Source organism: Nonomuraea helvata (assembly GCF_039535785.1).
Taxonomy (GTDB): domain Bacteria; phylum Actinomycetota; class Actinomycetes; order Streptosporangiales; family Streptosporangiaceae; genus Nonomuraea; species Nonomuraea helvata.
On the sequence record NZ_BAAAXV010000001.1, the window covers coordinates 3,001,696 to 3,056,190 of the forward strand.

General features: G+C 71.0%; 55 protein-coding genes (2 of these 55 cut by a window edge). 29 read left to right on the forward strand and 26 right to left on the reverse strand.

Annotation, left to right across the window (positions count from 1 at the left end; translation table 11 throughout):
* A protein-coding gene (locus tag ABD830_RS13900) for a glucose 1-dehydrogenase (RefSeq protein WP_344987159.1) crosses the window boundary here: on the forward strand, positions 1-899 show its 3' portion. Its footprint begins 151 nt before the window's first position; the window shows 899 of its 1,050 coding nt (coding positions 152-1,050); its start codon lies beyond the left edge, outside the window; it ends in the stop codon at positions 897-899.
* A gap of 6 nt (positions 900-905) precedes the next feature.
* On the opposite strand, the gene ABD830_RS13905 is transcribed toward ABD830_RS13900, so the two are convergent.
* The gene (locus ABD830_RS13905; protein ID WP_344987160.1) at positions 906-1,775 is read right to left on the reverse strand and encodes a CHAP domain-containing protein; all 870 of its coding nucleotides are present in this window, start codon (positions 1,773-1,775) and stop codon (positions 906-908) included.
* A 181-nt stretch (positions 1,776-1,956) separates the two neighbouring features.
* Complete coding sequence (locus tag ABD830_RS13910; RefSeq protein ID WP_344987162.1) at positions 1,957-2,727, reverse strand: PP2C family protein-serine/threonine phosphatase; 771 nt, start codon at positions 2,725-2,727, stop codon at positions 1,957-1,959.
* 76 nt (positions 2,728-2,803) lie between these two features.
* Here ABD830_RS13910 and ABD830_RS13915 point away from each other — a divergent pair, with 76 nt between their 5' ends.
* The 4 genes from ABD830_RS13915 (at position 2,804) to ABD830_RS13930 (ending at position 7,732) form a co-directional block, all read left to right on the forward strand.
* Positions 2,804-4,729, forward strand: a complete 1,926-nt coding sequence (locus tag ABD830_RS13915; RefSeq protein ID WP_344987163.1) for an N-6 DNA methylase — start codon at positions 2,804-2,806, stop codon at positions 4,727-4,729.
* A gap of 192 nt (positions 4,730-4,921) precedes the next feature.
* Positions 4,922-5,812 carry a serine/threonine-protein kinase gene (locus ABD830_RS13920; protein ID WP_344987164.1) on the forward strand — a complete coding sequence of 297 codons (891 nt, stop codon included), beginning with the start codon at positions 4,922-4,924 and terminating at the stop codon, positions 5,810-5,812.
* Positions 5,813-5,869: 57 nt separating this feature from the next.
* A complete protein-coding gene (locus tag ABD830_RS13925) occupies positions 5,870-6,865 on the forward strand; it encodes a LacI family DNA-binding transcriptional regulator (RefSeq protein ID WP_344987165.1) in 996 nt (331 codons plus the stop codon).
* Complete coding sequence (locus tag ABD830_RS13930) at positions 6,866-7,732, forward strand: phosphotransferase (protein WP_344987166.1); 867 nt, start codon at positions 6,866-6,868, stop codon at positions 7,730-7,732.
* Between the two features lie 9 nt (positions 7,733-7,741).
* Here the strand turns inward: ABD830_RS13930 and ABD830_RS13935 are convergent, their stop codons facing one another.
* On the reverse strand, positions 7,742-8,500 hold the full coding sequence (locus tag ABD830_RS13935; protein ID WP_344987167.1) for an SDR family NAD(P)-dependent oxidoreductase: 759 nt from the start codon (positions 8,498-8,500) through the stop codon (positions 7,742-7,744).
* Positions 8,501-8,562: 62 nt separating this feature from the next.
* Between ABD830_RS13935 and ABD830_RS13940 the strand changes: the two genes are divergently transcribed.
* Together ABD830_RS13940 and ABD830_RS13945 are read left to right on the forward strand one after the other, a co-directional pair.
* Positions 8,563-9,534, forward strand: a complete 972-nt coding sequence (locus ABD830_RS13940) for an alpha/beta fold hydrolase (RefSeq protein ID WP_344987168.1) — start codon at positions 8,563-8,565, stop codon at positions 9,532-9,534.
* Between the two features lie 128 nt (positions 9,535-9,662).
* A complete protein-coding gene (locus tag ABD830_RS13945) occupies positions 9,663-10,535 on the forward strand; it encodes a LysR family transcriptional regulator (RefSeq protein ID WP_344987169.1) in 873 nt (290 codons plus the stop codon).
* An 81-nt stretch (positions 10,536-10,616) separates the two neighbouring features.
* Here the strand turns inward: ABD830_RS13945 and ABD830_RS13950 are convergent, their stop codons facing one another.
* From ABD830_RS13950 to ABD830_RS13970, 5 genes are all read right to left on the reverse strand, one after another.
* Positions 10,617-12,131, reverse strand: a complete 1,515-nt coding sequence (locus ABD830_RS13950) for a glycoside hydrolase family 13 protein (protein ID WP_344987170.1) — start codon at positions 12,129-12,131, stop codon at positions 10,617-10,619.
* 4 nt (positions 12,132-12,135) lie between these two features.
* Positions 12,136-13,068, reverse strand: coding sequence for a carbohydrate ABC transporter permease (locus ABD830_RS13955; RefSeq protein ID WP_344987171.1), 933 nt, complete (start codon positions 13,066-13,068; stop codon positions 12,136-12,138).
* Positions 13,065-13,931 (reverse strand): carbohydrate ABC transporter permease, encoded by an 867-nt coding sequence (locus tag ABD830_RS13960; RefSeq protein WP_344987172.1) that lies wholly within the window; start codon positions 13,929-13,931, stop codon positions 13,065-13,067. Before ABD830_RS13960 ends, ABD830_RS13955 begins: the two co-directional genes overlap by 4 nt.
* 4 nt (positions 13,932-13,935) lie before the next feature.
* Complete coding sequence (locus ABD830_RS13965) at positions 13,936-15,285, reverse strand: ABC transporter substrate-binding protein (protein WP_344987174.1); 1,350 nt, start codon at positions 15,283-15,285, stop codon at positions 13,936-13,938.
* A gap of 93 nt (positions 15,286-15,378) precedes the next feature.
* Complete coding sequence (locus tag ABD830_RS13970) at positions 15,379-16,368, reverse strand: LacI family DNA-binding transcriptional regulator (RefSeq protein WP_344987175.1); 990 nt, start codon at positions 16,366-16,368, stop codon at positions 15,379-15,381.
* A 239-nt stretch (positions 16,369-16,607) separates the two neighbouring features.
* On the opposite strand from ABD830_RS13970, the gene ABD830_RS13975 reads away from it, so the two are divergent.
* Complete coding sequence (locus tag ABD830_RS13975; RefSeq protein ID WP_344987176.1) at positions 16,608-19,865, forward strand: discoidin domain-containing protein; 3,258 nt, start codon at positions 16,608-16,610, stop codon at positions 19,863-19,865.
* A 75-nt stretch (positions 19,866-19,940) separates the two neighbouring features.
* Here the strand turns inward: ABD830_RS13975 and ABD830_RS13980 are convergent, their stop codons facing one another.
* On the reverse strand, positions 19,941-20,819 hold the full coding sequence (locus ABD830_RS13980) for a sugar kinase (protein WP_344987177.1): 879 nt from the start codon (positions 20,817-20,819) through the stop codon (positions 19,941-19,943).
* A gap of 188 nt (positions 20,820-21,007) precedes the next feature.
* On the opposite strand from ABD830_RS13980, the gene ABD830_RS13985 reads away from it, so the two are divergent.
* From ABD830_RS13985 to ABD830_RS13995, 3 genes are all read left to right on the forward strand, one after another.
* Complete coding sequence (locus tag ABD830_RS13985; protein WP_344987178.1) at positions 21,008-21,742, forward strand: hypothetical protein; 735 nt, start codon at positions 21,008-21,010, stop codon at positions 21,740-21,742.
* 135 nt (positions 21,743-21,877) lie between these two features.
* Complete coding sequence (locus ABD830_RS13990) at positions 21,878-22,591, forward strand: DUF4344 domain-containing metallopeptidase (protein WP_344987180.1); 714 nt, start codon at positions 21,878-21,880, stop codon at positions 22,589-22,591.
* Positions 22,592-22,607: 16 nt separating this feature from the next.
* On the forward strand, positions 22,608-23,312 hold the full coding sequence (locus ABD830_RS13995; RefSeq protein ID WP_344987181.1) for a maleylpyruvate isomerase family mycothiol-dependent enzyme: 705 nt from the start codon (positions 22,608-22,610) through the stop codon (positions 23,310-23,312).
* Positions 23,313-23,375: 63 nt separating this feature from the next.
* On the opposite strand, the gene ABD830_RS14000 is transcribed toward ABD830_RS13995, so the two are convergent.
* The 3 genes from ABD830_RS14000 to ABD830_RS14010 form a co-directional block, all read right to left on the reverse strand.
* Complete coding sequence (locus ABD830_RS14000) at positions 23,376-23,615, reverse strand: DUF3040 domain-containing protein (protein ID WP_344987182.1); 240 nt, start codon at positions 23,613-23,615, stop codon at positions 23,376-23,378.
* A gap of 81 nt (positions 23,616-23,696) precedes the next feature.
* Complete coding sequence (locus ABD830_RS14005; protein ID WP_344987183.1) at positions 23,697-23,942, reverse strand: type B 50S ribosomal protein L31; 246 nt, start codon at positions 23,940-23,942, stop codon at positions 23,697-23,699.
* A 28-nt stretch (positions 23,943-23,970) separates the two neighbouring features.
* A complete protein-coding gene (locus ABD830_RS14010; protein ID WP_344987184.1) occupies positions 23,971-24,732 on the reverse strand; it encodes an SDR family NAD(P)-dependent oxidoreductase in 762 nt (253 codons plus the stop codon).
* Positions 24,733-24,867: 135 nt separating this feature from the next.
* Between ABD830_RS14010 and ABD830_RS14015 the strand changes: the two genes are divergently transcribed.
* Both ABD830_RS14015 and recQ read left to right on the forward strand, forming a co-directional pair.
* Entirely contained in the window at positions 24,868-26,028 is a 1,161-nt protein-coding gene (locus ABD830_RS14015) for an MFS transporter (protein ID WP_344987185.1), read from the forward strand.
* 195 nt (positions 26,029-26,223) lie between these two features.
* A complete protein-coding gene (gene recQ, locus ABD830_RS14020) occupies positions 26,224-28,035 on the forward strand; it encodes a DNA helicase RecQ (RefSeq protein WP_344987186.1) in 1,812 nt (603 codons plus the stop codon).
* Positions 28,036-28,111: 76 nt separating this feature from the next.
* Here recQ and ABD830_RS14025 read toward each other — a convergent pair whose 3' ends face one another.
* The 3 genes from ABD830_RS14025 to ABD830_RS14035 are packed head-to-tail and all read right to left on the reverse strand — an operon-like array spanning position 28,112 to position 30,761.
* Positions 28,112-28,771: a response regulator gene (locus tag ABD830_RS14025; protein ID WP_344987187.1), complete on the reverse strand. Its 660-nt coding sequence runs from the start codon at positions 28,769-28,771 to the stop codon at positions 28,112-28,114.
* A complete protein-coding gene (locus ABD830_RS14030; RefSeq protein WP_344987188.1) occupies positions 28,768-29,943 on the reverse strand; it encodes a sensor histidine kinase in 1,176 nt (391 codons plus the stop codon). The genes ABD830_RS14025 and ABD830_RS14030 overlap by 4 nt, the downstream gene beginning before the upstream one ends.
* Complete coding sequence (locus ABD830_RS14035) at positions 29,940-30,761, reverse strand: CPBP family intramembrane glutamic endopeptidase (protein WP_344987189.1); 822 nt, start codon at positions 30,759-30,761, stop codon at positions 29,940-29,942. Before ABD830_RS14035 ends, ABD830_RS14030 begins: the two co-directional genes overlap by 4 nt.
* A 225-nt stretch (positions 30,762-30,986) precedes the next feature.
* Here ABD830_RS14035 and ABD830_RS14040 point away from each other — a divergent pair, with 225 nt between their 5' ends.
* A complete protein-coding gene (locus tag ABD830_RS14040; RefSeq protein WP_344987190.1) occupies positions 30,987-31,943 on the forward strand; it encodes an alpha/beta fold hydrolase in 957 nt (318 codons plus the stop codon).
* Here ABD830_RS14040 and ABD830_RS14045 read toward each other — a convergent pair.
* Positions 31,906-32,946 carry an amidohydrolase family protein gene (locus ABD830_RS14045; RefSeq protein ID WP_344987191.1) on the reverse strand — a complete coding sequence of 347 codons (1,041 nt, stop codon included), beginning with the start codon at positions 32,944-32,946 and terminating at the stop codon, positions 31,906-31,908. The two genes, ABD830_RS14040 and ABD830_RS14045, sit on opposite strands and share 38 nt — an antisense overlap.
* 92 nt (positions 32,947-33,038) lie before the next feature.
* On the opposite strand from ABD830_RS14045, the gene ABD830_RS14050 reads away from it, so the two are divergent.
* A complete protein-coding gene (locus tag ABD830_RS14050; RefSeq protein WP_344987192.1) occupies positions 33,039-33,761 on the forward strand; it encodes a TetR/AcrR family transcriptional regulator in 723 nt (240 codons plus the stop codon).
* A gap of 271 nt (positions 33,762-34,032) precedes the next feature.
* Here the strand turns inward: ABD830_RS14050 and ABD830_RS14055 are convergent, their stop codons facing one another.
* Entirely contained in the window at positions 34,033-34,641 is a 609-nt protein-coding gene (locus ABD830_RS14055; RefSeq protein WP_344987193.1) for a maleylpyruvate isomerase family mycothiol-dependent enzyme, read from the reverse strand.
* Between the two features lie 96 nt (positions 34,642-34,737).
* Here ABD830_RS14055 and ABD830_RS14060 point away from each other — a divergent pair, with 96 nt between their 5' ends.
* Complete coding sequence (locus ABD830_RS14060; protein ID WP_344987194.1) at positions 34,738-35,238, forward strand: hypothetical protein; 501 nt, start codon at positions 34,738-34,740, stop codon at positions 35,236-35,238.
* 20 nt (positions 35,239-35,258) lie between these two features.
* Here the strand turns inward: ABD830_RS14060 and ABD830_RS14065 are convergent, their stop codons facing one another.
* Positions 35,259-36,062 carry an alpha/beta hydrolase gene (locus ABD830_RS14065; RefSeq protein ID WP_378520954.1) on the reverse strand — a complete coding sequence of 268 codons (804 nt, stop codon included), beginning with the start codon at positions 36,060-36,062 and terminating at the stop codon, positions 35,259-35,261.
* Between the two features lie 100 nt (positions 36,063-36,162).
* Here ABD830_RS14065 and ABD830_RS14070 point away from each other — a divergent pair, with 100 nt between their 5' ends.
* Genes ABD830_RS14070 through ABD830_RS14080 form a run of 3 tightly spaced genes read left to right on the forward strand, consistent with a single transcriptional unit; the run spans position 36,163 to position 37,972 of the window.
* Positions 36,163-36,651, forward strand: coding sequence for a methylated-DNA--[protein]-cysteine S-methyltransferase (locus tag ABD830_RS14070; protein ID WP_344987196.1), 489 nt, complete (start codon positions 36,163-36,165; stop codon positions 36,649-36,651).
* Complete coding sequence (locus ABD830_RS14075) at positions 36,648-37,328, forward strand: 2OG-Fe(II) oxygenase (protein WP_344987197.1); 681 nt, start codon at positions 36,648-36,650, stop codon at positions 37,326-37,328. The genes ABD830_RS14070 and ABD830_RS14075 overlap by 4 nt, the downstream gene beginning before the upstream one ends.
* Before the next feature lie 17 nt (positions 37,329-37,345).
* A complete protein-coding gene (locus tag ABD830_RS14080) occupies positions 37,346-37,972 on the forward strand; it encodes an alpha-ketoglutarate-dependent dioxygenase AlkB family protein (protein ID WP_344987199.1) in 627 nt (208 codons plus the stop codon).
* On the opposite strand, the gene ABD830_RS14085 is transcribed toward ABD830_RS14080, so the two are convergent.
* The 3 genes from ABD830_RS14085 to ABD830_RS14095 form a co-directional block, all read right to left on the reverse strand.
* Positions 37,956-38,636 carry a helix-turn-helix domain-containing protein gene (locus tag ABD830_RS14085; protein ID WP_344987201.1) on the reverse strand — a complete coding sequence of 227 codons (681 nt, stop codon included), beginning with the start codon at positions 38,634-38,636 and terminating at the stop codon, positions 37,956-37,958. The two genes, ABD830_RS14080 and ABD830_RS14085, sit on opposite strands and share 17 nt — an antisense overlap.
* A gap of 102 nt (positions 38,637-38,738) precedes the next feature.
* A complete protein-coding gene (locus ABD830_RS14090) occupies positions 38,739-39,548 on the reverse strand; it encodes an alpha/beta fold hydrolase (RefSeq protein WP_344987203.1) in 810 nt (269 codons plus the stop codon).
* 32 nt (positions 39,549-39,580) lie between these two features.
* A complete protein-coding gene (locus ABD830_RS14095) occupies positions 39,581-40,027 on the reverse strand; it encodes a MarR family transcriptional regulator (RefSeq protein WP_344987205.1) in 447 nt (148 codons plus the stop codon).
* A 41-nt stretch (positions 40,028-40,068) separates the two neighbouring features.
* Between ABD830_RS14095 and ABD830_RS14100 the strand changes: the two genes are divergently transcribed.
* Entirely contained in the window at positions 40,069-40,503 is a 435-nt protein-coding gene (locus tag ABD830_RS14100) for a nucleotide pyrophosphohydrolase (RefSeq protein ID WP_344987207.1), read from the forward strand.
* Between the two features lie 24 nt (positions 40,504-40,527).
* Here the strand turns inward: ABD830_RS14100 and ABD830_RS14105 are convergent, their stop codons facing one another.
* Positions 40,528-41,130, reverse strand: a complete 603-nt coding sequence (locus tag ABD830_RS14105) for a TetR/AcrR family transcriptional regulator (protein WP_344987208.1) — start codon at positions 41,128-41,130, stop codon at positions 40,528-40,530.
* 89 nt (positions 41,131-41,219) lie between these two features.
* Between ABD830_RS14105 and ABD830_RS14110 the strand changes: the two genes are divergently transcribed.
* On the forward strand, positions 41,220-41,636 hold the full coding sequence (locus ABD830_RS14110) for a hypothetical protein (protein WP_344987209.1): 417 nt from the start codon (positions 41,220-41,222) through the stop codon (positions 41,634-41,636).
* 93 nt (positions 41,637-41,729) lie between these two features.
* Here ABD830_RS14110 and ABD830_RS14115 read toward each other — a convergent pair whose 3' ends face one another.
* Positions 41,730-43,232, reverse strand: a complete 1,503-nt coding sequence (locus ABD830_RS14115) for an MFS transporter (protein WP_344987210.1) — start codon at positions 43,230-43,232, stop codon at positions 41,730-41,732.
* Between the two features lie 90 nt (positions 43,233-43,322).
* Between ABD830_RS14115 and ABD830_RS14120 the strand changes: the two genes are divergently transcribed.
* Positions 43,323-46,484 carry an AfsR/SARP family transcriptional regulator gene (locus tag ABD830_RS14120; RefSeq protein ID WP_344987211.1) on the forward strand — a complete coding sequence of 1,054 codons (3,162 nt, stop codon included), beginning with the start codon at positions 43,323-43,325 and terminating at the stop codon, positions 46,482-46,484.
* Positions 46,485-46,487: 3 nt separating this feature from the next.
* On the opposite strand, the gene ABD830_RS14125 is transcribed toward ABD830_RS14120, so the two are convergent.
* The gene (locus ABD830_RS14125) at positions 46,488-46,937 is read right to left on the reverse strand and encodes an SRPBCC family protein (RefSeq protein WP_344987212.1); all 450 of its coding nucleotides are present in this window, start codon (positions 46,935-46,937) and stop codon (positions 46,488-46,490) included.
* 59 nt (positions 46,938-46,996) lie between these two features.
* On the opposite strand from ABD830_RS14125, the gene ABD830_RS14130 reads away from it, so the two are divergent.
* Together ABD830_RS14130 and ABD830_RS14135 are read left to right on the forward strand one after the other, a co-directional pair.
* Positions 46,997-48,211: an amidohydrolase family protein gene (locus tag ABD830_RS14130; protein ID WP_344987213.1), complete on the forward strand. Its 1,215-nt coding sequence runs from the start codon at positions 46,997-46,999 to the stop codon at positions 48,209-48,211.
* A 20-nt stretch (positions 48,212-48,231) separates the two neighbouring features.
* Positions 48,232-49,266 carry an alpha/beta hydrolase gene (locus ABD830_RS14135; protein WP_344987214.1) on the forward strand — a complete coding sequence of 345 codons (1,035 nt, stop codon included), beginning with the start codon at positions 48,232-48,234 and terminating at the stop codon, positions 49,264-49,266.
* On the opposite strand, the gene ABD830_RS14140 is transcribed toward ABD830_RS14135, so the two are convergent.
* On the reverse strand, positions 49,243-49,800 hold the full coding sequence (locus ABD830_RS14140) for a TetR/AcrR family transcriptional regulator C-terminal domain-containing protein (RefSeq protein ID WP_344987215.1): 558 nt from the start codon (positions 49,798-49,800) through the stop codon (positions 49,243-49,245). The genes ABD830_RS14135 and ABD830_RS14140 overlap by 24 nt on opposite strands.
* Positions 49,801-49,882: 82 nt before the next feature.
* Between ABD830_RS14140 and ABD830_RS14145 the strand changes: the two genes are divergently transcribed.
* From ABD830_RS14145 to ABD830_RS14155, 3 genes are read left to right on the forward strand one after another with little or no spacing between them, the layout of a single operon-like run.
* A complete protein-coding gene (locus ABD830_RS14145; protein ID WP_344987216.1) occupies positions 49,883-51,022 on the forward strand; it encodes an FAD-dependent oxidoreductase in 1,140 nt (379 codons plus the stop codon).
* Between the two features lie 44 nt (positions 51,023-51,066).
* Positions 51,067-51,687 (forward strand): TetR/AcrR family transcriptional regulator, encoded by a 621-nt coding sequence (locus ABD830_RS14150; protein WP_344987217.1) that lies wholly within the window; start codon positions 51,067-51,069, stop codon positions 51,685-51,687.
* A gap of 17 nt (positions 51,688-51,704) precedes the next feature.
* Entirely contained in the window at positions 51,705-52,544 is an 840-nt protein-coding gene (locus ABD830_RS14155) for an NAD(P)H-binding protein (protein WP_344987218.1), read from the forward strand.
* A 19-nt stretch (positions 52,545-52,563) separates the two neighbouring features.
* Here ABD830_RS14155 and ABD830_RS14160 read toward each other — a convergent pair whose 3' ends face one another.
* Complete coding sequence (locus ABD830_RS14160; RefSeq protein WP_344987219.1) at positions 52,564-53,688, reverse strand: FAD-dependent oxidoreductase; 1,125 nt, start codon at positions 53,686-53,688, stop codon at positions 52,564-52,566.
* Positions 53,689-53,751: 63 nt separating this feature from the next.
* Here ABD830_RS14160 and ABD830_RS14165 point away from each other — a divergent pair, with 63 nt between their 5' ends.
* Together ABD830_RS14165 and ABD830_RS14170 are read left to right on the forward strand one after the other, a co-directional pair.
* Positions 53,752-54,204 carry a MarR family winged helix-turn-helix transcriptional regulator gene (locus ABD830_RS14165; protein WP_344987220.1) on the forward strand — a complete coding sequence of 151 codons (453 nt, stop codon included), beginning with the start codon at positions 53,752-53,754 and terminating at the stop codon, positions 54,202-54,204.
* Positions 54,205-54,423: 219 nt separating this feature from the next.
* On the forward strand, positions 54,424-54,495 hold the start of the coding sequence (locus tag ABD830_RS14170) for a sensor histidine kinase (RefSeq protein ID WP_344987221.1). 1,713 nt of this gene lie beyond the right edge of the window; the window shows 72 of its 1,785 coding nt (coding positions 1-72); the start codon lies at positions 54,424-54,426; its stop codon lies off the right edge, out of view.

The window sequence follows — 54,495 nt, forward strand, 5'->3', positions numbered from 1 at the left end:
GCTGGCCGCCGCCCGGCAGGGAGCGGATGGTCATCGGGCACGAATCGCTCGGCCGGGTGCTGGAGGTGCCCGAAGGGTCCGCGTACTCGCCGGGCGACCTGGTGGTGGGCGTGGTGCGCCGGCCGGACCCGGTGCCGTGCGGGGCGTGCCTGCGGGGCGAGTTCGACATGTGCCGCAACGGCCGCTACACCGAGCGCGGCATCAAGCAGCTCGACGGGTACGGCTCCGAGCGCTGGACGGTGGAGGCCGGCTACGCCGTGCGGCTGGACCGTTCGCTGGAGAGCGTCGGCATGCTGGTCGAGCCCGCCTCGGTGGTCGCCAAGGCGTGGGAGCAGATCGACCGGATCGGGTCACGGACCTGGTTCGAGCCTGGCAAGCTGCTCGTCACCGGGGCCGGGCCGATCGGGCTGCTGGCGGCGCTGATGGGGCGGCAGCGGGGGCTCGAGGTGCACGTGCTCGACCGCTCCCCCGAAGGGCTCAAGTCCCGGCTGGTGGAGGAGCTCGGGGCGACCTACCACTCGGCGACGTCGCTCAAGGCGTTCGCCACCGACAGGCCCGACATCATCATCGAGTGCACGGGGGCCGGGGCGCTCGTCATGGACGCCATGATCAGCACGGCCGCCGCGGGCATCGTCTGCCTGGCCGGCCTCGCTCCCGGCGGGCGTACGCACCGGGTGGACGCGGGGGTGATCAACCGGGACATCGTGCTGGAGAACGACGTGGTCTTCGGCACCGTGAACGCGAACCTGCGGCACTACCGGGACGCCGCCGTCGCCCTGGCCAAGGCCGACCTCGGGTGGCTGGAGCGGCTCATCACGCGCCGGGTCCCGCTGTCGCACGCCCTGGACGCCTTCGCGCCCGGCGACGACGTCAAGGTGGTCATCGACCTCACGACCTGACCGGACTCAGCTGGGATCGTAAGGCTTGCGTCTTGTGGGCGTCGGGCGCCTGGTCGCCGTGGTGGTCGAGCCCACCGGCACGCGTGTCCTGGCGGGGCGGGGCGCGGGGGTCGGGGCAGGACGCGGCTTGGCCCGCGCGCTCTCGGCGGGCGGCGTCTTTGCCCGCGCGTTCTCGGCGGGCGGCGCCTTGGCCACGGGAAAGGCCTTCACGGAGGGCGGCGCGGCGGAGGCGTGCGGGTGGGTTGGTGCGTTCCAGGGCCAGGAGAAGCGACGGTGGGTGCCGCGGCGGCGGCCGGAGAAGCGGAGGGAGAGGACGACCGTCATCAGCACCATCGCGGTCAACAGCGCGGGCGGCGTGCCTAAGAAGTCCAGAGGCGACCCCGGCTCCGAGCGCGGTGCCGGCACGAAGGGGCGTTCGCTCAGGCGGATCTCCGCCGGCTTGTCGGCAGTGGCCTTGACCAGGCGCGGTACGCCGTACCCCACGACCTTGTCGGTCTCCCTGGTCTTGCGCTTGAGCCAGACCCCGTCCACGTTCGCCTCGATGGTGTGGATCTTCGAGCCCTTGACGCTCTCCACGATCCCCACGTGGTCGATGCCCTTGTAGCTCTTGCCGCCCCGCCAGTCGAAGAAGACCAGCGCTCCGGGCTCGGGCTTCTGGGTCCACGCCCCCTGCCTCATGAACCAGGCGGCGTGGGAGGGCGTCCAGGCGAACTGGCCCACGTACTGGCTGATGCCGGCCTTGTCCGCGGCCCAGGCGATGAACATGTCGCACCACGGCGCGTCGCGGTACTGGGTGTCTTGGACGCGATCCGCGTACCACTGGCCGAACTTGGTGAACTGGCCGCTCTTCTCCTTGTAGCCGACTTCCTGCCGCACCGCCTTCAGCAGTTCGTCCGCGATCGGGTCCAGGGTGACTCCTCCCAGAAAACCGCCAAATCACGATGGACTGTAGTAGCGCCATCGCGGATTTGCGCGATTCACTCGGAAAGTATCGCGGTATGAGCCGAAATTTCGGGTTTGTGACTGGTGAGGCTCCTGAGGTTGCCTACTATCCCTGTTAGGAGCCGGCGCCGACCCGGTAGACCGACGCCTCGCCCGCACCCGGTGCGACGACGTCGGCCACGATCACGGTCACGTTGTCGGGCGAGCCGCCCTCGTTCGCCAGATCGATCAACCTCTGGACGGCCGCGCCCGGGTCTGCCACGGTGGTCAGGACCTCGTGCAGGACCTCGGGACCGAGCACGGTCGTGAGACCGTCGGAGCAGAGGAGGTAGCGGTCATCAGGCTCGGCTTCGCGCAGCGCCATGTCCGGCTCGGCCCTGCCCTCGCTGCCCAGCACGCGCAGCACCATCGAGCGGCGGGGGTGCACGGCGGCTTGATCCTCCGTAATGCGCCCTTCGTCCACCATCGACTGCACAAGTGTGTGATCCTTGGTCATCTGGTAAAGAGCACCGTCGCGAAGCAGATATCCGCGGGAGTCACCGAGATGAGCCAGGGCGAACCGGTAGCCGTCCCACAGCATGGCGGTCACCGTGGTCCCCATCCCCCTGCGCGCGGGGTCGATGTCGGCCAGCTCGACCAGCCGGCGCGCCGCCTCGTGCACCGCGCCCTCCAGCGCCGCCTCGAGGTCCGCGCCCGTCTCGGGAAGCGTGGCATCCAGCTCTCGCATGACGGCGATCGCCGCAGAGCTCGCCAGCTCGCCCGCGGCGTGTCCGCCCATCCCGTCAGCCACCACGAGCAACCGGCCACTCGCGTAGCCCGAATCCTCGTTCTGCTCCCGGCGGCGGCCCACGTCTGATCCGGCGGCATAGCGGATGTTGTGCTTCATACCTTGCAGTAAATCATTGGTTGAAAGACTTCACAAGCAGATGCGCTGAAGACTCTTGTGAACTACTGTGGGCTCCATGAGCCACGACCCGACCGTCAACGCCGGGGACATCGCCCGGCTCGCAGGCGTCGGGCGTGCCGCGGTGAGCAACTGGCGCCGTCGCCACGACGACTTTCCCGATCCCATCGGCGGCACGGCCAACCAGCCGCTCTTCTCGCTGCGACAGGTCGAGTCCTGGCTGCGTCGCTATGGGAAGTCCTACCAGGTCTCCCTGGGAGATCGGGTGTGGCAGCGCATGAAAGCCGCAGGCGATCTGCGCCTCGGCGAGCTGGTGGCCCGGGCAGGAGCCCTGCTGACCAGCCAGGCGACCGCCCTGAGCAGCGCTCCGACCGGCGCCGACGCGCGACCGGACAGTGCGGGCGCCCCGGGCGTGGCGCGGGCCGGTGGCGAGGGCGAGCCGGGCGAAGGCGTGCGGGCGGCCGGGCCGGGTCCGGAAGGTCTGGAGCCGGAGCTGGCGGAGCTCGTGCTGGAGCTGGCCGCGCAGCATGGCGCGCTGACGGCGTACGAGTTCCTGTGCGAGCGCTATCTCGAGGCGCACTCGCGGCAGCTCTCCGTGACCCGCGAGGACGTGGCCGCGCTCATGGTCAGGCTCGTACGCACGGACGGCGCCACGATCCTCGACCCCGCCTGCGGCGTCGGCACGCTGCTCCTCTCCCCCACCGGAGCGCCCGTCAGGAGGGAGCCCGGCGAGCCGGGCACGGTCAGGGTGCTCGGACAGGAGCTCAGCGAGACCTCGGCGGGCATCACCGCCTCCAGGCTCCGGCTGCGCGGCGTCGAGGCCCGCGTCGTGTCCGGCGACTCGATGCGCCACGACGCGTTCCCCGGCGAGAAGGCCGACGCCGTGGTGTGCGATCCGCCGTTCAACGAGCGGGCCTGGGGCTACGAGGAGCTGACCGGCGACCCGCGCTGGGAGTACGGCCTGCCGCCGCGCGGCGAGCCGGAGCTGGCCTGGGTGCAGCACTGCCTCACCCACGTCAGGCCGCGCGGCCTGGTCGCCATCCTCATGCCGCCGGCCGCGGCCAGCCGCAAGGCGGGCCGCCGCATCCGCGCCAACCTCCTGCGCGCGGGCGCCCTGCGTGCCGTCATCGCGCTGCCGGGCTCGGACCTCTGGCTGCTGCGCCGCCCGGCGGCCGGCGAGCGCCCGCCGTCCGACGTGCTCATCCTCGACGCCACGGACGATCTCGGGAGCGTCGAGCCGGCCTGGCAGGCGTATCTGGAGGACCGTTCCGACCAGACCGTACGCATCATCGACCTGCTGGCCGACGAGGTCGACATGACCCCCGCCCGCCACCAGCGGCGCGACGACGTCGGCAAGGCGTACGCCGAGGCCCGCGACCGCTTCCTGGCCGCCGCCGCGGCGCCGCCCGACCTGAAGGTGCTGGAGCAGCCGCTCGGCCAGCCCGCCACCACGCTGGGCGACCTCATCAAGGAGGGCCTGGTGACCACGTCGCAGGCGCCGCCCAAGATGGCCGCCGACGGCGGTGACGTGCCGGTGCTCACCACCGACGACGTGCTCAACGGCACCCAGCCGTCCGGCTTCACCACGATGCAGCAGGGCCTGGTCCCGATCCGCCCGGGTGACGTGGTGGCCTCCTACTCCAGCGTGCGGGTGATGGCCGACGGAGGCGCGATGCTCGGCCCCCACCTGACCCTCTACCGGGTGGACGAGCGCAGGCTCGACCCCGATTTCCTGGCCGGCTTCCTGCGGGCCGCGGGCGGCCGGGTGACCACCGGCTCCAGCAGGTTCGACGTGCGCCGCACCCGGCTGCCGCGCCTGTCGCTGAAGGAGCAGAAGGCGTACGGCGAGGCCTTCCGGCAGCTCGCCGTGCTGGAGGACGCCATCCGCGAGACCTCGACGCTGGGACAGACACTGATCAGACTGGGCCTTGACGGCCTCGCCGACGGCCATCTGCACCCGCCTGCTCATGGCCTCACTCCGTGAGGCGGGCTCGGTCGTTGGGGAGCCGTCGCTGTGTTGAGGGCCTCTGCTCCGCAGAGGCGCGCTCGGTCGCTGAGAGCCGCCGCCTTCCCTCGTCACTCCGGTCGCTACGCTCCCTGCGTTCCTCAGTCCAGGCGACGGCGCGCCCTCGCGTGACGGTGTAGTTTTTTCCCGAAGGCTGCTGGGAGGGGCGGAATGGTCATCGGTGACCGCTATGAGCTCGACGACCTCCCTCTCGGGCAAGGCGGCATGGGCGCCGTCTACGCGGGCCACGACCGCCACCTCGACCGGCGGGTGGCGGTGAAGCTGCTCAGGGTGCCCAGCGGGCCGGATCACGAGCTCGAGCGCAGGTTCATCCGCGAGGCGCGCATCCTGGCCAGGCTGGAGCATCCGGGCGCCCCGGTCCTCTACGACTTCGGCACGCACGAGCAGCGGCTCTACCAGGTGATGCAGTTCATCGAGGGCGTCACGGTGGCCGACGTGGTGAGCGAGCACGGCCCACTGCCCGTGTCGTGGGCCGCCGCGATCGCCGCCCAGGCGTGCGCGGTGCTGTCGGCCGCCCACGCTCTGGCGATCTGCCACCGCGACCTCAAGCCGACGAACCTCATGCTCTGCCCCGACGGCAGCGTGAAGGTGCTCGACTTCGGGCTGGCCATGCTGCGCGACACCGACGTCACCACGTTCACGAGGATCGGGCAGATCCTGGGCACGCCGGCGTACATGGCTCCGGAGCAGATCCAGCACGGCGTCGCCGAGCCGCGCAGCGATCTGTACTCGCTGGGCTGCGTCCTGCACGAGATGCTGACCGGACGCCAGCTCTTCACCGGCCCCACCGACTACATGGTCTTCGAGAAGCAGGTCAAGGAGCGTCCGCCGGCCATCCCGGGGCTGCCGCCCGAGCTGGGCGCGCTGCTGTCGCAGCTGCTGGAGAAGCGGCCGGTCGACCGGCCCGCCAGCGCGAACGAGCTGTACGATCGGCTCGACCCGTTCGCGCTGGAGCTGCCCGTGCTGCCCGGCTTCCTCACCAAGGCCCCGAGCCCCGGACGCATGTACGCCCGCATGGCGGGCCGCGCGCTCAACGCCTGAGGGCGCTCTCCGGTACAGGGACTGTAGATTTCTGCCGTGCTCCCTCCTGGTGCTCCGATGAGACGCCCGACCCTCGAGGCGGTCGCCGCCCGGGCCGGCGTCTCGCGCGCGACCGCGTCCCGGGTCGTCAACGGACAGACGACGGTGGCGCCCCACATCCGCGACGCCGTGCAGCGCGCGATCGACGAGCTGGGCTACGTGCCCAACCCGGCCGCGCGCAGCCTGGTCACCCAGCGCACCGACTCGATCGCCCTGGTCGTCAGCGAGCCGGGCACCCGGGTCTTCTCCGAGGACCCGATGTTCTCCACGGCGATCAGGTCGGCGTCGATGGAGCTCGAAACGGTGAACAAGCAGGTCGTGCTGATGCTGGCCGCCTCCGCCAAGAGCCACGCGCGCGTGGAGCGTTACATCGCGGGCGGGCACGTCGACGGTGTCATGCTGATCTCCATGCACGGCGCCGACCCGCTGCCGTCCGCACTGTCCCGCCTTCCTGTCCCCGTGGTCTCGTACGGGCGGCCCGCCGTCCCGGTGGACATCCCGTACGTCGACAACGACAACGTGGGCGGGGCGGAGGCCGGGGTCCGGCACCTGGTGGGGTCGGGGCGCCGGAGGATCGCCACGATCGCGGGCCCGCAGGACATGATCGGCGGCCAGGACCGGCTGACCGGCTACCGCAACGTGCTGCGCGACTCCGACCTCCGCTCGATCGTCGCGGTCGGCGACTTCACGCGGGAGTCCGGCGCGGTCGCGATGCGCCGGCTCCTGCACGACGATCCCGACCTGGACGCCGTGTTCGTGGCCAACGACCTGATGGCGGTCGGCGCCCTGCAGTCGCTCCGCCAGGCCGGGCGCCGGGTGCCGGACGACGTGGCCGTGGTGGGCTTCGACGACATCGAGGCGGCGAAATACACCGAGCCGCCGCTGACGACGCTCAGGCACCCGGTGGCCGAGCAGGCGGCGGCCATGGTCCGGCTCCTGCTCAACCTGTTCGAGGGCGGACCGGCGGAGCCGGTGATCATGCCCACGGAGCTCGTGATCAGGGAGTCCGCCTAGATGACCTCAGACAGCACCGCCCTGGCCGCCGCCGTCTCGCTGGCCGAGGAGCACGGCGTCGAGGCGCGGGACCCGGTCGTGCTCAACGACTCGTTCAGCCTCCGGATCCACCTGCGTCCGGCGCCGATCGTGGCACGGGTGCCGACCGTGACCGGGTGGGGGCGGGCGCGGCCCGCCGACGCGTTGCGGCGCGAGCTGGACGTCGTGTCCTACCTGCACGGACAGGGCGTGCCGGTGGTGCCGCCGAGCGACCTGCTGCCTGCCGGACCGCATCTGCGTGACGGGTTCACGGTCTCCTTCTGGACGCACGTCGAACACGATCCCGGCTTCCGGATGAGCCCGGAGGTGGCCGGGCGGGCGCTCGCCGAGCTGCACGAGGCGCTGCGGGGTCTCCCCGGCGAGCTGCCCTATCTCGGGCCGGTGCTCGAGGAGCCGCTGCGGCTGCTGGAGCTGCTCGACGGGAAGGTCGCGCCCGACGCGCTGGCGCGGCTGCGGGAGGCACACGCGGGCCTGGCCGAACGGCTGGCGGGTCGGCCGCCGCAGGCCGTCCACGGGGACGCGCATCCCGGCAACCTCCTCGCCACTCCCGCCGGGCTGCTCTGGAACGACTTCGAGGAGAGCATGGCCGCCCCCGTCGAGTGGGATCTGGCCTGCCTGCTGCGCACGAGGCGGCTCGACGGGCGGGCGGCCGTACGCGCCTACGGGCGTGATCCCGATGATCCCGCGCTGCGTGACTTTCTGGCGGCGCGCGGGCTGCAGGGCACCCTGTGGGTGCTCATCAGGGCGCTGCGGCTGCCCTCTTTCGCCGCCGACGCCGACGCGGCGCTGCAGGCGTGGCTCCGCGACCCCAGCGGCGCGAGCCGCTGAGGAGGGCCGTCAGACCGGGATCACGCCGCCGCGCGGGCCGAGGAAGTAGCCACCGGTGACGTCCAGGACGTGACCGGTGATCCACCGGGACTCCTCGCTCGCGATCAGCGCCACGGCGTCCGCGATGTCCTCGGGACGGCCGATGCGGCCCAGCGCCGTGACCTCGGTGACCGAACGCTCGCCGGTGCCGTCGTCCGCGCGCAGCCAGGCGTTCATGTCCGTCCGCGTGACCCCTGGGGAGACGGTGTTCACGGTGATGTTCCGCTCGCCGAGGAGAGGGGCCAGGCTGAAGCCCAGCGTGTCGAGAGCTCCCTTGGTCATCGAGTAGACGAGGTCGGGGAGGGCGATGCGGACGACGGCGGAGGAGATGTTGATGATCCGGCCGCCGTCGTTGAGCAGTGGGAGGGCGCGCTCGATGATGAAGTACGGCGCCCGCACGTTCACGGCGAAGACCCGGTCGAACTGCTCCTCGCTCACCGTGCCCAGCACGCCGCCCAGGATGGCGGCGTTGTTGACCAGGATGTCCAGCCGCTCCCCCGCGATGCCCTCGAACAGCGCGTCCACGCCGTCCTCGAACGCGGCCTTCACCGCGTACGCCTGCCCGCCCGCGCCCTCGATGGCGGCCACCGTCTCCTTGGCCAGGTCGTCGTTCCTGGCGTAGTGAACGATCACCCGGGCCCCGCCGGCGGCCAGGCGCTCGGCGATGGCCCGTCCGATGCCGCGCGAGGCTCCGGTTACCAATGCGGTCTTTCCTGACAGATCTCTCATGCGCTCCATCGTGGGGCGCGACTCTCCCACCCGTCCAAGACCCGCTGTTATAGCTTTTTGCTATGGATACACAGACACACCGGATGGTGTCTTCCCCGGCGGGCCGGATCCATCTGGTCGAGCAGGGGGCCGGCCCGCTCGTGCTGCTGGTGCACGGATTCCCCGAGTCCTGGTACTCCTGGCGTCACCAGCTACCGGTGCTGGCCGCCGCCGGATACCGGGCAGTGGCGCTGGACGTGCGCGGGTACGGCCGCTCGTCCAAGCCGGAGGCGATCGCGGCCTACCGGATGCTGGAACTGGTCGAGGACAACGTCGCGGTGGTGCACGCCCTGGGCGAGGAGAGCGCGACCATCATCGGTCACGACTGGGGCGCGCCCATCGCCGCCAACAGCGCCCTGGTACGGCCCGAGGTCTTCACCGCCGTCGGCCTGCTGAGCGTGCCCTACACTCCCCGGGGCGGGCGCCGGCCCAGCGAGTCCTTCGCCCAGATGGGCGGCGAGGAGGAGTTCTACGTCAGCTACTTCCAGGAGCCCGGTCGCGCCGAGGCCGAGATCGAACCGGATGTCCGCGGCTGGCTGGCCGGCATCTACGCCGCGCTCTCGGCCGACACCATGCCCGCTCCCGGCCTGCCCCACCCCCTTTTCGTGGCCGACGGCGGCACGCTCCGCGACCGGTTCCCCAGCGGCCCGCTGCCGTCCTGGCTCAGCCCGGACGACCTGGACGTCTACGCCGCCGAGTTCGAGCGGACCGGCATGAGCGCGGCGCTCAACCGCTACCGGAACATGGACCGGGACTGGGAGGACCTCGCCCCCTGGGAGGCGGCCCCCATCACTCAGCCGTCCCTGTTCATCGGCGGCGCCCGCGATGCTTCCGCCACCTGGCTGGCCGGCGCCATCGACGTCTACCCCACTACCCTGCCGGGCCTGGTCTCCTCCCACATCCTCGAGGGAGCGGGCCACTGGATCCAGCAGGAACGTCCCCATGAGGTCAACCGGCTCCTGACCGACTGGCTCGCCTCTCTGCCGGCCGCCTGAACCCGTCCGAGGCGCTCACTCTGTCGATGTCCTTGGGATGGAAGTCCGGCTGTCACGGGTTGTCCACAGTGCGGCCAGGTCTTCCCGTCGCTCCGTTCTCTTTAGCGATCATGCAAAGGAACAGCTCGATGACTTCCATAGAGGCGCTCAGAAGATTCGTGGTCGTCGCCGAGGAGCTGAGCTTCACCCGGGCGGCGGCCGACCGGCTGTTCATCTCGCAGCCCTCGTTGAGCAGGCAGATCAGGCAGCTGGAGCTCAGCCTGCGAGCCAGACTGTTCGAGCGCGACCACCGTACCGTGACGTTGACGGCGGCGGGGGCGGCGCTGCTGCCCGAGGCCCGGCGGATCGTCGAGCAGTGGGAGAGCGCGCAGCGGGCGGTCGCGGCGGCGCGCGAGGACCGGACGCTGGTCGTCGGGTTCCAGACGCGGATCGGGCGCGGGCTCGTGCCGTCCATCTCGTCCGCACTGCCCTGCTGGGAGCTGCGCTTCCGGCAGGTGCCGTGGCACGACCCCACCGTGGGGCTGGGTGACGGGCAGGTCGACGTGGCCGTCGCGTGGCTGCCCGTACCCGACACCGGCGAGTACGAGTGGACGGTGGTGAGCACGGAGGAGCGCTGGGTGGCGCTGTCCGCGAGCCATCCGCTGGCCACCCGCCCCGAGGTCACGCTCTCCGATCTGACGGAGGAGCCGTTCGTGGCGATGCCGGCCTCGGCCGGGCCCATGCGGGACTTCTGGCTCGCCGGCGACCAGCGGTCGAAGCCGGCGGTCGTGGGGGCGGAGGCGGAGACGGCCGAGGAGGCGTTCGAGCTGGTCGCGTCGGGGCGGGCCGTGGTGCTGGTCTCGGCCGGGAACGCCGAGCTCTACCGGCGCGACGACGTCGTGAGCAGGCCGGTGGCGGGTCTGCCGCCGAGCAGGCTCGCCATCGTCTGGCGGCGGAGCGACCGGCGGCCGGCCGTGCGGACGCTGGTGGAGGTGTTCGTGACCTGCATGTGCGCTGTCTGAGCGATCCATGTCGACCATCCCGGCGACTGGTTCGCGTGGCTCTGCCTCGCGGATGCCGTCGCCGGGCTGGTCGCGCTGCGGTCAGTCCCGCGTGAGCCAGGCCGTGGTGTCGGTGGGAAGGGCCCCCTCCTCCAGCGCGCCGCTGGCCAGGAGGAGCCGTCCCGCGGGTAGCGCCACCGGGTCGGTGCTCAGGTTGGTGACGCAGGTCAGGCCCGAGTCGCGGGTGAAGGCCAGGACCTCGCCACCCAGCGGCAGCCAGGTCAGGGTGCCGTCCCCCAGCAGGTCACGGCGCAGGCGCAGGGCGTCGCGGTAGAGGTTGAGCATCGAGCCCAGGTCCGTACGCTGCGCCTCGGCCGTCAGCTTGCGCCAGCTCTCCGGCTGCGGCAGCCACGGCGTGCCCGTGCCGAAGCCGAACGGGGGCTCGTCGCCGGACCACGGCAGCGGGATGCGGCAGCCGTCCCTGCCCGGGTTCGTCCCGCCCGACCGGGCGTACATCGGGTCCTGGCGGAGCTCGTCCGGAAGGTCCTCCACCTCCGGCAGGCCCAGCTCCTCGCCCTGGTAGACGTAGACCGAGCCGGGGAGCGCCATGGCGAGCAGGGCCGCGGCCCGCGCGCGGCGGTAGCCCAGCTCCAGGTCGGACGGGGTGCCGTGGAGCCGGCCTCCGTGCTCGAACGCGGTGTCCTCGCGACCGTACCGGGTGACCGGGCGCGTCACGTCGTGGTTCGACAGGACCCACGTCGGAGGGGCGCCGATGGGCGTGTGGGTGGCGAGGGTCAGGTCGATGACCCTGCGCAGTTCCGCCGGATCCCACGGGCAGGACAGGAAGTCGAAGTTGAAGGCCGTGTGGAGCTCGTCGGGGCGGAGGTAACGCGCGAAACGCTCCTGGTCGGGGAGCCAGACCTCCCCGATCAGGATGCGCTCGCCGTACTCGTCGGCCACCTCGCGCCACCGACGGTAGACGTCGTGGACCTCGTCGAGGTCTTCGTAACCCGTGTCCGACTTGATCAGCAGGGCCGCGGAGTCGATGCGCACGCCGTCCACGCCCCGGTCGAGCCAGAAGCGCAGCACGTCCTCGAACTCCTGGTGGACCTCCGGATTGCCCCAGTTGAAATCCGGTTGTTCCGGAGCGAACAGGTGCAGGTACCACTGGCCGTCCGGCACCTGCGTCCAGGCCGGGCCGCCGAAGATCGACTGCCAGTCGTTGAGCGGCTCGTCGCTGAACCAGAAGCGGTCCCTGGCGGCCGGGTCCGCCAGTGCCTCCTTGAACCAGGCACTCTCCGTGGAGCTGTGGTTCGGCACCACGTCGATGATGACCCTGATGCCGAGGTCGTGCGCCTCCTCGATGAACCGCTCCGCCTCGGCGAGCGTGCCGAAGACCGGCTCGATGCCGCGGTAGTCGGCCACGTCGTAGCCGCCGTCGGCCATCGGCGACGGATACCACGGGTTCAGCCACATGGCGTCGATCCCGAGATCCTTCAGGTACGGCAGGCGGGAGCGCAGGCCGGCGAGGTCGCCGACGCCGTCACCGTTCCCGTCGGCGAAGCTACGCAGGTAGACCTGGTAGATCGCGGCCCCCCGCCACCACGTTTGCGACATGCGCTTATCCCTTGATGCTTCCGGCGGTGAGCCCCGCCATGATGTGCCGTTGGAAGATGAAGAAGACGATGATCATGGGGATGCCGGCGATGACCAGGCCGCCCATGACCTGGTTCTGGGTCACCGCTCCGGCCGTCTGCGACAGGCCCACGCTGATCGTCATCTTGTCGCTGTCGGTCATGACCAGCAGCGGCAGGACGAAGTCCTTGAACGCGGTGACGATCGTGAAGATGGAGACCACGCCCAGGATCGGCCTGGAGACCGGCAGCACGACCGACCACAGCACCCTCAGCGGGCCCGCGCCGTCGATCTGCGCCGCCTCGATCAGCTCCCGCGGGATGGAGTCGAAGAACCGCTTGAGCAGGAAGATGTTGAAGCCGTTCGCCGCCGCGGGGAACCACAGGCCCCAGGCATTGTTGAGCAGCCCCAGGTCCACGATCGTGACGTAGAGCGGGATGAGGATGACCATCGGCGGGATCATCAGCGTGGCCAGCATCGCGCCGAGGATCACGTTGCCGAACATCGGGCGGAGCTTCGACAGCGCGTACGCCGCCGTGACGTCCACCGCCATGGAGAACAGCCAGGCGCCCAGCGCGTAGTACGCGGTGTTCGCCAGCAGCGTGCCGATGTCGAACAGGTCCCACGCCTCGAAGAACGCACCCAGCGTCGGGTCGGCGGGGACGAGCGTCGGCGGCATCTGGGCGATCTCCTCCGGCGTCTTCATGGCGCCGGTGATCATCCAGTAGAGCGGGAAGACGAAGGCCAGGGTGAAGGTCACGATGACCGCGACGAGCACGAGCCAGTAGATCCGCCTGCCCCACTTGCTGTTGAGCTGGTGCGGCGAGACGATCGTGCGGAACTGCACCTGGATCGGTTTCGGCGACCTCTTCGTCTCCCGCCGCCGTCCAGTAGCGGAACGCGCGCCAACGGCGATCATGCTCTGTCCTCACGGGTCGTCCTGAGCTGGATGGCCGCGAAGACGAGGAGCGCGAGCATGAGCAGCATGCCGAGCGCGCCCGCCTGGCCGTAGTTCATCTGCGAGAAGGCGAACTGGTACATCAGGTACGCGACGGAGACCGTGGCGTTCTCCGGGCCGCCGCCGGTCAGCATGTACGGCTCGATGAACACCTGCATGGTCGCCACGATCTGCAGCATCAGCATGAGCAGCAGGATCAACCGGGTCTGCGGGATCGTGACGTGCCTGATCCGCTTGAAGATCCCGGCCCCGTCCAGTTCGGCGGCCTCGTACAGCTCGGGCGCGATGTTCTGCAGCGCCGCCAGGTAGATGAGCGTCGCGCTGCCCATGTTCATCCAGGTCGAGACGAGAACGAGGGAGATCAGGGCGGTCGACGACGAGTCCAGCCACGCCAGCGGCGGCAGGTGGAGGAAGTCCAGGACCTGGTTGAACAGCCCGGGCCCGGGATCGTAGAACCACCTGAACAGCAGCACCGCCACGATCGGCGGCAGCATGACCGGCAGGTAGACCACGAACCGCAGGTAGGCCCGGGCGTGACGCAGCTCGTTGAGCACGAGCGCGACGACGAACGGCACGGCATAGCCGCACAGCAGCGCGAGCAGCGTGAACTCCACGGTGTTCAGCCAGGCCTCGCCGAAGGCCGGGTCCTGGACGGCCGCCTTGAAGTTGTCCAGCCCCACCCAGGTGGGCGGGTTGATCAGGTCGGTCTTCTGGAAGCTCAGGATGAACTCCCTGACCATCGGATACCAGGCGAACACCGTGAAGCAGAACAGCGCCGCGCAGAGGAACCCGTAGGCCGTCAGATTGCGCCTCAAGATCCCCATAAGGTCAGCCCTTGGCCGCCAGCATGGCGTCGGCCTTGGTCTCGGCGTCGGCCAGGAGCTGGTCGATGCCGGCGTCCTTGCGGCTCAGCACGCCCGACATGACCACGTCGAGGATGGCGTACAGCTCCTGCGCGTGGACCGGCTCGGCCTTCGGCGGGACGGTCGCGGCGGCCTGCACGTACGGGTCGTAGTTCTGGACCGGCAGCGAGGCGTTCTTCACCCGGTCGGCCTGGATGGCCTTGCCGGTGGCCGAGTCGCCGTAGACGTCGTTGTCGGGCACGCCGACCGGGTTGCCGTTGGCCTTGCCGCGGGCGAAGTCGAAGCGACCCTTGCCGACCGTGTTGAAGCGGAAGTCGACCCACTCCAGGGCCGCCTTGGCCTCCTCAGGGGTGGCCTTCGGGTTGACCATGAACGCCTCGCCGCCGCTCAGCGACGCCTTGGCCTCGGGGAAGCCGGTGATGCCGTAGTCGGCGACGTTGCCCTTGAACTTGTTGACCACGTCGGTGACCACGTCGGGCGCGCCCAGCATCATGCCGACCTTGCCGCTGCCCATCGCCATCATCAGCGACTCCCAGCCGACCAGGAGCTTGTTGCCCATGCTGTTGTCCACCCAGCGCATGTCGTGCAGGTTCTGCAGCACGGCCTTGCCCTCGGGCGAGTTGAACGCGGCCTTCTTGTTGTCGGGGGTCAGGATGGCGCCGCCGCGGCCGTAGATGGCCTGGGTGAAGTGCCAGCCGCCGGTGTTGCCGCCGGAGTACTCGCCGTAGCCGACGTAGCCGGGGCCGAGCGCGGCGATCTTCTTGGCCGCCTCGCGGACCTCGGCCCACGTCTTGGGCGGGGTGTTCGGGTCGAGTCCGGCCTTGGTGAACAGGGCGCGGTTGTAGACCAGGCCGACGCTGTAGTGGACGTTCGGCACGCCGTACACCTTGCCGTCCTTGGTGACCAGCTCGCGGACGTCGGCGCGCAGGTCGTTCCAGTTCTTGACGGCGCCGGTGTACTGCGTGATGTCGAGCGCCTGGCCCTGGGCGATGACGTCGGCGTAGTTGGTCACCGGGACCACGAAGACGGTCTCCATCTGGCCGCCGGCCAGCTTGGGGCCGAACGTCTTGGGGTCGAAGCACGGCTGCTGGTCGGTGCTCTTGACCGTCACGCCGGGGTGCGCCTTCATGAACGCGGCCACGTCGTCGTCCCAGGCCTGCCGTTCCTTCGGCGCGGACCTGGCGGGCTGGCACGCCACCGTGATCGTCACGGCCTTGGCACCGCCCGCCGACGGGGTGGCGGGCTCGCCTGAGCCACAGGCTGTGGCCGAGATGCCGAGCACGGATACGAGCAAGAGTCCGGTGGATCTCCGCATGGTCTGACCCTTCTGATGCGAGGTGCCCACACCATAGGATCGCGGACCGAAGCGCGCAATATTTCGACTGACTATTGCAAGATAACGACTAGATCACGTCCGGGCGCGGGCAGTGGAGGAGCGGACCACGAGCTCCGGCTCGAAGAGGAGCTCGTCCGCCGGCACCACCGCCTTGTCGATCTGCGCGACCAGCAGGTCCACGGCGGCCCGGCCCATGGCGTCGATGGGCTGGCGGACGGTGGTCAGCGGCGGCTCGGTGCAGTTCATCAGCGCGGAGTCGTCGAAGCCGATGACCGAGATGTCCCCGGGCACGGCGAGGCCGGCGCGGCGGGTCGCCCTGATGGTGCCGAGCGCGAGCAGGTCGCTGGCACAGATGACGCCGGTCACCCCCCGCTTGACCAGCCGGGCGGCGGCCGCGTGCCCGCCCTCCAGCGAGAACATGGTGTGCTCGACCAGCTCGGGGTCCCCGCCCTCCGCCTGGAACGTCTCCAGCTTGCGCCGCGACGGCATGTGGTCCTTGGGCCCGAGCACCATGCCGACCCGCTCGTGGCCGAGCGCGCGCAGGTGGGCCAGGGCCATCTCGGCGGCCACCGCGTCGTCGCAGGAGACCTGCGGGAAGTCGAGGTGCCGGACGGCCGCGTTCACCAGCACGGTGGGCAGCTTGCGCTCGTGCAGCAGCTCGTAGTGCCCGTGCGAGGCGTCGGCCTGGGCGTACAGGCCGCCGGCGAAGACGACGCCGCTGACCTGCTGCTGGAGCAGCAGATCCACGTAGTCGGCCTCGGAGACGCCACCGACCGTGCGGGTGCAGAGCACCGAGGTGAACCCCTGCTGGGCCAGCGCCCCGCCGACCACCTCCGCGAAGGCGGGGAAGATCGGGTTCTGCAGCTCGGGGAGGACGAGGCCGACCAGCCGGGCCCGGTCGCCGCGCAGCTGCGTCGGGCGCTCGTAGCCGAGCACGTCGAGAGCGGTCAGCACCGCCTCGCGGGTCGCGTCGGACACCCCGGGCTTGCCGTTGAGCACACGGCTCACGGTCGCCTCGCTCACCCCGACCTTCTTGGCCACCTCTGCGAGTCGTCGCGTCATGCGCAAACTATACGGCCTTCGACGCAAACGCTTGCAACGGCTTACGTGGACAGGACGTCGGGCCTTGCGCGGCCTTCACGGCGAACTTCCTGCACCCGGGCACTTCCTGACCAGCAGAGAGACGCCTCGTCCCACAATCCTGGTCAGTCAATTGCTTGCGCAATGTCGTCGAAATATTGCGGTCATCTGCTCGACATCCTATGGTTCGGCCAACCCGCCTTACCCGAAGGGCCACCCCCATGAGAGCACTGTTAGCCGCCCTTTCGTTACTCGTCGGACTCCTGGCCACGCCCGCGTACGCGGCCGACACCAACCTCGCCGCCGGCAAGGCCGCCACTGCCAGCAGCTTCACCGACGTCTACACCGCTGCCAACGTCACCGACGGCAACCAGGCCACGTACTGGGAGTCGGCCAACAACGCCCTTCCGCAGTGGGTCCAGGTCGATCTCGGTGCCGGCGCGAGCATCAACAAGCTCGTGCTCAAGCTGCCGTCCGGCTGGCCGAGCCGTACGCAGACGCTGACCGTCCAGGGCAGCACGAACGGCTCCGGCTTCAGCACGATCGTCGCCTCGGCGACCTACACGTTCAACCCGACCGCGACGATCACCTTCGCCGCCACGACCGCCCGCTACGTCCGGCTGCAGATCACCGCGAACACCGGCTGGCCGGCGGGCCAGCTCTCGGAGTTCGAGGTGTGGGGCGGCGCGACGGAGAACCCGGGCGCCAACCTGGCCGTCGGCAAGCCGATCACCGAGTCCTCGCACACCCACACGTACGTGGCCGCCAACGCCAACGACGACAACCCCCAGACCTACTGGGAAGGCGCCGCCTACCCCAACACCCTCACCGTGCAGCTCGGCGGCAACGCCGACCTGACGTCGATCACGCTCAAGCTCAACCTCGACCCGGCCTGGGCGAGGCGCACCCAGAGCATCCAGGTCCTCGGCCGTGAGCAGAGCGCCACCGGCTTCACCAACCTCGTCTCCTCGGCCACGTACACCTTCGACCCGGTCACGGGGAACTCGGTGACCATCCCGGTCACCGCCAAGGTCGCCGACGTCCGGCTGCAGATCACCGCCAACTCCGGCGCCCCGGGCGGGCAGGTGGCCGAGTTCCAGATCTTCGGCACGCCGTCGGCCAACCCCGACCTGACGGCGGGCAACCTCACGTCGAGCCCGGCCGCGCCGGTCGAGACCGACGCGGTCACGCTCTCCGCCACGGTCAGGAACGCCGGGACCGCCGGCTCGGCCGCCACCTCCGTGACCTTCTACGCGGGCACGACCAAGGTCGGCAGCGCGGGCGTGGGTGCGCTGGCCGCAGGGGCGTCGACCACTGTGTCCACAAATATCGGGACCAGGGACGCCGGGACCTACCAGCTCTCCGCCAAGGTGGACGAGGACAACAAGGTCATCGAACTGAACGAGGCGAACAACACCGCCACCGGCACGCTGACCGTGAAGCCGGTCGACACGGCCGACCTGATCGCCTCCTCCGTCGCGTGGACGCCCGGCAACCCCGCCGCGGGCAACACGGTGACGTTCTCCGTGGCGATCAAGAACCAGGGCACGGTCGCCGCCGGCGGCGGCTCCCACGGCATCACGCTCACCGTGACCAACGACTCGGGCACCGTCGTCAAGACGCTGACCGGCTCGGCCGCCGGCGCCATCGCTCCGGGCGCCACCACGAGCCCGGTCAGCCTGGGCCCCTGGACGGCGGCCAACGGCAAATACACGGTCAAGACCGTGCTCGCCGACGACCCCAACGAGCTGCCGGTCAAGCGCGCCAACAACACCAGCGAGTCGCCCCTCTTCGTCGGCCGCGGCGCGAACATGCCGTACGACACCTACGAGGCCGAGGACGCCGTGATCGGCGGCGGCGCGGCCCGCGTCGGCCCGAGCAGGGAGATCGGCACGATCGCCGGCGAGGCCTCCGGGCGGCGCGCGGTGACGCTCAACCAGACCGGCGCGTACGTCGAGTTCACCACCAGGGCGGACACGAACACCCTGGTCACCCGCTTCTCCATGCCCGACGCCGCGGGCGGCGGCGGTCTCGACTCGACCCTCGACATCTACGTGAACGGCACGTTCCTCAAGGCCGTCAACCTGACCTCCCGCTACGCCTGGCTCTACGGCCCCGAGGCCGGGCCGGGCAACTCCCCCGGCTCGGGCCCGCCCAGGCACATCTACGACGAGGCGAACGTGCTGCTCGGCACCACCGTGCCGAAGGGCAGCAAGATCAGGCTGCAGAAGGACGCGGCCAACGGCCAGACGTACGCGATCGACTTCGTGGACTTCGAGCAGGCGACCCCGATCGCCAACCCGGACCCGGCGAAGTACGCCGTACCGGCCGGATTCACCCAGCAGGACGTCCAGAACGCGCTCGACAAGGCCCGCCAGGACACCGGCCTGGCCGGCGTCTACCTGCCCCAGGGCGACTACCAGACCTCCGGCAAGTTCCAGGTGTACGGCAAGCCCGTCAAGATCGTCGGCGCCGGCCCCTGGTTCACCCGGTTCCGCTCCCCCAGCGGGCAGGAGAACACCGACGTGGGCTTCCGCACGGAGGCCTCGGCCAACGGCTCGACGTTCGCGAACTTCGCCTACTTCGGCAACTACACCTCGCGCATCGACGGCCCCGGCAAGGTGTTCGACTTCTCGAACGTGGCCGACATGACGATCGACAACGTCTGGGCCGAGCACCAGGTGTGCCTGTACTGGGGCTCGAACACGGACAACATCACGATCAGGAACTCGCGGATCCGCAACCTGTTCGCCGACGGCCTGAACATGACCAACGGCAGCACCGGCAACCACGTCACGAACGTCGAGGCCAGGGCCACCGGCGACGACAGCTTCGCGCTGTTCTCGGCCACCGACAACAACCCCGGCGAGCAGACCGGCAACGTCTTCGAGAACCTGACCTCGCTGCTCACCTGGCGGGCCTCGGGCGTGGCCGTGTACGGCGGCTACGACAACACGTTCAGGAACATCTACGTCGCGGACACGCTGACCTACCCGGGCGTCACGATCAGCTCGCTGGACTTCGGGATCCCGATGAACGGGTTCGGCGCGAGCCCGCCGACGACGTTCGACAACATCTCGCTGGTCCGGGCCGGCGGGCACTTCTGGGGGCAGCAGACGTTCCCGGCGCTGTGGCTGTTCTCCTCCTCCAAGGTGTTCCAGGGGATCCGCGTCAACAACCTGGACATCGTGGACCCGACGTACAGCGGGATCATGTTCCAGACCGGCTACTCCGGCGGCGCGCCGCTGAACCCGGTCAAGGACACGGTCCTGACGAACGTGTCGATCAGCGGTGCGCAGAAGATCGGCGACGCCTTCGACGCCAAGTCCGGGTTCGGCATCTGGGTCAACGAGCTGCCCGAGCCGGGGCAGGGCCCGGCCGTCGGGTCGGCCACGATCGACAACCTGAGGTTCGGCAACAACTACCAGAACATCAAGAACACGACCTCGACCTTCACCCTGACCACGAACTCCTCATAGGAAACCTGCTCGGACTGCCGCTACGGCCTCGACGGCGGCACGAGAGAGGTGCGGCGGACCGGGCGAGCAGGCTTCCTATGAGGAGAGCTCATTCCTGGTGGGCAGCCCCTGCCAGTCACTCACGCTGGTCACCGCGGCGGCGCTCAGCAGCGCCCCGCGGTGCAGGCGTTCCTGGGGGATGAGGCCGTCGAGGGCGGCGCTGATGTAGCCGGCCGCGAACGCCTCCCCCGCGCCCGCCGTGTCCACGATGGGGACCTGCCAGCCCGGGACGTCGTACCGCATCCGGTCGGCGCGCACGCTCGCGCCCTTCGCGCCGCGGTCCACCACGACCTCGCGCTCCGGCGTGAGCGCGGGCTTGACCAGGTCGAGCTCGTCCTGGCGGAGGAAGAGCAGGTGCGAGGCGCAGGCCAGCTCGCTGAGCACGTCCTCGGCCTCGCGTACGGACGGCCACAGCTCGGGGACGTAGTCGACGGAGAAGGAGATCATCACGTCGGCGTTCCTCGCGGCACTCACGGCGGTGCGCACCGCCTCGAGTGTGTCCCGGCCGAGGCCGGCCGTGAGACCGGTGACGTGGAGCATCTTCGACGCGGCGATCCGGTCGATGGGCACATTGCCCGGCGCGAGCCGCGAGCCGGCCGAGCCGGCGCGGTACTGCGTCACTCTCAGTTCGCGGCCGACGCGGATCTCCCTGAGGATCAGTCCCGTACGCAGCCCTTCGGACACACGCATGTCCGCGACGTCCACGCCCTCGCCCTTGAGCGCGGTGAGCACCCTGGCGCCCAGCTCGTCGTCGCCCACTTTGCCCAGGTACGCGGATCGGTGTCCGAGTCGGGCCAGCGCGACGGCCAGCGTGAACTCGGGGCCGCACACGTCCAGCCGGGCCTCGCTCTCATGGCGGACCCGGCCACTGGATACGACGCCGAGGGACTCGCCGAGCGTGTAGACGTCGGTCATGGGCCAGACTGTACTTGATCGTGTGGTTCTGGATGGATTTTCGCCCATAACCGCTGGATAACGCCGTGATCAAATATTTTTTCAAATTTTAGCCAACCTTTCCCCCATCACATGGCTCAAAGTAGTACGGGGAGCCGGCCGCCCCGAGCCGGCTCCGAGTCAATACGGGGAGAGGAATCAGCACCCTCATGAGAAAGATCGCACTGGGTATCGCCTCCGCCATTGTCGGTGGAGCCATGCTGCTGTCGGGCGCGGGGGCCGCCTCGGCTGCCACCAAGGCCGACACGCAGCTCAAGATCCGGGACATCACGCCCAACCCGGTCGTGGTCAAGGCCGGAGCCGAGACGACCGCCTACTTCGACATCGGGGCCAGCTCCGACGTCAAGAAGGTCGAGCTCAGCGTGGCGCCCGACAGCGTCCGCACGCTGCGCGCCAAGGACGTCAGGGACCTCGAGGGCTGGCGCTTCGCCGTCGGCTTCACCGATGGGGATGCCACTGGTAAGTGGAGCGCCACCGCCGTGGCCTTCGACAGCGCCGGCAAGGAGATCGCCAAGGACACGGCGTACTTCTCGGTCGAGCTCGAGAAGGGCAAGGCCGCGACGCGCATCACGAGCTTCAGCGCCGACCCGTACAAGATCCGCAAGGGCAAGAGGATCGAGTTCTCCGGCCGTCTCCAGGTTGACGACGAGGGCTGGGAGGGCGTTCGCGGCGAGAGGGTGAACGTCTTCTTCCGCGCGAACGGCTCCAGCGGCTGGAAGTGGGTCGCCTCCGCCAACACCAGGTGGGGCGGTAAGTTCTACGCCTCGACGCGCGCCTACAAGAGCGGCACGTTCAGGGCTGTCTTCGCCGGCGACGACGACCTGCAGGGTGCCACGAGCCGCACGGACTACGTGCGGGTCTACGGCCCCTGGTGGCGTCGCTAGTCCATAACACGAAGGCCCGGCTCCCTCAGGGAGCCGGGCCTTCGGCTTTCCCGAACCGGCATGCAGGTTTAGCGATCTCCCATCCCGCGCATGGACTGTCGCATTGCGCCGACCGACCCCCGAAGGAGCCCCCGCATGCCGCTTCCCCTCATCACCCTCGTCCTGAGCATGACGAGCACGCTGGGAGCGGCCCCCTCGCCGGAGCTGTCGGTGAGCTACGAACAGCCGGGCTCCTCCCGGGCCGAACAGGCCAGGAAGCTGCTCAAGGACAGCGGCGCGCTGGAGACCGGGATCCGGCTGCCCGCGCCGGTCAAGGTGGTCGCGCGTGACTGCGACGCGGCGGAGCCGCCCGGGGCCACCTGGGACCACGCGGAGCGCCGGATCACCATCTGCTACCAGCTGGTCGACCATGCCCGGCGCGTACTGGACGGCATCTCCGAGACCGAGGAGTCCGACACCGGCACCAGCTCCGCCCGCGTCGAGGCGGCGCTGTCCGTGCTCTTCCACCACGAGCTCGGCCACGCCCTGACCACGCTCAACGGCCTGCCCGACAGCGACGCGCAGGCCGACCAGTTCGCGGCGCTGACGCTCCCCGCCGACGCGCCCGAGCGCGTGGTGGCCGCCGCCGAGGCCCGTCACCTGCTCGCCGGCCACACCGGCATCGAGGGGCTGCCGGGGCCGGACGAGTCCGCCACGTTCTCCTGCCTGCTGTACGGCGCCGACCCCGGCAAGTACCGCCGCATCGCCAAGGGCGGATGGGTGCCGCCCGAGCGGGCGCCTTCGTGCACGGACGAGTACAACCGGGTCAGGTCCGCCATCGGTTCCATGGCCGTGAAAGCAGGCACATAGCGGGTAGCGTCCGAGTATGGCCGACGACCTGCTCAAAGACTTCAATCCGTTCGACATCTTCGACGCCGAGGCGGCGCGGCTCGACCGGTTCTTCAGCGGGCTCGACGAGGCCGGCTGGCAGCGGCCGTCCCGCTGCGAGGGCTGGTCGGTACGGGACGTGCTGGCGCACCTGGCCGGAGAGGAGCTCTACAACCACGCCTGTCTCGACGGGACCGTAGAGGATCTGCTGACCCGGCTCTCCACGTCCGGCGTGGCCGGGTACAACGACTTCAACGAGTGGTCGGTGCGACAGCGGCGCGACCTGCCCGTGGAGGACGTGCTCGAGGAGTGGCGGACCAAGAACGGCGAGACGCGGCGGCGCATGCGGGAGCTCGGGCCCGACGCGCAGATCGACACGATGGCCGGGCCCTATCCGTGCGGCCTGCAGGCCTTCCACTACTCCTCCGAGTACGCCACCCACGCCGACGACGTCGGCGCGCCCGTCGCCGACTCCGAGGCCGACGACAGGACGTTCTGGCGGGTGGCCGTGGGGCGGTTCGTGCTGGCGGAGCAGGAGGCCAAGGTGCAGGTGGAGCAGACGGCCGACGAGATCTGGGGCGCCGTGAACGGGGTCACCGCCTCGCTGTCGTACCCGGAGTTCGTGGAGGCCACGGTCGGGCGCCTGCCCGCCTCGCACGGGATCGAGCCGCGTATCGTCTCCGCCCTGAGGTGCCTCGCCTGACGACCGGAGGATCGGGGGCCCGGGGTTCGGGGGGGTCCGGGGGTCCGGCAACGGCGGCGGGGGTCAGGTGGTCAGGACGGCCAGCAGGAGCAGCACGATCATCAGCGCCCCGACGGCGAAGATCATCCAGACGTGTGCCAGCGCCCACATGCGCAGGCGATCACCGTACGCCTGGGGGAAGATGTCCCCGTCGGACTCGATCTTGTTGATCGCCGCGACACGCTTGGCCAGCTCGGGGTCCTCTCGCTCAAGGGCCTGCTCGATCTCAGCGAGAATGCGGCGTTCCTTTCCAGAGAGACTCATCGCCATCACCACTGCTCCGATGCCGGTGACCCCCTTTTACCCACCAGTAGCGCAGGCATGCCCGCCTGTTCCGGACAGACGTCACTTCCTCCCATAACGCTGGTTGAAGCGCTCGACGCGACCCGCGGAGTCGAGAATGCGGCCGCGGCCGGTGTAGAAGGGGTGGCTGGCGGACGAGACGTCCACGTCGACGACGGGGTACGTCCTGCCGTCCTCCCACTCGACGGTCTGATCGGAGGCGAGGGTGGAGCGGGTGAGGAAGGCGTAGCCGACGCTGGGGTCGCGGAAGACGACGGGACGGTACGCGGGGTGCAGGTTCTTCTTCATGCCCCTCTCAACCGGGCGACAACGGTTTTCATTCCCGCGCTTCCGGATCGAGTCCGAGCACCGTACGCCCGCCGTCCACGGGGATGGTGGCGCCGTTGACGAACGCGGCCTCGTCCGAGAGGAGATGCGCCACGACGGAAGCCACCTCCGCAGGGCTGGCGACCCGGCCCAAGGGGTGCAGCCTGGCGAGCTGCTCCTCGACCGCCTGGCGCCCCTCGGGCGTATGGGAGGCCAGGAACGCCTCGTACCGCTCCGTGGCCACCGAGCCCGGGGCCACGGCGTTGACCCTGATGCCGTGCCTGCCGTACTCCACGGCCAGCGACCTCGTCAGGCCCTCCGTGGCGGCTTTGGCGGTCGCGTACGGGAGGCTGCCGGGCACCGCCCTGGTGGCTTGGTGCGAGGTGATGTTGACGATGGCGCCGGGCGTACCGGCCGCGAGAAAGTGGCGCACGGCGGTGGCACAGCCCACGACGGCGAGGTCGAGGTTCGCCGTGATCAGGGCCCTGACCTCGGAGATCGGCTCGGAATGGACGGACGCGTCCCGGAACACGGCCGCGTTGTTGACCCAGCCGCGCAGGGTGCCCGATTCCTGGGCCAGATCGGCGGCCCAGGCGGCGACCTCCTCGTCGGCCGCGTCGCCGATCACGGGGACGACCCTGGGGCCGGCCCAGGAGAGCGCGTCGGGGTCGCGTTCGACGGCCACGACGGTGTCCTTCTCGCCGAGCAGCCGTCCTACCACGGCCTTTCCAATTCCGCGTCCGCCGCCGGTCACGACGTAGGAAAAACTCATGACTCGACGTTATTCCTATTTCACAATCCGTTTGCACTGATCGGATGAAGTGACTTTTATCACTGTATTTCCCCCCGGTGAACGGGAACTATTCTCGGCGTGGTCGACACAGCCGGCTCGAAGTCCCATGTTTGGATGATCGGCGCACTCTCTATCACGCAGACCGCCGGTTACGGCGTGCTCTATTACGCTTTCTCTGTGTTCATCCCGCCGATGTCCCGCGACCTGCACGCGGGCGTCGCGCAGCTCACCGGGGCGATCACGCTGGCCGTGCTGGTGTCGGGGGTGGTGGCACCGGTCATCGGGCGCTGGCTGGACCGTCACGGCGGCCGCGGACTGATGACCGTGGGCTCGGCGCTCGGCGGTCTGGCGGTGCTGGCGTGGTCCCAGGTGCGCTCCGTCACGCAGCTGTACCTGGTCTGCGGGGTGCTGGGCCTGGCGTCGGCGATGGTGCTGTACGAGGCGGCGTTCGCGGTGATCGTGGCCTGGTTCGACGCGACCAGGCGGGCGCGCGCGTTACTCGCGGTGACGGTCGTGGCGGGGTTCGCGTCCACCATCTTCCTGCCGCTGACAGGCTTTCTCGTCCACCTGTACGGGTGGCGGCAGGCGCTGGTCATCCTGGCCGTCGGATACGTGCTGACCTCGGTCCCGCTGCACGCGCTGGCGGTGCGGAGCCGGAGGACGCCGCCGCGTGCCGACCGGCGTGAGATCGTCGGGGCGGCACTGCGCGAGCGGCCCTTCTGGCTGCTGGCGGCGGCCTTCCTCACCCAGACGGGCGCGGCCGCGGTCATGGGGATACTGCTGGTCACGTACCTGATCGCCCTCGGACATCCGCCCGTGTTCGCGGCCGGCGCGGCGGGGCTGCTCGGGGTGCTGTCCGTCACCGGGCGGCTCGTCACCACGGGGTTGCAGGGGCGGTGGCCGGTGGCCCTGACCACTGCCGTCATGTTCGGGCTGCAGGGGCTGGCGGCGGTGCTCCTGCCCCTGGTGGGGCGGAGCCTGCCGGGGGCCGTGGCCGCCATCGTGCTGTTCGGGCTGGGGTTCGGGGTGGCGACCATCGCCCGGCCCGCGCTGCTGGCCGACCGGTACGGCACGGGGGCGTACGCGTCGCTGAGCGGGGCGCTCGCGCTGCCCATCACGGCGGCCAAGGCGGTCGCGCCGCTGCTGGCGGCGGGGATCGCCCAGTTCGCCGGGTACCCGGCCGTCATGGGGGCGGTGGCGGCGGCATGCGCGCTCGGCGCCCTCTCCCTGGTGGCCTACGACCGCGGCATCCGCCCAGGCCCTGCCCCCGCCTGATCACCTCTTTCCGTCCGCGCCCCGCACCTGCACCCTCCCACCACACGAGCGGGGTGGATGGGGAAGGCCGCGGTGGCGCGGTTACCGGGATCGGTCGGGCAGACTGGTGGGGCGCCGTCCGGAGGCCGCAGGCGGGTCCGATCGCCGTGGGCGGAACTCACGAAACGTTCACCCCCGAACACGTAAGGTAGCCGCATGGATACCCCCACCGAGGTTCTGCACCGCGTGTTCGGCTACGACTCGTTCAGGGCGGGACAGCAGGAGATCATCGACCATGTCGTGACCGGCGGCGACGCGCTCGTCCTCATGCCCACCGGCGGCGGCAAATCGCTCTGCTACCAGATCCCCGCGCTGGTGCGGCGTGGCGTGGGGGTGGTCATCTCCCCGCTGATCGCGTTGATGCAGGACCAGGTCGACGCGTTGCGCGCGCTCGGCGTGCGGGCGGGGTTCCTCAACTCGACGCAGGACTTCGACGAACGGCAGCTGGTCGAGTCCGAGTTCCTGGCCGGCGAGCTCGACCTGCTCTACCTCGCCCCCGAGCGGCTGCGGGTCGACGCCACGCTGCGGTTGCTGAGCAAGGGCGAGATCTCGGTGTTCGCCATCGACGAGGCGCACTGCGTGGCGCAGTGGGGGCACGACTTCCGCCCCGACTACCTCGAGCTGTCCACGCTGCGCGAGCGCTGGCCGGAGGTGCCGCGCATCGCGCTGACCGCCACCGCCACCCCGGCCACCCATGCCGAGATCTCCTCCAGGCTCGGCCTCGACCAGGCCCGCCACTTCGTCGCCGGCTTCGACCGGCCCAACATCCACTACCGCATCACGCCCAAGAGCGAGCCCAAGCGGCAGCTGCTGGAGTTCCTGCGCACCGAGCACCCCGGCGAGTCGGGCATCGTCTACTGCCTGTCGCGCTCCTCGGTCGAGAAGATCGCCGAGTTCCTGGTGGACAACGGCATCGCGGCGGTGCCGTACCACGCGGGGCTCGACGCCCGCACCCGCGCCACCCACCAGGCCCGGTTCCTGCGGGAGGACGGGCTGATCGTGGTGGCCACGATCGCGTTCGGCATGGGCATCGACAAGCCCGACGTGCGCTTCGTCGCCCACCTCGACCTGCCGAAGTCGGTCGAGGGCTACTACCAGGAGACCGGGCGCGCGGGCCGCGACGGTCTGCCCGCCACGGCGTGGATGGCGTACGGCCTCCAGGACGTCGTCCAGCACCGCCGCATGGCCATGGAGGGCGACGAGGCACACCGCCGCCGCCAGGTGCTCCATCTCGACGCCATGCTGGCGCTGTGCGAGACCGTGGGCTGCCGCCGGGTGATGCTGCTCGACTACTTCGGGCAGAAGGGCGCCGAGCCGTGCGGAAACTGCGACACCTGCCAGACGGCGCCGGAGTCGTGGGACGGCACGATCGCCGCCCAGAAGGTGCTCTCGACCGTGCTGCGGCTGGCACGGGAGCGGCGGCAGAAGTTCGGGGTGGGGCAGGTGGTCGACATCCTGCTCGGCAAGAAGACGGCCAAGGTGCTGCAGCACGGCCACGAGACGCTGTCCGTGTTCGGGGTGGGCGCGGACCTCGGCAACGCGGAGTGGCACGGCGTGGTGCGGCAGCTGCTGGCGCAGGGGCTGCTGGCGGTGGAGTCCGACTACGGGGCGCTGGTGCTGACCGACGCCAGCGCGGCGGTGCTGCGAGGGCAGCACGAGGTGCTGCTGCGCCGCGACACCCTGCGCCCGGTCCGGGCCAAGGCGGCGGCTTCTGCCAAGGACAAGGCGGTGGCCGAGCTGTCCGCCGACGCCGCCCCGCTCTTCGAACGGCTCCGCTCGTGGCGGGCCGCCACGGCGAAGGAGCAGGGGGTGCCCGCCTATGTCATCTTCCACGACGCGACGTTGAGGGAGATCGCCACCGTCCGGCCGTCCTCGGTCGTCGAGCTGAGCGGGATCAACGGCGTCGGGGAGAACAAGCTGGCGAAATACGGGGAGCAGCTGCTTGAGGTCCTCCGCGAGGACGCCTGAGGCACCGGGCGCAGCGGGCCGGGCAGTGCGCTCAGGCCACAAGGCCTTGCGCCTCAGGCCACCAGACCCCTGTGCCTCAGGTCACCAGGCCCCTGCGGTAGGCGTAGACCACCGCCTGCACGCGGTCACGCAGGTCGAGCTTGGTCAGGATGCGCGACACGTACGTCTTGACGGTCTCCTGGCTGAGCACCAGCGTGGCGGCGATCTCGCTGTTGGACAGGCCGTCGGCGATGAGGCGCAGCACCTCCAGCTCGCGCGGGGTCAGCGCGGTCTCGTCGGGCGTGTCCTGGGCCGGGCGGATCCGGGAGGCGTACCTGCCGACGAGCTGCCGCGTCACCTCGGGAGCCAGCAGCGCGGCGCCCGAGGCGACCGTGCGGATGCCGTGCAGGAGCTGCGCCGGCGGCGCGTCCTTGAGCAGGAACCCGCTTGCCCCCGCACGCAGCGCCTCGTAGACATACTCGTCCAGGTTGAACGTCGTCACCACGAGTACCTTGATCGGATTCTCGACCCCCGCGCCGGCCAGCAGGCGGGTCGCCCCGATGCCGTCGAGCACCGGCATCCGCACGTCCATCACCACGATGTCGGGGCTCAGCCGGTGGGCGAGGTCGACCGCGGCGCGGCCGTCGCCGCACTCGCCCACCACCTCCAGGTCCGGCTGCGCATCGATGATCGTCGCGAACCCGGTGCGGATCAGCGCCTGGTCGTCGCAGACCAGAACCCGGACCGGCGAGCTCACGACCGGCTCCCCGCGGGGATGCGGGCCCGTACCACGAAGCCGCCGCCCGCCTGCCGGTCGGCGCTGAACTCGCCGCCCAGGGCGTCCACCCGCTCGCGGAGCCCGGCCAGGCCCCGCCCGCTCCCGCCGGGAGAGGCGGCCCTGGAGCCGGCGCCGTCGGTGCTGGAGCCGGGGCCGTCGGTGCTGACCACCACGCTGATCTCCTTCTCGCCGTAGCGCACCCGGACCGCGGTGGGGCTGCCGTGGGCGTATTTGAGGGCGTTCGTCAGGGCTTCCTGGACGACCCTATAGGTCACGAACTCGGCGCTGCCCGCCGATTCCGCCGGGCTGCCCTCCTCGGCGAACTCCACCGGCTGCCCGGCTTGGCGGGTCTGCTCCACGAGCGTGTGGAGCTCGCCGGCGGACGGCATGCTGACGTCGGTGTCGTGATCGGCTTTGAGCAGGTCGAGCATGTGCCGCAGGTCGGTGATGGCCCGCCGGCCGGTGTCGGTGATCGCGCTCAGCGTCGCGTCGAGGCGATCCGGCGCGGCCGTCAGGTAGCGGGCCGCCTCGGCCTGCACGACCATCGCCGTCACGTGGTGTGTCACGACGTCGTGGAGCTCGCGGGCGATCCGGGTGCGTTCGGCGGCGCGGGTGGCCTCGGCGACGTGGCGGCGGCGTTCCGCCTCGGTGGCGCGGGTGGAGCGCAGCCAGGCCCCGATGCCCCACGCGAGGGCGAGGGCCAGGTAGAACACCACGTACCCCTCCACCTTCTCGCTCGCGCCGAGCCGGGCGAGCGCGAGCGCCAGCGGCACGTACGCCATGGAGAGGAGGACCACGGTGACGCGCCGGTGACGCTCCAGGTGGGCGCCCGCGCTGATGAGCGCGATGGGCATCGCGTTGCTCGCGAACACGTGGTAGGCGTGGAGCTGGTCGAGGACGAAGCCGAGCGACACCAGGGCCAGGCACACGGCCGGCCACCGCCGGCGCACGGCGAGCGGAAGGGACTCCAGGGCGATCACCACGAACGCCAGCGCGTCGAAGGGCCGGGCCGGCAGGTCGCCGACCTGCGTCCCCTTGCCGTGGAGCGCCGGCAGGAGCGATACGACGGCCAGCAGCAGGCCGAACGGTAAATCCCGGACCACGGCGTCGCTCCGCCGCCACAGGTCCGTGACCCGCCGTAGATCGATCACTGGGCGAGCGTAGCGGTCGCGCCGCGCCGGATCGGGACCACGTTGCCGCGCCGGCGGGCCAGCCACATGAACACGACCGTCAGCAGCAGGCCGAACACCACCGCGTACGGGCTCGCCTCCGGCCCGAACTCGCCGCCCGTGAGCAGGGCCGGGCCCGACGTCACGCCGTGCAACAGCCCCTGCGTCGCACCGTTGCCCGAGACCTCGGCGCTGAAGATGCCGGCCGCCGCGAAGTTCCAGCCGAAGTGCACGCCGATCGGCACCCACAGGGTGCGGGTGGCGGCGTAGGCGGCGGCGAGCATGCCGCCCGCCTCGACCGCGACGGCGATCGCGCCCCACAGGTTGGCGTGCGGGTTGAACAGGTGCGACAGGCCGAACAGCAGGCCGGTCAGCGCCAGCGCCGGCCACGTCCCCGTGCGTTCCTCGACGATCCTGAACAGGATGCCGCGAAACAGCACTTCCTCCGTCACCGCGGCGGCGGCCATGAAGCCGAGCAGCCCGACCGCGCCCGCCACCGAGCCCTGGCCGTCGATCCGGTAGCCGCCCACGAGAGCGATGTTCGCGATGACGGCCGCGAACAATGCGACCCCGATCAGCGCCCCTCGCGCGATGGCGCGGGCGGCGCCCTGCGCCGCCACCTCCACCGGTGCCCGGCGCTCGGACCACCGCACCATGCGGGCGTACACGAGCACGGTGAGCACGGCCGTCGCGACGCCGAAGAGCAGGGTGAGGAGCGAGCTCCCCTGCACCGCGCCCACGATCGCGCTCCCTGCGAAGGCGACCACCGCGACGGGCACGAGCTGTTTCAACAACCGCATGACGACTCCCTTACCTGGGGGGACTCCGCGACGGGGCACCGCCGCTACGCCGAGAAACGCTAGGGATCCGGCGGCCTGGAATCGTCCCCGCACGGTGGACATTCGCCTGTCCCTCGCACGAGCTACCGGCGAATGTCCACCACACGGGGACGATCCCGGACCGCCCCGATCCGTAGCGTTACGACCCAGTCACGGCGCTCCGCCCGACTTCCCCGCTACACCGCCGTGCGCATCGTCCCGGCGCCGATTCCCTCACTGGAGGACCTCATGCTCCGCAAGATCAAGACATCCGTTGTGGCCGCGCTGTGCTGCACCGTGCTCGGCGCGGGGGCCGCCGGCTGCGACGGCGACGCGATGGAGAACTGGGACCCCCTCGCCCCCGCCACGCGGACAGCCGATGCCGCCCCGATCTCCGGGACCGAGAAAATCGATGTCGCGGGCCGGTCGGTGAACGTGTCGTGTTCGGGCGACCCGGAGAAAGGCCGGCCGGTCGTCGTCCTGATGCACGGAGGAGGCGATGGGCTGGACAAGCTGGCCGCCATCCAGAAGACGCTGAGCAGGCAGCACCGGGTCTGTTCCTACAACCGGCTCGGCGCGGGCGCGAGCGACCGGCCGGACGGCCCTCAGAGCTTCGCCGGCACCGGGAAGATCCTGACCGGGGTGCTCGACCGCGTCGCCGGCGACGGCCCGGTTGTCCTGGCCGGGCACTCGCTGGGCGGGCTGATCGCCGCCAGGTACGCACCCGACCACCAGGACAGGGTCAAGGGGCTGGTCCTGATGGACGCCACCCCGCCGACCATGGTGGACGACATCACGAAGGTGATCCCCGAGTCCGCCACCGGCCCCGCGGCCGAGTTGCGCGCACAGAACCTGGCGATATTCCAGGGCGAGAACCCGGAGAAGCTCGTCATCACCGACGGCAAGGTCCGTTCCGCAGGGAACATCCCGGTGGAGGTGATCCAGCACGGGAAGCCGTACCTCGCGGCCGTCCCCGAGTACGGGCCGCGCCTGGAGCAGGCGTGGGCCGCAGGCCAGCGCAAATGGCTTGCGCTGTCCAGCGGCGGCAAGCTGAGCACGGCCAAGAAGAGCGGGCACTACATCTATGTCGACCAGCCCGATGTCGCCGTCCAGGCCATCGAACGCGTCACCGAGCAGGCCGCACGTCAAACGCGCGGGCGGTGAGGCGTTCCCAGTTGCGGTGGGCGATGTCGGCCTTCTGCTCGTCGGTGAAGGGCGCGTCCTCCAGGAAGGCGCGGGCGGCGCCCTTGCTGGTGTCGACATAGGGGAAGCCGCCGGGGCGGAAGCCGTAGGTGAAGGGGTAGTCGGTGGAGTACAGCATCCGGTCGGTGCCCATGACCTCGGCGGTCCAGCGCAGGTAGCGGGGGCTGTTGGTGCCGCTGCCCGCGACCCAGAAGTTCTGCTTGAAGTAGTCCGCGAGCGGCCGCTGAAGGCCGCCTGCCTGGGCGAAGAATCCGGTGTGGTCGAGGTAGAACATGACGACCTCGCCCCAGTGCCCAGCGATCACCTGCAGGTCGGGGAACCGGTCGAAGACACCCGAGAAGATCATCCGCAGGTACTGCACGCCCAGGTCGTAGTACCAGCCGATCGCCGCTCCGGCCAGCGGGGCGCCGATCGGGCCGATGCCGGAGTAGTAGGCGTCGATCACCGGCTGGACCGGCAGCTGCGGGTGGAAGTGCAGCGGCACACGGAGCCGTTCGGCGGTGGCGTACAGCTCGTCGTTGTCCGGGTGGTCGGCCAGCTTGTCCCCGGTGCGGCCGTACAGCATGGCGCCGGGGAAGCCCAGCTCGCCCACCGCGCGCTCCAGCTCGGCCGCGGCCGCGGCCGGCGACTGGGTGGGGATCGCGGCGAACGCCTGAAAACGGTCGGGGCGCGCGGCGACGATCTCCGCGAGCTGGTCGTTGGCCTCACGGGCCACCGTGATCGCGTCGGCCTCCGGCAGGTCCTGCACGCCCGGCGACGACAGGGACAGCACGGCGACGTCGATGCCCTGGTCGTCCATGTGCGCCAGCCGCTGCTCACCGGTCTCGCGCAGGTTCTCGGCGATCGGACCGTCGCCGAAGCCGCGAGCCGGGATCTGTGGCGATCCGGCCCGCTGATACGCCTCGTGGACGGCGGGTACGACGACGGTCTCTTCCACTCCGATGATCCGCAGGCGGTCGGACATGTGACGCTCCTTGCACTGGTGTTTCCGGTGGAAGAGGAGCAACGGTATCACCGTTACTAACGGCGTCAACATCTACCTGTTATCATCGATACATGCCGGTCGACCCGAACCCCGCAGGGCTTGCCGCGGAGCCCAGCGCCACAGCGCGCGAGCAGACCCGCCGCCGGATCATCGACGTCGCGATCGACCTGCTGGAGCGCGGGGGCCGCGACGCGATCACCACCCGCGCGGTCGCCGACGCCGCCGGACTGCAACCACCGGCCCTCTACCGGCTGTTCGGCGACAAGGAGGGGCTGCTCGACGCCGTGGCCGAGCACGGCTTCACCCGGTTCCTGGCCGCCAAGCACATCGACCCCGACCCGCAGGACCCGATCAAGGAACTACGCGTCGGCTGGGACATCGCCGTCGAGTTCGGACTGGCCAACCCCGCCCTGTACGCGCTGATGTACGGCGAGCCCACCAGGTCCACCGTCTTCCGGATCGGCCTCGAACTCCTCATGCAGCGCATCCGCCGCCTGGCCGTCGCGGGCCTGCTGCGCGTCGAGGAGGACCTCGCGGCCCAGATCATCCACGCCAGCGCACGCGGTGCCGTCCTGACCTGGCTGTCCCTGCCCGAGCCCCAGCGCAACCCCGCCCTCCTCCTCGCGCTGCGCGAAGCGATGATCACCGCCGTCACCACCCAGGAGCCGGCCGTGCAGGAGCAGGGCCCGGCCGGCGCCGCCCGCGCCCTGCGCGCCGCACTGCCCGACCAGAACGCTCTCAGCCACGCCGAACAACGGCTACTGACGGAATGGCTGGATCGACTGTCCGCATAGCGATCCCTGCGAACGGACAGGGAGCGGCGGGCGTGGTGGTGGCGACGGCCGCACGAAGAACGGTCGTCGCCACCACGTTGTCGGCCTGGTCGCGGCGATCAGCTCGCCGCCCCGCTGGCAACCGGCCGGACGCGTGTCGGGCTCGCGATGACGAGCGCCTTTAACTTGCCGTACCAGATGATCGTACGGCGTGTGAGCGGGAAATGGTGCCCGGGGCTGGGTGTTCTGTCCTTGAGGTTGGGGTTGCCGCGCTGGTCAGGGGGGCTGTTGATCAATTCGGATCGCGGCCGAGGTAGGCCAGGAGGCGGTCCTCGGCGGGGGCGTGCGGGGACACGGTCACGCGCGGGGCGAACCGGTGCGGCCGGTCGTCCCCGGTGACGAACAGCTGGGCCAGGTCCAGCAGTTCGTCGGCCATCAGGGACGGGATCGGGCGGTGTTCGCCGCAGGATCTGGCCACGTCCCAGCCGTGCACGGCTATCTCGATCGCGCCCACCGCGGCCACCACCGGGCTCGTGAGGTGGTGGTCGGCTATGGCGATCATCTGGTTCCCCGGAGGGGCGCCCCCGGTCCGGTTGCTCGCGAGAGTGGCCGTCCACAGGGCCAGCACTTCGGTGGCGCCGTCCCGGAGGAGGAGCGCCGGATTGCGGCAGGCGCCCCTTGAGATCGCCGGTGGCAGGGCGATGCGGCCGGTGGCGGCGGCGTTCAGGGTCTGGAGCGAGTCGGCCAGGTGGTCGAGCAGACGCTGGAGGTTCCAGTCCGCACAGGGTGTCGCCCGGCAGAGGGCTGCCGTCGTGACGATGCGCAGGCTGCCCAGCGCGTACTCGATCGCCCGCTCCAGCAGCGCCACCCCCGCGGCCGATGCCGATGTCTGCTCGCACATATCGCCTCCTCACCCCATGCAGACCTCGCGGATGGGGAAAACTCATCGGCCGGAACCTCCTGCGCCGATCCCGAGTAGAGAGAGCAAGGAGGTTCAATGAAGCAGTTGATGGTGGCGATGCTCTTGCTGGTCGTCGGGTGTTCGGCCGGGACCGGCGCCCCCGCCCCCGCCCCCGTGGCGAGGTCCGCCGTCCCGAGCTCTGACATCCCGGTCATCACCCCGAGTCCGACGGCCACCAGGGCGGCGTGCAACGGGACCTCGGTGATCCTCAGTGAAGGGTTCCCGGAGGTGCGCGGGACGGCTCGGGACGCGGAGCTGTGGGGGCTGCTGTTCGCCCCCGGCCCGCCGCTCGCCAGCCGCAAAGAGATCAAGATCGTGTGGCGGATGACCGGTGAGGGGCCGCTGCGGGTCAGGGCGGCGCTTGCCGACGGTACGCCGGCCAGGCTCGCCTGGGGTCCCGAGGAGCACGGCGGGTCGAACTGGCACCGGCCGGGCGAGGAATGGGGCACGGGGTTCGTGTTCCCGAAGCGCGGCTGCTGGAAGATCGAGCTCACCCGCACGCGGGGCTCCGGGTACGTGTGGCTCTCCGTTAAATAGCCCGGTCTAAATAGGCCGGTCTAAATAGCCCGGTCGACGAAGTTCGTCACGTCGTCCAGGACCTCGTCCTTGTTGGTCTCGTTGAAGACCTCGTGCCTGGCGCCCTCGTAGATCCGCTCGGCCAGGTCCGCACCCTTGATCGCCTCGATGCCGGGACGGCTGCCGCTCAGCGGGACGAGCTCGTCGTCGGCCCCGTGCACCCAGAGCGTGGGCAGCGGCCCGAGGCTGCCACTCTTGGCGATGGCGGCCAGCGTCGTGGCGAACGCCTCCAGCGTGGCCCGCTTGAACGGGCCGTGCCACACCAGCGGGTCGGCGGCGTACGCGTCCCCCACCGAGAGGTCGCGTGAGAGGGTGGCCGGGTCGACGGGGGCGTCCGGCAGCTCCTCATAGGCCAGCAGCGTCGGGACGATCTCCCATGCGCCGATCACCGGCCCTGACAGCACGAGCGCGGCCAGCCCGTCGCCGTACCGCTGGGCGTAGCGGGCGGCGATCATGCCGCCCATGGAGTGGCCGATCACCACGACGGGGACGCCGGGGTGGTCGGCCCTGGCGCGCTCCTCGACGGCGTGCACGTCCGTGACCACGTCCTCGAAGTCCGCGACGAGCACCCGGTCCCCCGCCGACCTGCCGTGACCCATGTGGTCGAGGCCGTAGACGGCGGCGCCGTGCCGGACGAGCCGGTCGGCGACGTACTCGTAGCGGCCGATGTGCTCGCCGTACCCGTGGATGAGGACGGCGACGTATCGGGGGCGGTCATGGGGCCACTCGCGGACCGTGTTGAGGCCCTTGGTGCCGGTGAAGGTGTGCTCGCGCGACTCCGCCATGGTCACCGAGGCTACGCTGATCATCGCCACGCCGTCCACGGCGATGCTGCGATGTCCGAAAACCGCTGACTTTCGCGCGCCCGTCGGTGTTGTAGAGAACATGGACATCTACACCACGATCGACAGCCCGCTGGGTGAGATCCTGCTCGCCGGTGACGGCTCGGCGCTGACGCGCGTGTCGTTCGACGTGGGCACGCGAGAGGGCCTGAAGCGGGATCCGGCCGCGTTCGCCGAGGCCGAGCGGCAGTTCGCCGAGTACTTCGCGGGCGAGCGGATGACGTTCGACCTGCCGCTCGCCTCCCACGGGACCCCGTTCCAGGAGCGGGTGTGGGCGGAGGTGGCGGCGCTGCCGTACGGGACCACGACGACCTACGGCGCGCTCGCCGCGCGCATCGGCGCGCCACGTGACCGCATCCGCGCGGTCGGCGCGGCCATCGGCGCTAACCCGCTGCTCATCGTCCGCCCCTGCCACCGCGTCGTCGGCGCGGACGGCACGCTGACCGGGTACGCGGGCGGGCTCGAGCGCAAGCACGAGCTGCTCACCCTCGAAGGCGCCCTGCAGCCGCAGCTCTGGAGCGTGCGCTCATGAACTGGGAGAAGCTGACGGAGGAGGTCAACGCCTACGGGTGCGCGCTCACGCCGCCGCTGCTCACCCCGCAGGAGTGCAAGGAGATCGCCGGCCTGTACGACGAGGCGGGGCTGTTCCGGTCCACCATCGACATGGAGCGGTTCCGGTTCGGGGCCGGGCAGTACCGGTACTTCGACCGGCCGTTCCCGCCGCTGGTGGAGAGGCTGCGGGCGGAGCTCTATCCGCAACTGCTGCCGATCGCCCGTGACTGGGCGAGCAAGCTGGGATGGCCCGCGCCGTGGCCGGACGACTTCGGCGAGTGGCTCGACATGTGCCACCGGGCCGGGCAGACCAAGCCGACGCCCATCCTGCTGCGGTACGAGCGCGACGACTGGAACGCGCTGCACCGCGACCTCTACGGCGACCTGGTGTTCCCGTTGCAGGTCGTGATCGGGCTCGACCGGCCGGGCGAGGATTACACCGGAGGCGAGTTCCTGCTGGTGGAGCAGCGGCCGCGGGCCCAGTCGCGGGGCACGGTCACCGTGCTGCCGCAGGGACACGGGCTGATCTTCACCACTCGCGACCGGCCCGTACGGTCGTCGCGGGGCTGGTCGGCCTCTCCTGTGCGGCACGGAGTGAGCACTGTCCGGTCCGGGCTGCGTCATACGCTGGGGCTCGTCTTCCACGACGCCAGCTGACCAGGAAGGGGTGGACGATGCGGGAGATAGCGCCCGGCGCGGTGCACGTGCCCGGGTGGCTCACGCTGGACGAGCAGCGCCACCTCGTCCGGGCGTGCCGCGAATGGGCCATGGGCCCGGTGCCGATCCGGCATACCGTGCTGCCCAGGGGCGGCGTCATGTCGGTGCGGACAGTCTGCGTGGGCTGGCACTGGCAGCCGTACCGGTACACGCGCGTCGCCCACGACGTGAACGGCCGCCGGGTGGCCGGCTTCCCCGGCTGGCTCGGCGACCTGGGGCGCCGCGCCCTGGCCGACGCGTACGGGGCGGCCGGCGAGACGTACGAGCCCGACACCGCCTTGATCAACTTCTACGACGACCAGGCGAAGATGGGCATGCACCAGGACAAGGACGAGAAGTCGGACGCCCCGGTGGTGTCGCTGAGCATCGGCGACCGGTGCCTGTTCCGCTTCGGCAACACGGAGACGCGCGGCCGGCCGTACACGGACGTCGAGCTCGCCTCGGGCGACCTGTTCGTGTTCGGGGGGCCGTCGCGCTTCGCCTACCACGGCGTGCCGAAGGTCTATCCGGGCACCGGCGATCCCGCCACCGGGCTGGCCTCCGGCCGCCTCAACATCACGATGCGGGTCACGGGTCTACGATGAGGTAGTCGAACTCCTCGTCGGTGAGCTTGCGGCGCAGGATCTGCAGGACCCGCTGGGGCTTGTCGTCCGGCCCCTGCACGTAGAACGGCTTGCCGTTGCGGCCGAACGTGATCGCCGAGTCGCCTTCCCACTTGCCCAGCATGTCGTCGGCGAGGGGCGCGAAGTCCTCGTGCGCCTCGAACCCGAGCGTGCGGGCGAAGTCGATCGACCCGAACACGATGTTCTTGGCCAGCTCGAACGGCACCTCCTGCCAGCCCGCGTACTCGCCGAAGAAGTACTGGCGGAAGCGCGCGAGCTCGCGCTCGTCGAGGACGTCGGGGCCGATGGCGTTCTTCAGCCCGAGGCAGTAGACGTCGGCGAGATAGCCGCAGACGGTCATCTTGTCCCAGGTGTGCCGCCGGGCGACCAGCACGCAGACCATGCCGCCCGTGCCCGACTCCGGCGCCTCGTCCACCCACCCGCGGGCGGGATCGACGGTGAGCCCCTCGCTCCAGCCGACGTTGACCCAGCACCCGACCACCTCTGGGTCGACGGCGGGGCTCTCCGCGGCGATGGCCCGCACGAGCGGCGCCACCACGGACGGCGCCACCTTCAGCGCCTTGGCGATCTCCTTCGGAGAGCGGCCCTGAGCCCGCAGCTCACGCACCTGATCTTTCAACTCCATTGGGGCAGCCTAACCCTGGTGAGAGCAGGCATCGAGCCACCACGACGGTCAGCGCCGGCGTGGCGAGGAGAAGGCCCCTGGTGGAAGAAGGACCTGCGCGGGTCAGCTGACGCCCTGGAGCACCTCGCGGAGCCGGGCCGCGTACGCGCGAGGGTGGCTGGTGTTGCCGTTGTGGCCGCCCGGGAACTCCACCAGCTCGGTGCCGAGCAGCTTGGCCAGCTCGACCGCGCACCGGTGGTCGAAGACGTGCTGCGGGGTGGTGCGGCCGGTCGCGGGCAGGATGCGGGTACGGCAGCCGCTCAGGTCCAGCTCGTCCTGCACGACGGCCGTGAAGTCGCGGCGGATGAAGAAGTCGAAGTTCGCCTGCCGCTGGGCTGTCATGGGCTGGGGGGTCAGGTCGGCCTCGGCGTCCTCGGTGATGCCGAGCACCCGCTTGACCTGGCCGATCGCGGCGGGCAGGCCGCCTTCGACGTAGACCTTCTGGAGCTCGGTCAGCTCCGCCCGGTGCTCGGCGCGTTCGGCCTCGGGCAGCAGCCAGGGCGAGACGGGCTCGTGCGCGATGAGCAGACCGATCTGCTCCGGGTGCTCGACGGCCAGGTGGAGCCCGATGGAGGCGCCCAGGCTCTGGCCCAGCATGATCACGGGCTGGTCGGTGAGGTGGGCCAGGAGCCGGTGCACGTCATCGGCGTGCTGCCGCACGCTCACTCCGGCCTCGGGGTCGTGGATGGTGCTGCGGCTGAGCCCGCGCCGGTCGTACGTGATCACCGTGTACTCGTCCACCAGCCGATCGACCAGGTCGACGCTGCGGCCCGCGTCGCCCTCGCCGCTCTGGGAGATCAGCAGGAGCGGACCGGTGCCGCGTGTCTCGTAGTAGAGGTCGGCGCCCGGCACGTGAAGGAGGTCTGCGTTCATGCAGATCACGATAATCCATCAAATTAGATACATCAACTTCGATGCATTATTTCCGGGATCAGCCGCGCAGCCAGCTCCTCTAGCATCGCCACGGTCACACTCACGCGTGCGGGATCGTCCGTGCCCAGAGCGGCGGCCAGCGCGGCGTCGATCGAGGCGTCCCGTACCTCGGCCACCCGGTCGGACACCTTGGGGGCCTCACGGATGATGGTCCGCCGCCGGTCCGCGGGGTCCGTCTCAGTGATCACCGCGCCCGCGGTGCGCAGCCGCGCGACGGCCGCCGACACGGCGCTCTGCGGCAGGCCGGTACGGGCGGCGATCTCGCCCACGGTGGTGTCCGGGTGCCCACGCAGATCGCTCGCGACGATCAGGACGGTACGCACGCTCGTGGAGTGCTCACCGATGCCCTCGGTCGGCATCGCCTCCTCGCCGATCTTCATCAGTGTCCGGCCCAACAGGAACAGCTCGACCCCATTCACGAGCAGCAACATACCGGCGGGCGTCGGTAAGGTCGTTCGACGTGACGACGGAGTTGGAGCGCCTTGCCGTACGCCTGCGCGAGTTCGCCAGGGTCAGGGACTGGGAGCAGTTCCACACGCCGAAGAACCTGGCGATGGCGCTGGCGGGCGAGGTCGGGGAGCTGGTGGCGGAGTTCCAGTGGCTGACGGCCGACGAGTCCAGGAGCCCCGGCCCCGACGCGCTCGCCAGGATGCGCACCGAACTGGGGGACGTGACCCTCTACCTGATCCGGCTGGCCGACGTGCTCGGCGTGGACCTGGTGGAGGCGGCGCAGGCCAAGCTCGAGGAGAACGACCGCCGCTACGCCGCCGACCGCTACCGCGGCTCGGCCGAGAAGGCGCCGCCGTTCCCGCACGACAGCCCGCCTCCGCACGACGACCGGCCTCAGCCCGACAGCCCACCTGCGCACGACGGCCGGCCTCCGCACGACGCCTGACCCGGCGCGCTTCGGCGCCGGAGGTCAGGCGTCCCGCGCCCGGCCGGGGCCGGTCGTCAGGCTGTGGGCCACGTCGGCGGCCAGCGCCTCGGCGAGCCGCGGTAGCCGGGCGCGCTCCTCGAGGAGCAGGAACAGCCAGGCGAAGATCGGCCCCAGCAGCATGGCGTGCACCCGCGCCGGATCCGGCCGGTGCGCCAGCTCCCCCCGCCCCACCGCACGGTCCAGCACCTCGGTCACGCAGTCACGCTCGGCCTTGACGAACGTCTCCGCGAACGCCGCCGCCATCCCCTCATCCGCGTGAACGTCGGCCAGCATCCCCGGCACCACGCCCGGCGGCGGCGCGGTCAGAGTGGTGGCGATGACGCGGGTGACCGCGGCGAGATCTGCGGCCAGCGAGCCGGCGTCGGGCGGCGTCTCCAGCTCCAGGTCGTGCATGACGGCCGCGAAGATCATCGCTTGCTTGGTGGCGTGGCGGCGGTAGATGGCGGCCTTTCCGACGCCCGCCCGCGACGCCACGGCGTCCACGGTGAGCTGCGCGTACCCCTGCTCGGCCAGCAGCTCGCGGGCCGCCGCGGCGATGGCCCCGTCCACCCGCCCGTCCCTGGGACGGCCCAACGGTTGCCTCATGAGGGCGAGTCTATTACGGAACCATCGGATCCGTAATGTGACGCAGCCGACGTTGCGCGCCGGCCCGGGCAGGCGCATTATTCGGAACCATGAGTTCCGATACTTCCGTTTCCGTAAAGCGGGCGGGCGGGATGCTGGTCTTCCTGGCCTGCGCGCACCTCGTCCTCACCGGGGTGCTGAGCGCCGAGCACGTCCCGAGCTGGTTCGCCGGCGGGATGTGGTTCTTCCCGCCGGGGCCGGACGACCTGTCGCGGCTCGCGCCGGACGTGGGGGCGTTCTGGCTGGTCTGGGGGAGCTTCGCGGTGCCGCTGGGGCTGATCGGGGCGCTGGTCGTGGGGTTCGGGCGGCGCGGGGAGGTGCCGCCGCCGTACCTCGGGATCGGCGTGGCCCTCTGGGCGCTGGGCGGGGCCGCGGTGTTCGAGCCTTCGCCGTTCGTCCTCGCCGTGGTGCCCGCCGCGATGCTGCTGGCCGCCCGGCGCCGCGCGCCGGCCTCGTCGGCGCCGTGAACGAGAACGCCGCCCTGAGCGAGAACGAGACCGTGAACGAGAACGCCGCCGGACCGACCACGGGGGCCGGTCCGGCGATGGCGTCCGAGTGGGTCACGTCGTCGGGTTGTGCCGCCTCAGGGCCACCAGCGTGATGGCGGCCAGGCCGAGGAAGGTGACCGCACTGATCGCCGCCACCGTGTTGAGCCCCGTGGTGAACGCGGCACGCGCCAGGTCCAGCAGGCCGGGCAGGTCCTTGGCGGCCGTCACCGCGGCGGTGATGCTCTCCCGCGCCGCCTCCACCGGCAGGTGCTCGGGAAGCCGCCCGCGGTAGACGGCGGTGCCGAGGCTGCCCAGTGCGGCCACGCCCACCGCGACGCCGAACTCGCCGCTGGTCTCCGACAGCGACGCCGCGGACCCGGCCTTCTCCGCGGGGGCGGCCGTCATGATGACGCCGTTGCCCACGCCCATCGGCAGCGCGACGCCCGCGGAGGCGAGCACCAGCCCGGCCACGACCAGCCCGGTGCCTCCGACGCTCGGCACCTGCGTGTGCAGGAACAGCCCGACCGCGCCCACCGCGAACCCACCGGCCATCACGTACGCGACACCGAGGCGGCGGGCGAGTGCCGGGGCCAGCGACAGAGCGACGATCATGGCCAGGTTCTGCGGCACGAGCCAGAGCCCGGCCTCCAGCGGGGACAGCGCCTGGACGGTCTGCAGGTACTGGGTGGCCATCAGCGTCGTCCCGGCCATCACGACGCCGGCGAGCAGCATGGTCCCGAGTGTGGTGGCGAAGGCCCGGTTCGCGAACAGCCGCAGGTCCAGCAGGGGGTCGGCGAGGCGGCGCTGCCGCCGTACGAACACCACGCCGAACGCGGCCCCCACCACGATCGCCGCCACGGGCACCGCGTGCCAGCCGCTCCTGGCGATCTCCTTGAGCCCGTACACGACCGGCAGGATGGTCGCGAGCGACAGAGCCACACTGGCCAGGTCGAGCCGCCCGGCGCCGGGGTCGCGGTACTCGGGCAGCAGCGCCGGCGCGGCCCCCAGCACCAGCACCATGAACGGCACCCCCATCAGGAACGCCGACCCCCACCAGAAGTGCTCGAGCAGCGCCCCGCCCACCAGCGGCCCGACCGCCATGCCCAGCATGAAGCAGCCGTACCAGAGCGCGATCGCGGTCCCCATCTGCTTGCCGTCCCGGAACATGTTCCTGATCAGCGCCATCGACGACGGCAGCAGCGTCGCCCCGGCGATGCCGAGCAGCGCCCGCGCGGCGATCAGCATCTCGGCGCTCACTGAGTACGCGGCCAGCACGGAGGCGGTCCCGAACGCCGCCGCCCCGACCATCAGGAGCTTGCGCCGCCCGATCCTGTCGCCCAGCGTTCCCATGGTGACCAGGAACCCGGCCAGCATGAACGAGTACACGTCCATGATCCAGAGCTGCTGCGGCGCGCTGGCCCCGAGGTCGGCGCTGAGGTGCGGAAGCGCCAGGAAGAGCACGCTGACGTCGATGGAGAGCAGCAGGGCCACGGAGGCGAGTACGGCCAGGCCGGTCCATTCCCGGCGGCCCGCGAGTGTGCCAGTGGTTGTGCCGGTGAGTGTGCTGGTGTTCATCTCGTTTCCCCTTTCAGCTGCCTCCACAGTGCGGTAAGGGGCTTCCGGTGTTCTTTCCGCGGGCTTAAGACCGCACATAAGGTGACGAGCATGCGTTTTGGGGTGCTGGGCCCGCTGGCCGTGTGGACGGACTCAGGCGAGAGCGTCACGATTCCGGGGCTCAAGGTACGCGCGCTCCTCGTGGACCTGCTCGTCCACGAGGGCCATCCGGTGTCCGTGGACCGGCTGGTCGACGATCTGTGGGGCGAGGAGCCGCCGGGCAACCCGGCCGGCGCGCTGCAGGTGCGGGTCTCGCAGCTGCGCAAGGCGTTCGAGGACGCCGAGCCCGGCGGCAAGAACCTCGTCGTCTCCCGAGCCCCGGGCTACCTGCTGCGCAACGAGGACGGCGCCGTGGACGCCGCGCGCTTCGCCGCCCTGCTGGGCCGGGCCGAGGCCGCCGACAGCCCGCGGACCAAGGCGGGGCTGCTGGCCGACGCGCTGGCACTGTGGCGGGGGCCCGCGTACGCCGACTTCGCCGACGAGGAGTACACCAGGTCGGCCGTACTGCGCCTGGAGGAGCAGCGGCTGTCGGCGCTGGAGCAGCACGCCGAGGCGCGGCTGGAGCTGGGCGAGCACGGGCTGCTCGTGGGCGAGCTGGGCGACCTGGTGGCCAGGCATCCGCTCAGGGAACGGCTGCGCGCCGTCCACATGCGTGCCCTCTACCGCGCGGGCCGCCAGAGCGAGGCGCTGGCCTCCTACGCCGAGCTGCGGGACCGGCTGGCCGACGAGCTCGGCCTCGACCCCGGGCCCGAGCTGGTCGCGCTCCACCAGGCGATACTCGGGCAGGACCCCGCGCTGAGCGTGCCCGCCGACCGCCCCGTCACGAACCTGCCCGCCTCCGTCAGCAAGCTCATCGGCAGGGACGAGGCGCTGGCCGAGGTCTGCGCGCTGGTGGGCGAGGAGCGGCTGGTGACGCTCACCGGCAGCGGCGGGGTGGGCAAGACCAGGCTGGCGCTGGAGGCCGCGAACCGGCTGGTGGACGGGTTCGCGGACGGCGCCTGGCTGGTAGCGCTCGACCAGGCGTCCCGCTCCCCCGCGGAGGCCGTCATGGCCGCCTTGGACATCCGCGAGGACGCCACCGCGCCAGCTTCCCCTGGGGCCTCCCCAGGCGACGCCGACCGCGCGCTCGCGGAGCGGCTCGCCGCGGCGCTCAGGGCCAGGCGGATGCTGCTGGTGCTGGACAACTGCGAGCACGTGGTCGAGCAGGTCGCCGAGCTGGCCGCGACGCTGCTGCGGGCCTGCCCCGAGCTGCGGATCCTGGCCACGAGCAGGGAGCCGCTGGCCGTGGCCGGCGAGGTGCTGTGGAGCGTGCCTCCGCTGGACGTGCCCGGCAGCGCCGACCTGGCGGTGATGGCGCGCTCCGACGCGGTCCGGCTCTTCGTGACCAGAGCCGCCGCCTCCGCCCGCGGGTTCGCGCTCGACGCGGGCAACGCGCAGGCCGTCGCGCAGCTCTGCAGGCGGCTGGACGGCATCCCGCTGGCGCTGGAGCTGGCCGCGACCCGGGTGCGGGCCCTCGGCGTCCACGGCGTGGTGGCCAGGCTGGACGACCGGTTCCGGCTGCTGGCCTCGGGGCAGCGCGGTGCGCCCGCCCGCCAGCAGACGCTCACCGCGGTGATCGACTGGAGCTGGGACCTGCTGTCCGACGAGGAGCGCCGCGTCCTGCGCCGCCTCGCCGTACACGCCGACGGCTGCACCCTGGAGGCCGCCGAGTCCGTGTGCGACGCGTCCGAGCTCGATGTGCTCGACCTGCTGGTCCGCCTGGTCGACCGCTCGCTCGTGGTCGTCGCCGACGCCCACGCGGGCGTCAGGTACCGGCTGCTCGAATCGGTCTCCGAGTACTGCAGGGAGAGGCTGGCCGACGCGGGCGAGCTCGATCGGGTACGCCTCGCGCACCTCCACCACTACCTGGAGCTGGCCGTACGGGCCGAGCCGGAGCTGTACGGGCACGAGCAGCGGGAGTGGCTGCTGCGCCTGGACGCGGAGGCCGCGAACATGCGGGCCGCGCTCGACACGGCGGTCGCCCGGCAGGACGCCGACAGCGCGGCCCGGCTGGTCAACGCGCTCGCCTGGTACTGGTTCCTGCGCGGCAGGCTGGCCGAGGGCAGGCGGTCGATGGCGACCGCGCTGTCCGTCCCGGGCGACCCCTCACCCGTCAGGGCCAGGGCGGCGGCGTGGGAGGCCGGGTTCGCTCTCATGGTGGGCGAGCAGGTCGCGTGGGAGCACGTGCTGAAGGCGGTCGAGGACCCGGGCGAACGGGCCAGGGCCGAGCTGTTCGTCGGTATGCACATACAGGACATGCCGACGGCTCAGGAGCTGACGCGCCGGGCGCTGGTCACGTTCAGGGAGCTCGGCGATCGGTGGGGCGTCGCGGCGGCGCTCGCCAGACAGGCCAGGGACGCGTTCACGACGCGGGACATCGAGGCGCTGGAGCGGATCGGTGAGGAGAGCGCGCGGCTGTTCACCGAGCTGGGCGACCGCTGGGGGCTGCTGCAGGCCACGGCGTGGCTGGCGTCTTTGGCCGAGATGGCGACCGACGCGGAGCGGGCCAACCGGCTGTTCGGCGAGGGGCTGCGGATGGCCGAGGACCTGGGGCTGTGGCCGGAGGTCTCCACGCGCATCGCCTGGCTCGGCTGGATCGCGTTGCAGAGCGGCGAGTACGAGCGCGGCATGGAGTTCTGCGAGCGCGCCATGAAGCTGGCCGAGAGCCAGGGCTACAAGGAGGGCACGATCATGGGCCAGATGGGTCTGGCCTTCGCCGCGCGCCGGGCCGGCCGGCTGGACCTGGCCGAGACCCACCTGCGCCAACTGGTCGAAGGGGTGCCGCGCGGCCCGGACGTGGAGCCCGCCGTGCACCTGCCGGACACGCTCATCGAGCTGGGCTTCCTGCTGGAGCTGCGCGGCGACCCGGAGGCGGCCATGGACCTGCACGTGGAGGCGCTGGCCGCCGCCCACAGGATCGGCGACCCCAGGACGATGGCGTGGGCCGTCGAGGGCGTGGCCTCGGCCGCCGGGCCGACCGAGAAGGCGGCCATGCTGCTGGGGCTGGCGGCCGCGGCCAGGGAGCGCAACCAGACTCCCGCGGGGGCGGCCGAGCGGGCCGACATCGAGCGGGTGACGGCGAGGGTACGCGACGCGCTCGGGGAGAACGCCTTCGCGGCCGCGTACCAGGAAGGCGCCTCCCTCAAGCTCGACCAGGCCGCGGACCTGCTGTGACAGCTACGCGGCAAGGTGCTCGGCCAGCCGGTCGAAGAACTCGATCCAGCCCGCCTTGGCCTGCTCGGCGTGCTGGGGGTCGGTGTTGACGCCGTACTGGTGGAAGCGCATCTCCGTCCCGCCGTCCGCCTCGGTGAAGTCGATCGTGACCACCGACGCCGGCCCGTCGCCGGGATTGTCCGGGTCCCCCGTGGTGAACACCAGCCGCTCCGGCCCTTTCACCTCGCGGTAGGTGCCGTTCAGCGTGGCCTCGAACCCGTCCTCCCCGACCAGCGTGGCGCGCCAGACGCCGCCCGGCCGGGCGTCCAGCGTGATCCGGCCGACCGGCGTGGTCAGCATCCGGGGGCCGAACCACCGTGAGAAGCGCTCGGGGTCGGTCCAGGCGGCCCACACCAGCTCGCGGGGGGCGGCGTAGGGGCGGATGATCTCGTACTCTGCGGTCTGCGTCGTCATGTCCCCAGAGTGCGGGACCGGCCTTCAGATCCTCTTCTCATGGTCTTAAGGTCGGGTGCATGAGGATCATTCGCGCCGCGAAGGTGCTCACCGGACATCCCGGAGAGGTGATCGCGGGCGGCGAGGTCCTCATCGACGGCTCCACGATCGTCTCCGTGGGGCCGCGCGGCAGCGGCGGCGACGCCGCCGAGATCGTCGACCTGCCGGGCCACACGGTCCTGCCCGGGCTGATCGACGCGCACGTGCACCTGGGGTTCGACGCCAAGGTGGACCCGCTGACGCGGCGCAGCCCCGAGAGCGACCACCACCTGCTGTTACGCATGGCGGAGAACGCGCGCAAGCTCGTCTCCGCGGGCGTCACGACCTGCCGCGACCTCGGCTCGCGCGGCTTCCTCGACCTGGCGCTGCGCGACGCCGTCGAGGAGGGCCTCGCCGTCGGCCCGCACATCGTGGCCGCGACCAGGCCGATCACGATCACCGGCGGCCACTGCTGGTACATGGGCGGCGAGGCCGACGACGAGCCCGCCGTCCGCCGCGTCGCCAGGGAGAACCTCCGGGCGGGCGCCGACTGCCTGAAGGTGATGGCGTCGGGCGGGCTGATGACGCCGGGCGCGCCGCCGAGCTGGGCGCAGCAGTACGGCACCGACCTGCTCAAGGCCGTCGTGGAGGAGGCCGCGTCACGCGGCAAGGGCGTCGCGGCGCACGCCCACGCGCACGCGTCGATCCGCAGCTGCGTCGAGGCGGGCGTCACGACCATCGAGCACTGCACGTTCTTCACGCCGTCGGGGCACGAGTTCGACGCCGAGCTGGCCGATCTGGTCGCGGCGAGCGGCACGTACGTGTGCCCCACCGTGCACGGCTCGCTCTGGCGGATGCGCGAGAGCCACGGGCCCGAGATGCTCGACGCCTGGCTGAACAGCGTGGCCGCCATGCGGGAGGCCGGGATCCGGCTCATCGCGGGGACCGACGCCGGGTTCGCCTCGGCCGGCGTGGCCAACCCCACCGACGGGTACGTCGGCGGCCTGGAGGTGTTCGCGCAGGTCGGCTACGGCAACGCGGAGATCGTCGAGCTGGCCACCGTGCGCGCCGCCGACGCCTGCGGAGTGGGCGAGGTGACCGGCAGCCTGGAGGCGGGCAAGCGGGCCGACCTCATCGCGGTCGCGGGCGACCCGCTCACCCGCCTGGCCGACCTGCGCAATCTCACCCTGGTCCTGGTCTCCGGCCGCGCTGTCACGCAGGCGGGCGTGGACACGGTGACCCCGTCCGTCGGCTGAGCCGATCGAGAGGATTCTTCATGCTGCCCTGGTCCGCCGAGCTGGCCGGCCGCCTCGACCATGACGTCATCGACAGCGCCCTGCTGCGCGGCAATCCCCTGGGTGACCCGCACGAGCGCCCGGTGCTGGTGTATGTCCCGCCGGGGTACGACGACGAGCCCGGTCGCCGCTACCCCTCGATCTACGTGCTGCTCGGCTACACCGGCCACGTCGCCATGTGGCTGAACCGGGCGCCGTTCCGCCGGCCGTACCCGGAGCTCGCCGACGCCGTGTTCGCCTCCGGGGAGGCGGAGCCCGCGATCGTCGTGTACGTCGACGCGTGGACGGCGCTCGGCGGCAGCCAGTATCTCGACTCCCCCGCCACCGGCCGCTACCACTCCTACCTGCGCGACGAGGTCGTCCCGTGGGTGGACGCCCGCTACCGCACGATCGCCGACCGCGACCACCGCGCGGTCACCGGCAAGTCGAGCGGCGGCTACGGCGCCATGGTGACGGCCATGCTGGCGCCAGACGTCTTCGGGGCGCTGGCCACCCATGCCGGTGACGCGCTGTTCGAGGTCAGCAACCGCAGCTCGTTCCCCGAGCTGGCGCGCAGGCTGCGCGACATGTACGACGGCTCGTACGACACGTTCCTCGCCGACTTCCGCGGCCGCCTGGCCGGGACCAAGGAGGGGGATCTGGACCTGCTGGAGATGTACGCGTACTCGGCGGCGTACTCGGCCGACCCCGACGGGACCGTGCGCGTGCCCTTCGACGACACGGGCGCGGTGGTGCCGGAGGTGTGGTCGCGCTGGCTCGCCCGCGACCCGGTCGTGATGGCCGGGGAGCCCCGCTACGCGGAGGCCCTGCGTTCGATGCGCGCGATCTGGGTGGACGCCGGGAACAAGGACGAGTACTTCCTGGACTTCGGGGCGGTGGCGTTCCGCCGGGCGCTGGAGGCGGCGGGCGTACCGGACGAGAAGATCTACTTCGAGCTCTTCGACGCCGGGCACGGCGCCATCGAATACCGCTATCCGCTCGCCCTGGCCTGGCTATCCCGTCGCCTGAGCCCCTGACGAGCTCCTGACACCAGCGATGATCAACTCCAGGCCCGCACGGAAGGCGGCGTCGCGCTGCTCCTTGGGCCAGTGGCCGACCTTGCGGGCCTGCTCCTCGGTCGTGTAGCCGTTGACGTAGGCCATGACGGTGTCCACGGCCACCGGAGCCAGCTCCGCCGGGATGCCCGCGGCGGCCAGGGCGGCGATGAGGCCGTGGAAGGCGGCCACGGCCTCGTCCCCCGGGTGCTGGAACGTCGAGAGCAGGCGAGCCCCGTCCCGGTGGGCCAGCATGAGCTCGCGGATGCCGATGGCCATCATGCGCAGCCGCTCGTCCCAGGGTCCTTCGAGCGGCGGGGCGGCACCGTCGGGCGGGGTCACGAGGTGCGCGACCATGGCGTCCAGCAGCGCCTGCTTGCTGGGGTAATGCCGATACAGCGCACCGGCCTGCACCCCCAGCCTGCCGGCCAGGCGGCGCATGGTCAGCCCGTCGAGGCCGACCTCGTCGAGCAGCTCGATCGCCGCCTGCAGGACCTGCCCGCGCCGCTCCCCCATGTGAACTCCTTGACAACCCGGCTCCGCGTACGTGAACAATGTACACGTGAACGTTGTTCACGTCGGATCGGGAGGGATGGACATGAACGGACAGCGGGTACTGATCGCGGGGGCGGGCCTCGGCGGGCTGACGCTGGCGCACGGGCTCTTACGCGCGGGCGTCGACGTACACGTGTACGAGGCCGACGACGGCAGCGGCGAGCGCTTCCAGGGCTACCGGATCGGGCTGTCGCCGCTCGGCTGGGAGGGGCTGCGCGCGTGTCTGCCGGAGCGGCTGTACGAGCTGGCGGAGGCGACCAGCGGCAGCCTGGACGGGCCTGGCCTGCTCTTCGACGAGCACCTCACGCTGCTCAGCCGTGACCTGCCCGGTCCCGACGAGGCCAGGGCGGTCGACCGGCAGGTGCTGCGGCGGATCCTGCTCAGCGGCCTCGGCGGCCGGGTCACCCACGGCAAGCGCCTGACCGGCGTCGAGGAAGCCGAAGGGACCGTGACGGCCCGCTTCGCCGACGGCACGCAGGCCGTGGGGGACGTGCTGGTGGGAGCCGAGGGCAGCAACTCGGTGGTCCGCCGCCATGTGGCCCCCGAGGTGGGCTACGTCGACACCGACCTGAGCGGCGCGATGGGCCGCACCACGATCACCGAGCGATTCCTGGAACTGGTGCCCGGCCGCGGCACCATGGTCAAGGGGCCGGGGATCACGCTGATGCTGGGCCGCATGCAGTTCGGCAGGGAGCCCTCCGAGGCCGCCGCCGAGCTCGTTCCCGGTCTCGACATGCCGTACCGGGACAGCTACGTACGCTGGGTGCTGATCGTTCCCCCCGAGCACCCGGCGTCGCGGCAGACCCTCCCGGACGCCCGCGAGTTCGTCCTGGAGCTCATCGACGGCTGGCACCCGGACCTGCGGGACCTGGTGGCCGCGGCCGACATGAGCGCCGTGGGCCGCGCCCAGGTCTACGACCGTCCCGTGCCGCCCTGGCCGGCGGACCGGATCACGCTCCTCGGCGACGCCGCCCACCTGACCCTGGCCAGCGGGGGGAACGGCGCGAACACCGCCATCCAGGACGCGCTGCGACTGGGCGACCGGCTGGCCGAGGTCCATCGGGGCGAGCGGGACCTCCGCTCGGCGCTGGCCGAATACCAGGAGGACATGCTGGCGCGCGGAAACGCGGCGGTCGAGTACAGCAAGGAGGCGCTGAAGCGCTTCGTTCCTTCAACCAGTTGAATGACGCTTGTCAATCAGATAGATGATGGATTACCGTCTCCTGCATGGTGCCACGCAGAGCGCCGCGCCCTGATGAGCGCGGCAAGGCCGCGGAAGAGACCCGGGAGCGGATCCTGCGAGCCGCCGTGCGCGAGTTCGGCGAGAAGGGCTACTCCGGCGCGCGTACGGCCGGGATCGCCGCCCGTGCCGGCGTCAACCCGCAGCTGATCTCCTACTACTTCGGCGGCAAGCAGGGCCTGCTGGAGGAGCTGCGGCGGCGCCGGCAAGAAGCGGAGCCGTCGGCGCCCGACGCCTCTTTCGAGGAGTCGATCGGCGCGCAGTTGGCCCGCACGCTCGACGACCCCGACTGGGCGCGGCTGGTGGTGTGGCAGGCACTGGGCGACTGCCCGTTCGCCGACGCCGACGAAGGGCGGCGGCACCTGGAGGCGCAGCGGTCCAGGATGGCCGCGGCGCTGGAGCGGATGCGCAGGCGGCAGGAGGCCGGGGAGGTCACCGATCGGGTGGATCCGGCCTTCGCGCTGCTGGTCGCCTACGCGGTGGTGTTCACGCCGATCACGATGCCGCAGTTCGTACGGGACATCTTCGGCGACGATCCGCTGTCGCCGGAGGTGCGGCGCCGGCTGCACGGCGAGCTGGTCAAGCTTCTCGGCGCGGCCGAGGACTGAGGGAGGGTGTTGTCGCGATGGTGATGGTGGTCTTCGGGGCTCGGGGCAATGTGGGGCGCCATGTCGCCGCCGGCCTGCTGGCGGCCGGTGAGCGGGTCAGGGTGACGAGCAGGGAGCCGGAGAAGGGCGGCCTGCCTGCGGGGGCGGAGGTCGTGGTGGCCGACCTGGAGCGTCCCGAGACGTTGCCGGCCGCGCTGGAGGGCGCCGCGAAGGTGTTCGTGTACGCCAAGCCGGACGGTGTCGCGGCCTTCGCCGAGGCGGCCAGGTCGGCCGGGGTGCGGCAGGTGGTACTGCTGTCATCGGCGGCGGTCGTGGTCGAGGGCGCCGAGCGCAATCCGATCGCCCTGGCGCATCGGGCCGTCGAGACGGCCCTGGAGGAGTCAGGGCTGGACTGGACGTTCATCCGGCCGGGGATGTTCGCGACGAACACGCTGTGGTGGTGGCGTGAGCCCATCCGGGCCAAGGGGGCGGTGCGCCTGCCGTACCCGGAGTCGCAGACCGCTCCCGTGCACGAGAAGGACCTGGCGGCGCTCGCGGTGACGGCGCTGCGCGAGCCGGGGCACGAGCGGCAGGCCTACACCGTGTACGGGGCGGAGTCGCTCACGTTGCGGCGGCAGGTCGAGCTCATCGGGGAGGCGATCGGCCGCGCGGTCGCCATCGAGGTGATCTCGGCCGAGGAGGCGCGGGAGGAGCTGGGCCGTACGATGCCGCCGATCGGCGTCGAGGTGACCATGAGGCAGTGGGCGGCCCGCGACGGTGTCCCCGCGCCGACGTCGGCGACGGTGGAGAAGGTGACGGGGCGTGCCGCGCGCACGTTCGCCGAATGGGCGGTCGATCACGCGGCCGACTTCGCCTGAGCGGCTCATACGAGAGTGATCACCCGGCGGCCGCGGTGAGGCGGTTGCTGAAGCGGGCGAGCATGGCGGTCTGGTACGTTTCCGGGACCAACCGAGCGATCAGCGGCGGGACCCGCCAGTTGGCGGGATTCCGCTTGGCCAGCCGGGAGACCAGGGAGATGTGCGGGTAGCGCGCCTTCTCATAGGCGCGCAGCCGTACCTCCGGATCGTCGCCATCCTCGGCGAGCTCGCGCCCGAGCACCCACGCGTCCTCGAGGGTCTGGTTGGCGCCCTGCCCCAGGGTGGGCGGCATGGTGTGGGCGGCGTCGCCGACCAGCGTGATGCGGCCCTCGCCCCAGACCTTGCGGACCTGGTTCCAGTGGTGGCCGAAGAACTCGAGATCGTCCTCGGTGGCGGCGGCGAGCACCTCGGGGACGGGCGAGGCCCAGTGCCCGAACCGGCGCCGCAGCTCGGCCAGCGGCGCGGCGGGCCGCGGGTCGCCGGGCGACCGGCGCACGTCGAACCACCACTGCAGCAAGCCCTTGCCGGCGGGCATGAGGCCGCAGGCGCCCTCCCGCCCGCTGATCATGAGGTGCCGGGTCGTGTCGGTGATGTCGATGTCGATGGGGCTCAGGCCCTGCCAGGTGCCGAAGGTGGCCGGTCGCACGGTGCCGTCGCCCCACAGGGTGCGCCGTACGACCGAGTGGTGGCCGTCGGCTCCGACGAGCACGTCGCCCGTGGCCGTCGACCCGTCGGCGAACGTCGCCGTGACCCGGCCGCCGTCCTGCGTGACGCTCCGGCAGGCCAGACCGTAGTGGACGATGTCGTCGGGCAGCCCCTCGGCCAGTCGTTCCAGCAGGTAACGGCGGGGAACCGCCTGGGTGGGGAAGCCGTACCGGTCGGTCGCGTGGGCGATGTCCATGCTGGTGCGCAGCCGGCCGCCGGAGGTCAGCGCGTCGATCCGGTCGATGCGGGCGCCGACGCCCTCCAGGCTGACGCCGAGATCGTCCAGTACGGCGTTGCCGTTGCTCCAGACGAGCAGCGCCTTGCCGCCCGTCCGCCGCGCCGGCGCCTGATCGTAGAGCCGCACCCGGTGACCGGCGGCCAGTAACCCGCGTGCGGCAGCCAGGCCGCCCACCCCGGCGCCTATGACGAGTATGTCCATTCTTTCCTCCAGATCGGAGTGTCTTCGATTCGAAGATACATCGCGGTGGAGTAGGTTGGGAAAGTGGCCGACAAGCGTCCGGAAGAGGGGATCTTCCGCGAGTTCCTGGTGGCGATCCTGCTGCACAACGAGGCGGTCGCCGACCGGCTCGGCCTGCAACCGGTCGACGTCGCCGCCACGATCCTGCTGGAGACGCGCGGACCCCTCGCCGTAGGAGCGATCTCCGAGGAGCTCGGGCTGCCGTCCGCCTCGACCACCCGGCTGATCGACAGGCTGGAGAAGGCCGGATACGTACGGCGGGTGCGTGGCGAGCGTGACCGGCGCATGGTCACGGTGGAGCTGGTCGAGGGCGGGATGGACGATTACGACGCGGCCTGCGCGGCGTCCAGGCGGCACCTTGACGCGCTGGCCGTGCATTACGGGGCGGAGCAGGTGCCGTTGCTGCTGGACATGTTCACCCGCGTCGCCCAGGCCTATCGATCGGCCACCGAGGAGCTGCGCCAGGACGAACGGTAGAGCCTCATCGGCGCTCAAGCCGGCTGGGGAAGAACGAAGCGGAGCGCAGCTTTAACGGGGATTTTGCCAGAATGAGGATCGCTATCTTCCCCGCCGTACGAATGACTTATGATAGAGCGCTTGACCTTTGCGGCACCTTTGTCCCTAATGAGTAGCCTAAAAACTATGGTGAAGCGCATAGAGTCGCTGTTGCTGCACCCGGTTCGGTTGTCCCTGCCCGTGGGCATTCTGGTCAGTGCATCGATCATCGCAGCCGAAACATTTTTGGGCTACTTTCTGTCGCGGCATATC

What these genes read in the sequence shown, in the direction of transcription:
- ABD830_RS13910 (WP_344987162.1), bottom strand. Translation starts at nt 2,727, where the DNA reads ATGAAGCACAACATCCGCTATGCCGCCGGATCAGACGTGGGCCGCCGC.
- ABD830_RS13915 (WP_344987163.1), top strand. Translation starts at nt 2,804, where the DNA reads ATGAGCCACGACCCGACCGTCAACGCCGGGGACATCGCCCGGCTCGCA.
- ABD830_RS13920 (WP_344987164.1), top strand. Translation starts at nt 4,922, where the DNA reads ATGGTCATCGGTGACCGCTATGAGCTCGACGACCTCCCTCTCGGGCAA.
- ABD830_RS13925 (WP_344987165.1), top strand. Translation starts at nt 5,870, where the DNA reads ATGAGACGCCCGACCCTCGAGGCGGTCGCCGCCCGGGCCGGCGTCTCG.
- ABD830_RS13930 (WP_344987166.1), top strand. Translation starts at nt 6,866, where the DNA reads ATGACCTCAGACAGCACCGCCCTGGCCGCCGCCGTCTCGCTGGCCGAG.
- ABD830_RS13935 (WP_344987167.1), bottom strand. Translation starts at nt 8,500, where the DNA reads ATGAGAGATCTGTCAGGAAAGACCGCATTGGTAACCGGAGCCTCGCGC.
- ABD830_RS13940 (WP_344987168.1), top strand. Translation starts at nt 8,563, where the DNA reads ATGGATACACAGACACACCGGATGGTGTCTTCCCCGGCGGGCCGGATC.
- ABD830_RS13945 (WP_344987169.1), top strand. Translation starts at nt 9,663, where the DNA reads ATGACTTCCATAGAGGCGCTCAGAAGATTCGTGGTCGTCGCCGAGGAG.
- ABD830_RS13950 (WP_344987170.1), bottom strand. Translation starts at nt 12,131, where the DNA reads ATGTCGCAAACGTGGTGGCGGGGGGCCGCGATCTACCAGGTCTACCTG.
- ABD830_RS13955 (WP_344987171.1), bottom strand. Translation starts at nt 13,068, where the DNA reads ATGATCGCCGTTGGCGCGCGTTCCGCTACTGGACGGCGGCGGGAGACG.
- ABD830_RS13960 (WP_344987172.1), bottom strand. Translation starts at nt 13,931, where the DNA reads ATGGGGATCTTGAGGCGCAATCTGACGGCCTACGGGTTCCTCTGCGCG.
- ABD830_RS13965 (WP_344987174.1), bottom strand. Translation starts at nt 15,285, where the DNA reads ATGCGGAGATCCACCGGACTCTTGCTCGTATCCGTGCTCGGCATCTCG.
- ABD830_RS13970 (WP_344987175.1), bottom strand. Translation starts at nt 16,368, where the DNA reads ATGACGCGACGACTCGCAGAGGTGGCCAAGAAGGTCGGGGTGAGCGAG.
- ABD830_RS13975 (WP_344987176.1), top strand. Translation starts at nt 16,608, where the DNA reads ATGAGAGCACTGTTAGCCGCCCTTTCGTTACTCGTCGGACTCCTGGCC.
- ABD830_RS13980 (WP_344987177.1), bottom strand. Translation starts at nt 20,819, where the DNA reads ATGACCGACGTCTACACGCTCGGCGAGTCCCTCGGCGTCGTATCCAGT.
- ABD830_RS13985 (WP_344987178.1), top strand. Translation starts at nt 21,008, where the DNA reads ATGAGAAAGATCGCACTGGGTATCGCCTCCGCCATTGTCGGTGGAGCC.
- ABD830_RS13990 (WP_344987180.1), top strand. Translation starts at nt 21,878, where the DNA reads ATGCCGCTTCCCCTCATCACCCTCGTCCTGAGCATGACGAGCACGCTG.
- ABD830_RS13995 (WP_344987181.1), top strand. Translation starts at nt 22,608, where the DNA reads ATGGCCGACGACCTGCTCAAAGACTTCAATCCGTTCGACATCTTCGAC.
- ABD830_RS14000 (WP_344987182.1), bottom strand. Translation starts at nt 23,615, where the DNA reads ATGAGTCTCTCTGGAAAGGAACGCCGCATTCTCGCTGAGATCGAGCAG.
- ABD830_RS14005 (WP_344987183.1), bottom strand. Translation starts at nt 23,942, where the DNA reads ATGAAGAAGAACCTGCACCCCGCGTACCGTCCCGTCGTCTTCCGCGAC.
- ABD830_RS14010 (WP_344987184.1), bottom strand. Translation starts at nt 24,732, where the DNA reads ATGAGTTTTTCCTACGTCGTGACCGGCGGCGGACGCGGAATTGGAAAG.
- ABD830_RS14015 (WP_344987185.1), top strand. Translation starts at nt 24,868, where the DNA reads ATGATCGGCGCACTCTCTATCACGCAGACCGCCGGTTACGGCGTGCTC.
- recQ (WP_344987186.1), top strand. Translation starts at nt 26,224, where the DNA reads ATGGATACCCCCACCGAGGTTCTGCACCGCGTGTTCGGCTACGACTCG.
- ABD830_RS14035 (WP_344987189.1), bottom strand. Translation starts at nt 30,761, where the DNA reads ATGCGGTTGTTGAAACAGCTCGTGCCCGTCGCGGTGGTCGCCTTCGCA.
- ABD830_RS14045 (WP_344987191.1), bottom strand. Translation starts at nt 32,946, where the DNA reads ATGTCCGACCGCCTGCGGATCATCGGAGTGGAAGAGACCGTCGTCGTA.
- ABD830_RS14050 (WP_344987192.1), top strand. Translation starts at nt 33,039, where the DNA reads ATGCCGGTCGACCCGAACCCCGCAGGGCTTGCCGCGGAGCCCAGCGCC.
- ABD830_RS14055 (WP_344987193.1), bottom strand. Translation starts at nt 34,641, where the DNA reads ATGTGCGAGCAGACATCGGCATCGGCCGCGGGGGTGGCGCTGCTGGAG.
- ABD830_RS14060 (WP_344987194.1), top strand. Translation starts at nt 34,738, where the DNA reads ATGAAGCAGTTGATGGTGGCGATGCTCTTGCTGGTCGTCGGGTGTTCG.
- ABD830_RS14065 (WP_378520954.1), bottom strand. Translation starts at nt 36,062, where the DNA reads ATGGCGGAGTCGCGCGAGCACACCTTCACCGGCACCAAGGGCCTCAAC.
- ABD830_RS14070 (WP_344987196.1), top strand. Translation starts at nt 36,163, where the DNA reads ATGGACATCTACACCACGATCGACAGCCCGCTGGGTGAGATCCTGCTC.
- ABD830_RS14075 (WP_344987197.1), top strand. Translation starts at nt 36,648, where the DNA reads ATGAACTGGGAGAAGCTGACGGAGGAGGTCAACGCCTACGGGTGCGCG.
- ABD830_RS14080 (WP_344987199.1), top strand. Translation starts at nt 37,346, where the DNA reads ATGCGGGAGATAGCGCCCGGCGCGGTGCACGTGCCCGGGTGGCTCACG.
- ABD830_RS14085 (WP_344987201.1), bottom strand. Translation starts at nt 38,636, where the DNA reads ATGGAGTTGAAAGATCAGGTGCGTGAGCTGCGGGCTCAGGGCCGCTCT.
- ABD830_RS14090 (WP_344987203.1), bottom strand. Translation starts at nt 39,548, where the DNA reads ATGAACGCAGACCTCCTTCACGTGCCGGGCGCCGACCTCTACTACGAG.
- ABD830_RS14105 (WP_344987208.1), bottom strand. Translation starts at nt 41,130, where the DNA reads ATGAGGCAACCGTTGGGCCGTCCCAGGGACGGGCGGGTGGACGGGGCC.
- ABD830_RS14110 (WP_344987209.1), top strand. Translation starts at nt 41,220, where the DNA reads ATGAGTTCCGATACTTCCGTTTCCGTAAAGCGGGCGGGCGGGATGCTG.
- ABD830_RS14115 (WP_344987210.1), bottom strand. Translation starts at nt 43,232, where the DNA reads ATGAACACCAGCACACTCACCGGCACAACCACTGGCACACTCGCGGGC.
- ABD830_RS14120 (WP_344987211.1), top strand. Translation starts at nt 43,323, where the DNA reads ATGCGTTTTGGGGTGCTGGGCCCGCTGGCCGTGTGGACGGACTCAGGC.
- ABD830_RS14125 (WP_344987212.1), bottom strand. Translation starts at nt 46,937, where the DNA reads ATGACGACGCAGACCGCAGAGTACGAGATCATCCGCCCCTACGCCGCC.
- ABD830_RS14130 (WP_344987213.1), top strand. Translation starts at nt 46,997, where the DNA reads ATGAGGATCATTCGCGCCGCGAAGGTGCTCACCGGACATCCCGGAGAG.
- ABD830_RS14135 (WP_344987214.1), top strand. Translation starts at nt 48,232, where the DNA reads ATGCTGCCCTGGTCCGCCGAGCTGGCCGGCCGCCTCGACCATGACGTC.
- ABD830_RS14140 (WP_344987215.1), bottom strand. Translation starts at nt 49,800, where the DNA reads ATGGGGGAGCGGCGCGGGCAGGTCCTGCAGGCGGCGATCGAGCTGCTC.
- ABD830_RS14145 (WP_344987216.1), top strand. Translation starts at nt 49,883, where the DNA reads ATGAACGGACAGCGGGTACTGATCGCGGGGGCGGGCCTCGGCGGGCTG.
- ABD830_RS14150 (WP_344987217.1), top strand. Translation starts at nt 51,067, where the DNA reads ATGGTGCCACGCAGAGCGCCGCGCCCTGATGAGCGCGGCAAGGCCGCG.
- ABD830_RS14155 (WP_344987218.1), top strand. Translation starts at nt 51,705, where the DNA reads ATGGTGATGGTGGTCTTCGGGGCTCGGGGCAATGTGGGGCGCCATGTC.
- ABD830_RS14160 (WP_344987219.1), bottom strand. Translation starts at nt 53,688, where the DNA reads ATGGACATACTCGTCATAGGCGCCGGGGTGGGCGGCCTGGCTGCCGCA.